Consider the following 57671-nt stretch of genomic DNA (forward strand, 5'->3'; position numbering starts at 1 on the left):
CTGCTCCGGATACTTCGACCTGCGAGGCACCAGGACATCCTCCCTCCAGACCAGCGTCTGGAATCAAGGTGTCCGCATCGCGGGGGCAGCTCCACAAACGTGTTTTAGATACCTACGGGGCGAGTTCGGTAGCGGCCGGTCCGTGCAGGACTCCTTGAGGGACTCTGGGTCCCTCAAAGTTCCGGTCACACCTTCCCCAGTACATGATGGCCCCCTTCCTTGCGCCTGGCGCAAGGAAGGGGGCCATCATGTACTTCGCTCGACAAGACCGCAGGCCACGAGTAGGTGCCTGAGAGCCGGTTCGTTAGAACGACCCAAATCACTCACGAGCCCTGAACGTAACCCTCAAACCAAGCCAAGCTCCCGTGCCCGTACACCCGCTTGGAAACGAGACTCCGCACCCAGCGCGGACATCAGTTCCGCCACCCGGCGGCGGTAGGTACGCACGCCGAGGCCGAGGGACCGGGCGGCGGCTTCGTCCTTGACCCCGCTGCCGAGCAGGTCCAGCACGGCGGGCGCGAGCTGACGGATTTCGGAGACCTGCGCGTCGAAGACGGCGAGATCGGTCGCCGAGCGCCAGGCCGTCTCGAACAGTGAAATCACGCCCTGCACGGTTTCGGGCTGGGTGATGACGCTGTAGCCGCGTTGCCGCGCGGTGAGGTCGCCGGCCAGGATCACGAGCCTGCCGTCCATGATGATCGTCTCGTTGAGGTCCTCGGTGGTGATGCGGATCCGCGCCCCGAAAGTGTCGCGCCGGTGCGCGAGTTCCCGCGCGGACGCGGGGTCGAGCAGCACGCTGGACCGGTAGATCTTGCGGATCCGCAGGTCGGCCGAACGGCGTCGCGCCGCCGCGGGGATCTCGCCGGGCCTGCTGTCGGCGACCCAGGTCGCGAGGTCGTTGGCGGCGCACGCCAGATCGGTCACGGTGGCGAACAGGTGCCCCACCCGCCGGAACAGCTCCTCTTCACCGCGCACGACCGTGACCGCGTCCCCTGCCCGCGTGATGCCGTCGTCAGTCCGCATGACCCCATCCTGCCCGGCCTTCGCGACCACTTGGCAGCTTGTTGCCATTTCCTGACTTCCTCCCGCCCCGTCGCGACGCTGGTCCCCATGACGAACATCCAGCACGACGCCGCGGGTACGTGGCGACTCGGCGACCGCACCGTCAACCGGCTCGGCCTCGGCGCGATGCGGTTGACCGGGATGCCCTGGGACGAGAAACCCAAGAGCCGCGAGGACGCGATCGCCGTCCTGCGACGCGCGATCGAACTCGGCGTCAACCACATCGACACCGCCTCGTTCTACTTCACCCCCACGCGCTCGGCGAACGAGTTGATCAGCACCGCGCTCCAGCCCTATCCCGGAGACCTCGTGATCACCACGAAGGTCGGGGCGGGCCGCTCCCGGGACGGCGAGTTCTCGTTCGCGCGTCCCGAGCAGCTCCGCGGCCAGGTCGAAGAGAACATCCGGCAGCTCGGCCGCGACCACCTCGACGTCGTCAACCTGCGCTGGGGCGCCGCGATGGGCAAAGAACCCGGATCGATCGCCGAGCATTTCGGCGCGCTCGCGGACCTGCGCGAAGCCGGGCTGATCCGCCACCTCGGCATCTCCAACATCGTGGCCGAGCAGCTGACCGAGGCTCAGACGATCGCGCCGGTGGTCTGTGTGCAGAACCGGTACGGCCTGACCGACCGGGAAGACGACGCCCTGGTCGATCTGTGCGCCGAGCACGACATCGCGTTCGTGCCCTTCTTCGCCGTCACGACCTCGGTTCCCGGCGCCGCCTCGCACGACGGCGCCGTTCCCGGACAGGCCGAAGTCGCGAAGGTCGCCGACGCGCACGGCGCGAGCCCGGCGCAGATCCGGCTCGCCTGGACGCTGCACCGCGGCGCGCATGTGCTCGCCATTCCCGGCACCGGCGTCCCCGCGCACCTGGAGGAGAACGTCGCGGCGGGCGCCATCCGGCTCGGCGAGGACGAGCTGGCACTGCTCGACGCCATCGCCCCTCCCCCGGGAGCCGACGCCAGGTGAGCTGAAGGCCTCTCTACCGGCCGCGTCGTCGGCGGGCGGCGGTCGCCGTGGCGAGGGTCTGGAGAACGTTCTGGGTGGCGGCCAGGTCGATGCAGGCGTCCGTGATGGATTGCCCGTAGGTGAGCGGCCGGTCCGGGTGGAGGTCCTGGCGGCCTGCCTGGAGGTTGGATTCCAGCATGACGCCGACGATGCCGCGCTGGCCGGTCCTGACCTGTTCGGCGATCTGTTCGGCGACGATCGGTTGCCGGAGATGGTCCTTCCGGCTGTTGTCGTGGCTGGCGTCGATCACGACGCGCCGCCGCAGGCCGGCGTTCTGGAGGGCGGTGAGGGTCGCGCGGACGGACGCCGGGTTGTGGTTGGGCGCGTTGTTGCCGCCGCGCAGGACCACATGGCAGTCGGGATTGCCGACGGTGTGCAGGATGGCGGGCAGGCCACCGGGGTCCACGCCGGGGACGACGTGGCGGGCCTCGGCGGCACGGATCGCGTCGACGGCGACGGTGACATCGCCGTCGCGGCGGTTCTTGAAACCGACGGGCATCGACAGGCCGCTGGCGAGCATGCGGTGGTTCTGGCTTTCCACGGTGCGGGCGCCGATCGCGCCCCAGGAGACGGCGTCGGCGAGGTAAGCCGGGATGGTGGTGTCCAGCCATTCGCACGCGACGGGCAAGCCGCCTTCGGCGAGTTCGAGGAGGAGGTCGCGCGCGATGCGCAGCCCCTGGTTGACGTCGCCGGTGCCGTCGAGGTGAGGGTCGTTGATGAGCCCCTTCCAGCCACCGACCGTGCGCGGTTTTTCGAAGTACACCCGCATGACGATCAGGAGGTCGTCGGCGAACCGGCCGGCGATGGTGGCGAGGCGGTCGGCGTATTCGAGTGCCGCGGCGGGATCGTGCACCGAGCAGGGGCCGGCGATCACGAGCAGTCTGTCGTCCTCACCGTCGAGGACGTGAACGACGTTTTCGCGCCCTTCCCGCACCGTGTCGGCCGCGGTGGCGCTGAGTGGCAATTCATGGTGCAACAAGGCCGGGGTGACGAGAGGGACCATGCGGTCGATGCGCTGATTGTCGAGATCTGCCGCGGCGGCGATTGTTGTCATCAGAAATCTCTCCGGCTCGTGAGTGATTCGGGTCGTTCCAACGACCCAAATCATTCACGACCAGCGCCCCGTCCACATCGGATCCCGTTTCTCGGCGAAGGCACGGGGCCCTTCGATCGCGTCCGCACTCCGCCGACGGCGTTCTTCCCAGAAATACGAAGTGGTGAACGCCTCTTCGAGCGGGAGATCGGCCGACCGCAAGGCGGCCTCCTTGATCGCGCGAATCGAAAGCGGGGCACCGCGCATCAGGCTGTCGGTCCATTCCGCGACGCACCGATCCAATTCGGCGGGCGGTACGACCTCGTTCACCAGTCCGTATCGAAATGCCGTGGCCGCGTCCATCCGGCGCCCGGTCAGCAAATACCCCATCGCCACCTTCTGTGGCAGCTGCCGCGGCAGCCGGAACACCCCGCCCGCCCCGGCGATCAGGCCGAGCCGGACCTCCGGCAGGGCGAAGACCGCGTCCGCGGAGGCGATGACGAGGTCGCAGGCGAGCACCAGCTCGAAGCCGCCACCCAGCGCGTAGCCGTGCACCCGGGCGACCACCGGTTTCGACAGGGTGAACCGGTCCGTCAGCCGCGGATGACCCGGCTGGCCCCCGCTGCCGAACGTCGAGGGCGGCAGGCCGGACTCGTCGAGCCGCGCGCGTTCCTTGAGATCCTGTCCCACGGAGAACGCCCGGTCTCCGGCACCGGTCAGTACCACCGCCCTGATGTCGTCGTCGGCCTCGACGTCGTCCCAGATCCCGGCGAGTTCTTCGTGCATCCGCCGGTTCATCGCGTTCAGCACTTCGGGCCGGTCCATCGTCACGTAGGCGACGTGGTCCTTCTTTTCGTACCGCACCACGGTTTCGCTCATCGCGATCCCCCCGCGAAGCCGCCCACCTTGCCGATCACGTCCGCGCCGTAGATGCGCAACGCCTGCTGTAAGGCGAATTCGGCCATGTACCCGCGGAATCCTTCGAGCGGTTCCTCGGCCAGGTTCACCATGCGCCGGTTGGCCCGCACCGCGTCCCCGTCGAGTCCGGCCAGCGCGCCCTCGATCGCCGCGTCCATCTCCTCCGGCGGGACGACCTCGTCGACGAGCAGCCGCGCGTCCGGCTCGTTCGCCTGGATCCGGCGGCCGCCGAGGATCACCTGCCGGGCCACCCTCGGCCCGGTGAACCGGGAAAGCCGGAAATTCGACGCCCCGGGAATGATCCCCTCCGTCGCCGCGGGCAAGGAGAAGTAGGAGTCGGAAGCCGCGATCACGTGATCGAAGACCAGCAGGAGCTGGGCCCCGCCGCCGATGGCGAAGGAATCGACCGCCGCCATCCAGGGCTTGTCGACGAACCGCGAGTGCCACGCACCGTCCGTGCGGACGCCGCGAACGATTTTGTGGATATAGCCCAGTTCCCGCCGCAGGAGGAAATCGACGAGGGGGATGTCGCCCGAGCTCAGCTTCTTGAGGTTGATGCCCGCGCAGAACACCCGGCGTCCCTGATAGCGAGGATGGCTCATCTCGCCGCCGCGCAGCATCCCCACCCGGACGGACGGGTCGAGCAGCGCCAGGTCGACCGCGGTCTCCATGTCGTCGACCTGCTGGGCGTCCTCGGCGTTCAGGCAGTCGTCCCGGCACAGGGTCAGGTACGCGACACCGTCACGGCGCTCCAGCCGGACGGCCTCCATCCGCACGACACCGGTCTCGACGAATTCGGGCAGCAGAGCCAGCGCCCTGGCGGTGGGCCTCAGCATGGCGTCGAGCAGATGAGGGCCTGCCTCCCGCGCACGCAGGATCCCGCGCAGGAAGATGCCCTGATCGATCTCGCGCCCTTCCTTCTCCGCCTGCTGTCGCGAGCGCTCGGCCGCCATCTGTTCTTCCGTGGGCACCAGGCCGGGATAGGCCAGTGCGGCGGCCCGGACGAGTTCGTCGACGCGCAGGTACCGGGTCCGGCCGTCGGTGAGCGCGTCGTAGATCTCCTCGGCGTGCGCCGCCACGAAGTCCGTGCGCAGTGTCCTGATCCCGTCCAGCGCCGAGGACGCCGCGTCGCGCTGCGCGTCCGTCCGGGCGGGAGGCGACGGCAGTCCGGCGAGCAGCTCGTCTGCTCGCCGCGCCGCCTCCGCCAGGGCTCGGTGGTCGAGCCCCGGCGAAGGCGACATCGCGGGAGAATCCGTTGTCACGGCTTGGCTTCCCGTCGCAACGCCCGGTCCGCCGCGGCCAGGTGCGCACCGAGCGCCTCCTCGAAGGTGGTCGAGCCAGCTTCGAAGATCAGCTGCCTGCGAATCGCCAGCTCCGCCCCGTCCGTGACACTGTCCAACTCCGCCAGCGTCTTCGCCGGGTCGTCGGACACCTCGTCGATCAGGTTGAGGGCGAGCGCGCGTTCGGTCCCGATCGGGGCGCCGAGCAGCACGGCCCGCCGGATACCCGCCGCACCCGCCTGCTGGGTGAGCCGGTAGACGGTCATCCCCGGCCAGGTGGCGTCGCCGACGGAAGCGAGCCGCAACCGGGTCCCCGGCTCGGCGATCCGGACGTCGGCGGCGAGGACGAGGTCCAGTGCCGGTCCGGCGCACTCCCCCGACGCCACCGCGGCGGTGAGCCTGCCCAAGCGCTCGAACCGGCGCACGGCCCGTTCCCACTTGGAGACGAGGCCGACCGCGAGCCCCTTCGTCCAGTCGGCGGGCGGGGCTCCCGTGACGTGAACGGTGACCAGACCCGGTTCCCGCTGGTCTTCGGCCCGATCGCAGAGGGCGCCGAGCTCCTCGACCACCGCCGCCGACAACGGCCGGGAGCCGTCGAACCGCAGCACCAGTTCACCGTTCACTTCATTACGCGTCACCATTGGATAAGCGCCATTTCGATTGTGGAGCCAGGCCCCATGGTCATGAGCACGCCGTAGTCTCCGGGGCGGGCGACGTCCTCGTCGGCGAGCCGCTCGTAGGAGAAGAGAAAAGAGCCGCTGGAAAGGTTCCCGTAATCGCGGAGCACACCGGTGGTGTGGCGGACGTCGTACCGGCTCAGGCCGAGGTTGACGACCACCGCGTCGACCACCTTCTTGCCGCCGGAATGCACCAGCCAATGGCCGATGTCGCTGCGGCGCAGTCCCGTACCGGACAGGAGCCGGTCGACGACGATTTCGGCGTGCGCACCGACCACGTAAGGAATCTGCGGGTCGAGGAAGAAACTGAACCGGTCCTGGTCGCGGTCCCAGTCGTAGCGCATCGCGTCGACCGCGTCGGTGATGATGTAGCTCGCGAACTTCAGCACCCGCGGGCCCGGCACGCGCCCGTCGCCGGAAATCACGGCGAGGGCCGCGGATCCGTCGCCGAACAGGCTGTTGACCACCGCGGTCCGCATGGTGCCGTCCAGCGCGTAAGCGGCGGAACACGCCTCACTGCACAGGACGACGCCGAGTTCACCCGGGTGCGCCGCGGACCAGCCCGAGACCACGTTCAGCGCGTTCAGGCCGGCGTTGCAGCCCATGCCGACGATGTCCGAACGGCTGCAGTGCGGGTCGATCCCCATCTCACGGATGATCAGCGCGCTCAGTCCGGGCGTCAGGAAGCCGGTCGAGGTGACACAGCAAAGGTGGCGCAGGTCCGAAAGCGTCGCTCCCGCCGACTTCAGGCAGGCTTCGAGCGCCCGGCATCCCATGTCGACGGCGATCCGCTTGTGTTTGTCGAGGAGGTCACCCTGTGGTTCCGAGACGCGTCCCCCGCCCGGGCTCTCCGGCGGAAGGGTGAGAAAGCGTCGATCGATCGCGCTGTTCAGGAAGACCGAGCGGATCTTGGGGTCCGCTACGTCGAGGATGTCCAGGAGCTCGGACTGCGAGTAGGACGTGGTGGAAACCGCGGTGCCCACCCCGGCGAACCGGGTGATCTCGGTGAGTCCGTTGTGGACGGACAAGTCTTCAGCGGGTTCGGCAATGGTAGTCATCGATACATCCACCCCCATGTTCTGAGCTTGCTTCGAAGCGGCTGCTTGTACTGCGCAGCGGGCATTGCTCTCACCTTTCCTGATATCGCTGGGTATTTCGAAAGTAGGCTTGTCCGAACTCGACGGTCAATGTCGTCCAAGGGGCCACCGTGGCGGTCGTGAGTGGCGATTCGGGTTCTAACCCGAATCGCCACTCACGACAGTCGGAGCCCTTCACGGCCCGGCCACTACCGTCTCGAAAGTCGTGACGTCAGGCCCCGAGCGGAACGCCCGACAGCTGCCGTTCGAGCTCCAGACTGGTGGCGTAGTCGGGCAGCAGCCCCTGCCGCTCCGCCTCGGCGAGGGTGACGGCCACCCGGTCCCGGTCGGACAGGAGCGGTTCGACGCCGGCGCCGACGTCGATGGGCAGCCCCAGCGCGGGATCCAGCACGGAGAGGGCTAGTTCGTTCTGCGCCACATAAGCCGTGGACATCAGGTACCACATGGTGGTGTCGTCTTCGAGCGACACGAACGCGTGGCCGACGCCCACGGGGAAGTACACCGATCGATGGTCTTTCTGGTCCAGCAGAACCGCGTCCCACCGGCCGAACGTCGGCGAGCCGACCCGGATGTCGACCACGATGTCCAGGGCCTGGCCGCGCGCGCAGTAGACGTATTTCGCGGTACCCGGTGGCGTCGTGGTGTAGTGGACGCCCCGCACCACGCCGCGTTTGGACAGGCTCTGGTTCGTCTGTGCCACGCGGAAAAGCGGGCCGCCCTGGGCTTCGGCGAAGGCCTCCTCCTGGAACGGCGAGACGAACAGGCCCCGGTCGTCGGGGAAGACCCGAGGGGTGAACTCGATCGCACCCTCGACGGCGAGTTTGCGTGCTTGCACGGCTACTCCTGATGGTGGAGCGGTCAGAGGGTGGACAGCACTTCGCGGACCGCGTGGACGACCTTGTCCTGGAGGTCGGGGGAGAACGTGGGGTACATCGGCAGCGAGAAGATCTCGGTGGCCAGCTTCTCGGTCACCGGCAGCGAGCCCTTCTCGTAGCCGAGGTGGGCGAACCCGGTCATGGTGTGCACCGGCCACGGGTAGCTGATGTTCAGGTGGATGTCGTACGCCTTGAGGCGCTCGATGATGTCGTCACGTCGCGGGTGGCGCACGACGTACACGTAGTACACGTGCTCATTGCCCGGGACCGTCCGCGGGAGCTTCAGTTCGGTGTCACCGAGCCCCTCGACATAGCGCTGCGCGATGGCCCGACGGTCGGCGATGTAGGTGTCCAGCCGCTTGAGCTTGCGCCGGAGGATCTCCGCCTGGATCTCGTCGAGACGGCTGTTGTGGGCGGGCGTTTCCAGCGTGTAGTACTGCTTGTCCATGCCGTAGTAGCGCAACCGCCGCAGCCGTCGGTCCACGGTTTCGTCGGCGGTGATGGTCGCGCCGGCGTCACCGTAGGCGCCGAGCACCTTGGTGGGGTAGAAGGAGAACGCGGCCGCGTCACCGGTCGAACCCGCGACGGTCCCGTTCTGCCTGGCACCGTGCGCCTGGGCGCAGTCCTCCAAAATGGACAGGCCGTGCTTCGCCGCGAGTTCCTTCAACGGGGCCATGTTCACGCACTGGCCGTACAGGTGCACGGGCACCAGGCATTTGGTCCGCTCGGTGATCGCGGCTTCGACCTGGCTGGTGTCCATCAGGAAATCGTCCTCGCGGACGTCGACGAAGACGGGGGTCGCACCGGTGCCGTCGATGGCGACCACGGTCGGGGCCGCGGTGTTCGACACCGTGATGACCTCGTCGCCCGGCCCGACGCCCAGCGCCTGCAGGCCGAGTTTGATCGCGTTCGTCCCGTTGTCGACGCCGACACAGTGCCCGACACCGTGGTACGCGGCGAATTCCGACTCGAAACCGCGCACACTCGCGCCGAGCACGAGCTGCCCCGAATCGAAGACCGTCTCGACCGCGTCCAGCAGGTCGAGCCGTTCGGCCCGGTATTCCGCCAGGTAATCCCATACACGCGTGGTCATGTGCGAACCCTTCCCTGAACTGATGACGTCAAAGCGGCGACGGTGCGACGCACCCCGTCGGACAGTGAGATCTCCGGGCGCCAGCCGGTGATCGCCCGGAAGGAGGTGGAATCGATGGTGATGCTGCGAAGGTCCGTTTCGGGCGCGTGTGCCGGTGGTTCCACACAGGTCACCTCGACCGGGTCCGCTCCGGTCTGTCCGGCCATTTCCCTCGCCACGAGCCGGAAGACCTCACCCAGCTGATCGCCCCGGCCCGCCCCGAGCAGCCAGTGGCCGCCCACCAAGGGATCCGGGTGATCCAGTGCCGCCGTGAACGCCGCCGCGACGTCTTCGACGTGGAGCAGGTCGCGGCGCACCGTGCCGTCGCCCCAGACGGTGAGCGCCTGGCCGTCGAGCGCGCGCCGCGCCATGGCGGACACGACACCGCGGTCGTGGTTGCCGCCTTCCACCGTGTTCTCGCCGAAGACCGTCGGCAGCCGGAGGCTGATACCGCGGACGGCGCCTTCGACCGTTGCCTTTTTGAGGATCTCTTCCGCCGCCAGCTTCTGCACGTCGTAGGGGGTCGCCGGATGATCGGGCTCGCTCCCGTCGAGCGGCTCCCTCGGCGGCACTCCGACCTGCGTGGTGCTACCGGCGAACAGCACCAACGGAGGCTCCCCGTCTCCGCCGACGACTTCGACGAGGTCCCGCATCACGCCGACGTTCACGCGTTCCGCGCCCTCCGCCGCACGCCATCCGCCGTCCGCCAAGAGCAGGTACACGATGGCGTCCGAACCCGCGACGGCGTCGGCGAGCGCGGCACGGTCGGTGAGATCGGCGGCGACGACGGTGCTCTCGGCCCGGCCGGGCGGCGGCGTGAAACGCCTGCGTGCCACCGCTCGCAACCGGATCGGCCGCCGCGCCAGTGCGCGCGTGACGGCCGAGCCGACGAAGCCCGACGCGCCGAGGACGGTGATCGTCTTCATGTCACGCACCTCGCCGGGGCTGTGCCGACGCGGCGTTGAGGCAGGCGAGGAGCGTGCGGGCCTCGACGTTGACGTAATGCCCGTGCCGGGTGAGCGCGGTGAGCTGGGCCGGGGTGACCCAGGCGTAGCCGGGCGGCGGATCGAACATCTCTTCCGCCTCGACCGCGAGATAGCGGGCCCTGACGTTGAGGAAGCGGCCGCCTTCTTCGGAATGTATCGCCTCGTAGCGGATCCGCGACGGCGGCGCGTCGAGAACGGCGTCGAGGAAGGGCGGGCGGCTCTCCGCGGGTAGATGCGCGTAGTTCTGTGGCGTGCACTGAACGGTCGGCGCCAGCTCGACCGTGTCCACGAAACCGCCGTCGACCCTGGCGTGGACCAGAACGTGCGGCACCCCGCCGATCTCGCGCATGAGGAACGCGGCGACCCCCAGCCCGACCGATTCGAGCAGTGGCTGCGTCCAGCTGATCTTCTCGCGGTTGCTGCCCTTCACGGCGACTGCGAGGACCTTGAAGTAGAGGCCGTCTTCATGCTCGATCGCTTCGACGCCCTGCTTCCAGCCGGTCACGTCCTTGAGCGGAATGCGCGTGGCACGCACGTCGTGCCGCGACCGTTCGTTCGTGAACCACGACAGGAGCTGGACGTCGGAGAGCAACGCGCCGGGCGCCTCGTCGTGGTAAGGAAGACACGACAACACGCTTCTCGCGTTCATGTTGATCGTCTCGTCCTCGTACATCAGCTCGGCGATCTGGCCGAGGGTGAGCCAGCAGAAGTCGTCCCACATCGGCACGTCGTCGTCGGTCTCGACGATCATGTTGCGATTGCTCTTCCGGAAGAACCAGGATCCTTGCTCCGCTTGGAGAACGTCGACGATGACCCGGTCGGGGTCGGGCGGGGCGAAGTACTCGATGAGTTTGACGTTCGTCCCGCCGTGCGCCTTGGTGTAATTGCTGCGCGTGGCCTGCACGGTCGGCGAGAGCTGCACCAAATTGGGGTTTCCGGGCTCCATCTTGGCCTGCATCAAGAAGTGCAGGACCCCGTCGAACTCCTTGGCGAGAATGCCGAGGATGCCCACTTCGGGCTGCTTGATGACCGGCTGCCACCATTCGCGGTAAGGGCCGTCACCGTGCGGACCGTCCTGTTCGACCACATGCAGCCCCTCGATGGCGAAGAACCGCCCGCTACTGTGCACCAGATTGCCGGTGCCGCCTTCGAACCGCCACTGGTCCAGCGCCGCGAAGGGGATGTGTTCGACGTGGAAGACGTTGGCCTCGCGGCGTTCGGCGATCCAGGTACGGACGTCCTCGGTGCGCATCTGCACGCCTTCGGTGGTCGCGGCCGACAAGGCGATGCGGTCCGCGTGGTCGTGATCGTCGCGGGGACGCACCGTGCCGGGTGGCACCAGGCAAGGCTGCATCACAGGACTCCCTGTCGTCGAGCGGCCATCGGCCGGGATCCGGCGAACGGACTGTTCCCCGCCCGGTGCGGTACGGACCGTCATCGATACATCCACCCCCATGTCCTCTGACAAGGTAGCTTCGGCCGATCTCGGCGGAACAGATCGTCCAATCCCCTTTTCTTGCCGGATTCTTCTTTTTCGACGCCGGATTCACCCGACCGGCGGATGAGTGACGTCCACAGTGGACAGCGCTAGAGCGGCTGCTCCTGCTGGCTCGCCGCCGGTTGCGAGTTCCACGCCCGGTGTTCGTTCTCCCGCACCTGTTCCTCGGCGGTCTGTTCCAGCCTCTTCATCGCGAACCGCAGGATCGGCGGCGCCATCAGCGAGGTGACGATCGCGACGAGAATGATGATCGTGTAGATCTCGACGCTGAGAATGCCCAGTCGCAGGCCCACCATGGCCACCACGATTTCGATGACCCCGCGCGCGTTCAGCCCGGCGCCGAGCGCCAGTCCTTCCCATTTGTTCAGGCCGCTGAGCCGCGCGCCGGCGTACGCGCCGACGAACTTGCCGATGATGGCCAGTGCGAGCACCGCCAGCCCGGTCAACAGGACCTGTGGGCGGATCAGGGCGGTGAGATCCATCCGCAGCCCCGCGGTGGCGAAGAAGATCGGTGCGAAGACCGACAGGACGACCGTGCGCAGGGGGGCGAGTTTGGCCGGATCGACCTTGCCGGCGGTGCCGATCAGGATGCCGCAGACGAAAGCTCCGAAAACCGCTTCGAGGCCGAGTGCCTGGGTGCCTGCCGAAGCGAGCAGTACCAGCACGACGACGACGCCGACGGTGAGCCCTGGCCCCTCGGACTTGGCGGCGACCCGCAACGCGCCTCTGGCCAATGGCCTGCCGAGGGTGAGCGCGAAGAGGACGATGAGGATCAAGTAAGCGAGGGAGAGGAGCACGGTGCCGGTGGTCACCGCGTGAACCGCCATCGCGCTGACGACCGACAGCATGAACCAGCCGAACGCGTCGTCGATCGTGCCCGCGGCGAGCGTGAGCTGCCCGACGTTGCGGTGCAACAGGTTCATGTCGATCAGGGTCTTGGCGATGACCGGGATGGCGCTGACGCACATCGCCACGCCGAGGAACAGCGCGAAGACGGTGATGTCGGTACCGTCGGGGATCAGCACTTCGGGCAGCACGAAACCCGCGCCGATACCCAGGCCCAGCGGAACGATCAGGCCACCGAAGCTGACTCCCGCGGCCGCGCCACCGCGACGGCGGACCATCCGCATGTCCATCTGCATGCCGGTGAGCCCGACCAGCAGCAGGACACCGATCTGGCCGACGGCGTCGAGAAGGTGGTACTGCTCGGCGACGGCGGGGAACAACCAGCCGTGCACTCCCGGCGCGGCCCAAGCCAGAAGCGAGGGACCGAGGAGCACCCCGACGAGCAGTTCGCCGACCACGGCGGGCATTCCGAGCCGGACGGCGAGCCGTCCGAACACGACGGCGAGCAGAAGCAGCGAACCGACCTGGAGCAAGAAGACCAGGAGACTGTGTGCGGCGATCGGGGCGATCGGCGCCGGAAGCGAGAGAAGCACCTTCCTCCTTCGGGAAAGCTCGGATCGACGTCAGGCGTAGGCCCGTGAGCCGTAGTGGGAGACCCGCGTGCCCAGCCGGGCGGCCGCGCGCACCGAGTCGCAGCCCGCGAGGCCCAGCGCGTTCCGGAATTCGACGGCGAGCAGGTCGAGCAGCTGCCGGGCGCCGTCCTCGCCATCCGCGGCGAGCCCCCACATCACGGGTCGTCCGACCAGGACGGCGGACGCCCCCAGCGCGATCGCCTTCAGGATGTCCCCGCCGCTCCGGATCCCTCCATCCAGCAGGATCTCCCCCTGCCACCCGGAAAGGGTGGCGGCGATCTCGCCCAGCATTTCGATGCCCGGAACGGCACCGTCCAACTGACGACCTCCGTGGTTGGACACCACGATTCCGCCGACCCCCGCGTCGACGGCACGGCTCGCGTCCTCGACGGCGAGGATTCCCTTGAGCAGGACGGGAAGTTCCGTGTTCGCCCGGACGGCCTCGACGGATTCCCAAGTGGCGGGGGCGAATTCGCGCGCGGTGTGGTCCGCGACCGCCGACTGCCCGCGAGTACGGCGGTGCGCGGCCACGCCGGCGTCGAAGTTGGCCGCTGTCACGGAATTCGGCAGGGCGAAGCCGTTGCGCATGTCCCGCAACCGCCGTCCCATCCACGGCACGTCGACGGTGAACACGATCGCCTCGCAGCCGGCGTCCTCCGCGCGGCGGACGAGTTCGAGAGAGCGTTTCTCGTCGCGCAGCCAGTACAGCTGGAACCAGGGTCGTCCACCGACGGCCGCGATCTCCTCCAGCGGGACACTGCTCAGGGTGCAGATGGTGTACGGCACGCCGGCGTCCCGCGCCGCGCGAGCCGCCGCGAGCTCACCATCGGGGTGAAACAACCGCTGGTACGCGATCGGGGCGACCGCCATCGGCAGCGCGGCGCGACGACCGAGGAGCTCGGTCTCGATCGTGCCGCCCGCCAGCTCACGCAAGATCCGGGGAACCACGAAGATCCGCTCGAGCGCGGCGCGGTTGGCCGCCAGCGAGGCCTCCGCGCCGCTGCCCCCGGCGAGAAAGTCCCAGATCTCGCCGGGTAGGACAGCCCGCGCCGCGCGCTCGAGGTCGTCCAGGCAGAGGTGCGTCATCGACGGGCTGGGCCGAGCTTGGTCTGCCCGGTCCGTTCCAGCTCGACGGCCTCGTACAGGGCCTTGATGTTGGAACTGCCGAAGGTGCCGGCACCCTGCCGCTCGATGATCTCGAAGAAGATGGTCTTACGCGGATGCGTGGAGGCGGTGAAGATCTGGAACAGCTGGCCGCCGTGATCCTCGTCGGCGAGCAGCTTCGTCTCCCGCAGGTCGTCCAGCGAATGCGTCTCCAGCTCGATCCGCTCGCCGAGCAGGTCGTAATAGGTGTCCGGGGTCTTCAGGAATTCCACCCCGCGCGCGGAAAGTTCCTTGACCGCGCGGACGGCGTCCGCACTGGTGAAGGCGATGTGCTGGACGCCCGCGCCGTGGTGTTCCTTGATGAAGTCGTCGATCTGGCCGGGGTCGGCGGTCTTGTCGGGCTCGATCAGGGTGAGGGTGACCTCTCCCGACGCGCTCTGCACGACGGTGGAGTTCATCGCCTGGGCACCGACCACGATGTGCTCTTCGAAGATCTGCTTGAACCCGAGCGCGCGCTCGTAGAACGCCACCGTCGGCCCGAGATCCCCCGCGTTCAGGCAGATCGCGAAGTGATCGATCGCGAGCAGGTCGACGCCTCCCTTGCCGCGGAAGGCTTCCGGCGATTCGACGGCTCCGTCGCGCTGGATCAGGGTGTGCACGACATCGCCGAAGCCGCTGACGGTGGCCGTGACGATTCCCTCCGCCCGCGCACCCGGCTCGCGGAGGGGTTCCGCCCCGGCGCGCACCGCGGCCTCGAAAGCGGCGGCCACGTCCGAAGTGCGCAGCGCGATGTCGGCCACCCCTTCACCGTGGGTCTGCAGGTACGTCGCCCCCGGGTGCCGGTCCGACGTCGGCTCGGTGAGGACCAGCGCGATCGGTCCCTGCCGCAGCGTCACACTCCGGTGGTCGGCCGACCGGTCGGTGGAGGCGGTGGTGAAGCCGTACTTGTCCATCCAGCCGGACGCGGCCGCCTCGAGATCGGCCACGTACATTTCCACATAGTCGATTTCGAAATTCTGCATGGCTCCTTGAGAAGACAAGACATTCCTCCGTGGAATAGATGTGATCCTCATTCACAGGATGACGCGAGGTCAATTTCGCGGCAATGGTGTCCGCTTGACAGTTGGTGTCCACATAGGACGGACGTGGCGCGGATCAGCGCCCGGTGAACCGCACCGCGAGTTCCCGGTATCCCTGCACGACGACCGCGCGCAACCAGGTCGGTTCCTTCACCAGTTCCACGCGCGACACCCGCTGCGCCAGCTCCCGCAGCACGACCGCCAACTCGATCCGCGCGAGGGCGGAGCCGAGGCAGTGGTGCAGCCCGTGGCCGAACGCGATGTGGCGATTGGGTTTCCGCCCGGCACGGAAGGTGTCGGGCTCGTCGAACACGGCGGGATCCCGGTTCGCGGCGGGAAGCCACGCGACCACCGGGGTGCCGGGCGGCAGGTCGCGACCGTTGATCGTGACCTCGCCGGTCGACACCCGGAGCACGTGCATCGCGGGCGAGGTCCAGCGCAGCACCTCGTCCACGACGGTGTCGATGTCCGCGCTCCCGTCCCGTACCTCGTCCAGCAGGCCGGGCACCGTGGCGAACGCGTGCACCGCGCCGGTGATCGCGTGCCGCGTGGTCTCGTTGCCGCCGATCAACACGTTGTCGCAGTTGAGCAACACGTCGTCGGTCGTGAGGTCGTCGTCGGCCACCAGCGTGCCGACGAGGTCGTCACCGGGCTGCTTGCGGCGCGCGGTGATCAGCTCGTCGAAGTAGACGAGGATCTCGGTGTGCGCCTGCCGCGGCGTCATCCCGTCGAACAGCTCGTCCTCACCGCCGAAAGCGTGGTTGGTCAGGTCGATGAGCATGTCCTGATCCGCCGCGGGCACCCCGAGGATGTCGCAGACGACCGCGGCGGGGATCCGCGGGCCGATCGCCGCGGCCACGTCGCACACTTCGCCGTCGAGCACACGGTCGAGCACGCCGCGCACCTCGGCCCCCACCCGATCCGACAGCTTCCGCGCGGCCGCCCGCGAGAGCAACGGGCCGACCAGCTTGCGGAGTTTGCGGTGCTGATCCTGTTCGGAGACCACCATCATCTGGCCGCCCGAGTTGTCCGGATGGTCACGGTCGAAGCCGATCATCATCCCGTACTCGGAGGTGAAGGGCGCGGACGGTCCGAGGACCGCGGCGCACGCCCGATGCGAGAACACCGACCAGAAGCCGGTGGGTGAGCTGCCCGGCTCGCTCCACACCATCGCGTCTTCCGCCGCGAACTCGCGCCAGCGGGCGTGGCGGTCCAACGTCGTGTACAGATCGGGGTTGCCGAGGTCGACGGCTGTCGTCGTCTGCATGAAGGGCCTCCAGATCAGGTGAGTGCGCCGTCGAGCACCTTGGCGAGCTGTGCCACGGTCGGCGCGTCGAAGAAGGCCTGCACTCGCAGCCGGATCTTCAGGCTTTCGCGGATGCGGCTCACCAGACGAGTCGCGAGCAGCGAGTGGCCGCCGATCTCGAAAAAGCTGTCCTCGACGCCGACGCTGCCGACGCCGAGCACTTCGGCGAACAACTCGGCGAGGATGATCTCCGTCGGCGTGAGCGGTGCTCGTCCCGTCGTCGCCCGCCCGGCATGCTCCTCTTCGGGAGTGGGCAAAGCGGCCCGGTCGACCTTGCCGTTCGGCGAGATCGGAAGGCTCGGCAGGCTGACGACCACATCGGGGACCAGATACGAGGGCAACCGCTTTCGCAGCGGCGGCAGGAGATTCTCGGCCGACACCCGCTCGCCCGCGGTGCCGACCACGTAAGCGACGAGCCGGTTCTCGTGCTCGGTCACCACCGCCTGTGCCACGCCGTCGGCCGCCAGCAGGGCCGTCTCGACCTCGCCCGGTTCGATCCGGTGACCACGGACCTTCAGCTGGTCGTCGACGCGGCCGACGAAGACGAACTGGCCGTCCGGACGCCGCCGCACCCGGTCTCCGGTGCGGTACATGCGACCACCCGGCTCACCGAAGGGATCCGGCAGGAACCGCACGGCGGTCGCGCCCGGCCTGCGGAGGTAGCCGCGGGCGAGGCCGGGGCCTACCGCGTACAGCTCGCCCACCTCCCCGTCCTGGACGGGCCGCAGGCGATCGTCCAACACATACGCGCGGACACCGGTGATCGGCTTGCCGATGGGCGGCGTGCCGTCGCCGGTCAGCGGGTCGCTGGCGGTCACCGCGACCGTGGTCTCCGTGGGACCGTACGCGTTGATCATGACGCGGTCGCTCGCCCAGCGTTTCGCGACCGGTGCCGGGCACGCCTCACCCGCGACCAGGAGCGTCACTCCCGGTGGCAGCCCGCCGGCGTCTTCCAGCGGCGCCAAGGCGGACGGCGGCAACGTGATGTGGGAGATGCCCTGCTCCCGGACCAGCCTGGCGAGCGGTTCGCCGGGGACCAGGTCCGCCGCGGGCGCGAGGACCAGACAGCCACCGGCCGCCCACATCGGCCAGAACTCGGCGACGGCGGCGTCGAAACTGGGCGAAGCGAAGGCCAGCAACCGGTTGTCCGGCAGCAAACGCTGGCGGCGGACGTAGTCGGCGGCCAGATTCGGGATGCCGCGGTGGGTGACCACCACGCCCTTCGGCCGCCCTGTCGAGCCCGAGGTGTAGATGACGTAAGCGGGGTGGTCGGGCAGCAAGGGGCCGAGCCGGTCCCGATCGGCCAGGTTCGGCTCGGACACCCCGGGCTCCCGCACGACGCTCATCACGTCCCTGGCGTCCGAGACAGCCTGTCCCGGCAAGCACAGCAGGCAGTGCGCCACCGTGTCGTCCAGCATGTGCCGCCTGCGTTCCTCCGGATAGTCCGGATCGACGGGCACGTAGGCACCACCCGCCTTGTGCACGGCCAGCATCGCGACGACGAACTCGATCGACCGCGGCATGGCCAAGGCGACCAGCCGCTCCGGGCCGACGCCGTGCGCGACGAGCCGTCGGGCGAGCCGGTTGGCTTCCGCGTTCAGTTCGGCGTAGGTCAGCGTGGTGGCACCCATCGCCACGGCTGGCCGGTCCGGCAGCGCCGCGGCGGTCGCCTCGAACAGGGCGGGCGTCGTGCCCGCCGCCGGCACGGTGAGCTCGGGTGACATGGTCGTACCGGTCATGCGGTCTCCCCCAGACGTGCGCCGGACCCGGAGTGCAGGAACCCGAGCAACTCGTGGTTCACCGCCTCCGGGTTTTCCAGATAGCCGAAGTGCCCGACACCCGGGACGGTGTGGTGCGTGGCGCCAGGGATCACGGTGGCCAACTCCTGTCCCGCGGCCGGCGGCGCCACGAGGTCGTGTTCGAAGGAAATGACGTGGCAGGGCACCTTGATCGCGCGGTAGGCCTCGCGGCGGTCGGGCAGCGCGCTCAGCAGCAGCTGCGCCCGGACCCCTGGTCCCCAGGCCCCCGACGCCTCGAACAGGTCCAGCCAGTCGCCGACGAGATCGTCGTCGGCGAGCGTCGCGGGCCCCAGGTTGTGCATGGCGCGGACCGCGGCGAGGAAGCCCGGTGGCAACTCGGTACCCCGTTCGATCAGCTCGGCCTCGCTCTCGGCCAGCACCCGCTGGACGAGGCTGCTCCTGCCGCAGGCCGCCATCAACACGACCGAATCCAGCGATTCCGGATGGGCGAGTGCCAGTTCCTGCGCGATGTACGAGCCCATCGACGTGCCGACCACGCGGCACGGGGCCGCGTCGAGGTAGTCGATCAGGGCGGCCACGTCCTCGACGAGGTCGTCGATGGTGAACCCGCCCGCGCCGTCGTCGCTCGGCGGGATCCCGCGGTTGTCCATGGTGATCACGCGAAATCCGGCGGCGCGCAGTGCCGGTACCTGATGCAGGTCCCACACCGAGCTCGGCGCCCCGGTGCCGGTCAGCAACAGCACGGCCGGACCGTCGCCTTGGTCGTGGTAAGACAACCGGATCCCGTTCTCGGTTGTCATCAGCATGATGGTCCTTCCCCGCTCGCCGCACAGCCACGGCGCGCAGCGACATGGCAGCCGTCGAATCACGCCGGTGCCGGTTTCCGTCTGATGTGGAGTGTGCGATCCCCAGGTTCTCCGCGCACTGTCGTGACCGTACCTTCGGAACTCGATTATCTGGAAGGATTCGGTACTGGACATGGACGAAAAATCGGTGGTCAATCGCGTCCACGCCGCTGCTTGACACTTCGCAGCCGGATGGAAATCCTAGCATTTATGTATTCGAACGGTTTGTCCGATCATTTGGACATGGAATCGCTGCACGGATCACTCACCGATCCTGCCATCTCGTCGATGAATCTGCTCAACGAGCTGATCGACGAATATCCTGTGGCCATTTCCATGGCGGCAGGCCGACCGTATGAAGAGTTTTTCGACATCCAGCTCATTCACGATTATCTCGACGCGTACTGCGATCATCTCCGGCGCGATCGGAAAGTGGACGAGGCCGGGGTCACCCGCGCGCTCTTCCAGTACGGCACCACGAAGGGCATCATCGCCGACATCATCGCCCGCAACCTCGCCGAGGACGAGAACATCGACGTCGCCCCGGAATCCGTGGTCGTCACCGTCGGCGCCCAGGAGGCCATGTTCCTGGTGCTCCGCACGCTGCGAGCGAACGAGCGGGACGTGCTGCTCGCCCCCGCTCCCACCTACGTCGGCCTGACCGGGGCGGCGCTGCTCACCGACACGCCCGTCTGGCCGGTCCGGTCCGGCGAGAACGGCATCGACCCCGAAGATCTCGTCCTCCAGCTGAAGCGAGCCGACGAACAGGGCAAGCGGGTGCGGGCCTGCTACGTGACCCCCAACTTCGCCAACCCCACCGGCACCAGCATGGATCTGGCGTCCCGTCACCGGCTTCTCGACGTCGCCGAGGCGCACGGAATCCTGCTGCTGGAAGACAACGCGTACGGGCTCTTCGGCGCCGAGCGCCTCCCCACCCTGAAAGCGCTCGACCGGTCGGGGACCGTGGTCTACATCGGCTCTTTCGCCAAGACCGGCATGCCCGGCGCCCGGGTCGGGTACGCGGTGGCGGATCAGCGCGTGGGAGGCGGCGGCCTGTACGCCGACCAGCTCTCCAAGCTCAAGGGCATGCTCACCGTGAACACCTCACCCATCGCGCAGGCGGTGATCGCCGGCAAGCTGCTGCTCAACGACTACAGCCTCACCAAGGCCAACGTTCGCGAGACCGCCATCTACCAGCGCAATCTCCGGCTGACGCTGACCGAACTCGACCGCAGGCTCGGCGGCCACGCCGGAGTCCGCTGGAACACCCCGACGGGCGGGTTCTTCGTCACCGTCACCGTGCCCTTCGTCGTCGACGACGAACTGCTGGCGGACTCCGCCCGCGACCACGGCGTGCTGTTCACCCCGATGCATCACTTCTACGGCGGGAAAGACGGGTTCAACCAGCTCCGGCTGTCCATCAGCCTGCTCACGCCCGAGCTGATCGAGGAAGGCGTGAGCAGGCTCGCCGCCTTGATCACTTCGCGGCTGCCGTGACCCCTCGCGGTGGTCGTCGCTCCACCGGCTTCAGTCCGTGAAGGCCTCCTTCCCTATGTTCAAGGTAGGGAAGGAGGCCTTCACGGACTTCCTGGCTCGGCGCCTCCGGTGAGGCGTGGGCCGGGCCGGTCGCGAGTGGCGATTCGTGTTCTAACGAGAGGTAAGGCGAACGTGGCGTGTTGCGGGCGGGCCTGTTCGCGCCGCGGCCGGATGCCGCAAATGTGGCATTGGGGAAGCTGACCGTCTCCACTGCCGCATGGGGGACATGCCCGCCTCCCGATTCCCCGCTCACACCGCCAGGGGTGACCAACCTTCCCCAGCCCTCAAGGAGGTGTCGCGAAAGCCACTTTCAGGACATGTGATGTCCCGAAAGTGGCTTTCACGACACCTTCGGGACACCACCCCTCGATAAGTACCGGAAGGGGGCTCACGACCGTTGCGCCTCTACGAGCACCATGTCGTCACGGCCGGCGCCGGTGGAGGAGAACGGTTTCCGCGCGACGACGTCGAAGCCCGCCTGTCCGAGTTCCCGCACGATCCGGTCCACCGTGAAGAGCCTTCGGCGATGCGTGCAGACGACGAAGGGGTCCTCGGTCTCGTCGGCGGGGTAGATGGTGATTTCCTGGGTCTCCTCCGACGGCAGGATCTTCACGTGCAGTACGTGCCGTTTGCCGCTGCGCCCGGACAACTCCTGGCTGCGCTCCACCGGCTCCGCTTCGACGGGTTTCGTCAATTCCAGGCTGAGCAGGAACTTTCCCTCGGGCGCGAGATGCTCGCGAACCGACGCGTACAGGCCTTTCCGGTCGGCTTCGCCGAGTTCGTTGATCGAGCCCGAGCTGATGACCACCGCGCCGAAGCGCTTGTCCAACGCGAAAGCGCTCATGTCCCCCTGGACGACCGTGCAGCGCTTTCGCACGTCGGACGGCGCTTCCGCCAGCCGCTTCCGGAACGCGGCGACCACCGTGGCCGACAGCTCCAATGCGGTCATGTCCCAGCCGAGCTCCAGGAAAGGGAACGTCAGCCTGCCCATTCCGGCCGCGAGTTCCAGCACGGGCCCGGGATCGCCGGGAAGGCGAGCCGCGAATTCCCGCGTTTCCAGGGTGCCGTCGGAGTCCTGGATCAAATCCCGATAGGTGTCCGAGCCGTCCTCGTCGTAGAAGTCGCACAGCACACCCCGCTCCCCCACTGAGGAAAGCAGGACGCCGGCGTGCGCCGTCCGCACCGGGCCGCGCTCCAGTTGATCGGTCATCAGGACACCCTCCTGGTCGACATTCGTCTCCGGCACGATTCAGCCGTTGTCTTCACGGGCGATGACCGGCCAGGTCGTTTCGCCATACGCGCCCTGTGGCGAGCTTTTCCGGGCGTGCCTTTCCAACTGCGCGAAAAGGTCCTTTTCCGGCCCGTGGAGCATCGACATCTGCGTCGGGTAAAGCCGCATCGCCTCGAACTTCCGCGTCCGGGCAGCCGGCTCGACCGAGACGAAATCGGGGACACCGAGCCGGAAACCCGCCGGGAGTTCGGCGGCGCCCGGCGCGAACATCGCGTGCGGAAGGTCTTCCCACAGCCGCACCGGGATGTCCTTGTCCCGCGCGACGAGCAGCGTGGTGTCCCGCGTGATCTCGTTGTCGACATGTCCACTGGCGGCCGCGCAGGTCACGATCAGCGTCGGGTCGCACTCGTCGACGATCGACGCGATCTCCGCCTTCACCGCGGCGAACAGCTCCGGATCCCCTTGGGGCGATTGCGGTCCGATGGCCAGTTTCCGCCGTCCTGGCACGTTGTCGGCCAGCCAGCGGCCGTCCGGCGACTTGCGATAGATGGCGTCGAGGAATCGGCTGTGCCGGTACTCGGCCCCCAGGTGGCCGAGCGCGGCGATGTCTTCCTCGCGGCGACGCAGCGACGCGTCCTGATCCGGCGAGAGTCCCCAGATCGAGTGCAGCCGCTCCGCCGCCGGTGAGAGCGGCGGCATCGCGCTACCGGCGAACACCGTGTGGACGGTCACCTTCGCGCCGTCGCGTTCCGCCTGGGCGAGGCCCGCCCCGAAGGACAGGACCGCGTCGTCCAGATGAGGGGAGATCGCCAGTATCCGGTCCGCGCCGAGGTCGTGGGTCATCGCGGCCACGTCAGCTCACGTGCACATTCGGCACGTACCGGATCCACTGCCCGCCGGAGTCACGGAAAGCCTGCTCCGCGTTCATGATCTCGTCGGCGTGGTTCCAGGCGAACAGCAGCGCGTAGTCCGGGTGATCGTCGGCGAATTCCCGGTACTCGCGGACCGGGATGTGCTGACCCGGGCTGAGCCTGCCCTGTTTGGCCGGTGTGGTGTCCGAGATGAACTGCACCATATCCGGGGTGATGCCACAGAAGTTGGTCACCGTGGCGCTCTTCGCCGTCGCGCCGTAGCCGACGACGCGTTTGCCCTCGGCACGGAGCTTGGTCAGCAGCGCGATCAGGTCTTCCTTGATCTTCTTCACGTTGGTGGCGAAACCTTCCAGCGTGGCGTACTCCGACAGCTTGCGTTCGGTCTCCCACGCCAGCAGTTCCGCCACGGCCTCGGTCGGCTTCCTGGCCCCGGCGAGGGCGAGGGTGTAGCGGACCTCGCCGCCGTGCACCGGAATGCGCTCGACGTCCACGAGCTCGAGACCGTTGCGCGCGGCCATCTCCTGTACCGAACGGGCGGTGAAGAAGAAGAAATGCTCGTCGTAGATCTGGTCGAACGACGTGCGCTCCACGATGTCCCCGAGGTACGGGTCCTCGAACACGAACACGCCGTTCGGGCCGAGCAGGGTGGTGACGCCCTTCAGGATCGAGTCCATGTAGGGGATGTGGCACAGGGTGTTGGCCGCGTAGATCACGTCGGCCGGGCCGTCGTTCTTCCGGATGTCGGCCGCCGTCGCCTCTTCGAAGAAGTCCTTGCGGACGCGGATTCCCTTTGCGGCGGCCAGATCGGCGACGCCACCGGAGGGTTCGACGCCGAGCTGGCGCACCCCCGCTTCGGCCACGGCCTTGAGCATGATGCCGTCGTTGCAGCCGAGCTCGACGATGAACGGGTCGTCGCCGGTCAGCTCCGTGGTCAGCAACCGCTTGGCCAGTCCGGTGAAATGCTCGCGCATGACGGCCGAACCGGACGAGTGATAGGGGTAGGCCTCGTGGAACATCAGGTCCCTCGGGACCTCTTCCATCAGCTGCACCATCGTGCAGGAATCGCAGATCCCCGTGGCGAGCCGGAAGAAGAACTCCTTCTTCTCCTCGCCGGGGACCACGAACGCGTCCGAAAGCGGCTGTCGCCCGAAATCGATGAACTCGGTGACAGTGCCGTCACAGATACGGCACTGGGACGTGGTCGACATGCGGTCTCCTCTGTGCTTCGTCTCGAAAAAGTCGTGGCCCGCGGTCAGGCGGGAACGGTGAGTTTGCCCTGTCCCGCGGCCTCGAACAGCAGTTCCGCGGCCATCGTCCGGCCGTCGGTGCGGACCTGGACCGCCACGGCCGCCGCTCGCGCGCGGGTTTCCGGGGAAAGGGCCCGCGCGAGCGCGGCCGAGAAGGTGTCGAAGGTCGGGACCGGACGTTCCTCCAGCGCCACCCCGATCCCCAGCGCGGTCACGCGGCTCGCGTAGTACGGCTGGTCCGTGTGCCGGGGCAGCACGAGCTGGGGGATGCCCGCCCGCGTGGCCAGGTGTTCAGTGCCCGCGCTGCCCTTGTGGAGGGCGGCGGCCACCCGGCCGAACAGCGCCTGGATGTTCACCTCGCCGACGGCGAAGCAGTCGGCCCCGTCGTCGGGTAGGTCCAGATCGGCCCAGCCGCGGGAAAGGATCACGCGGTGGCCCTTGGCGCGGATCGCTTCGATGGCCGTCTTCGTGGCGTCGGCGAGTCCGGGGCCGGACGCGCTGCCGAAACCGACGTACACCGGCGGTGGCCCGGCGGCCAGGAACTCCTCCAGGTCCGCCGGGAGCGGCCGTTCGTCCGGCAGGATCCACGCGCCGGTCTGCACGGCGTCGAGAGCCGGGTCCACCGGGGCGAGGACGGCGTCCGCCGCCAGCCAGGGCCGCTCACCGTAGCCGTAGCGGAAGACGTCCTCGACCGGGGTGAGGCCGATCGCGGCGCGCCTGCTGTTGAGCGCTTCCCCGTACCGCTCGGTGAAACGCTGGGCACGTTCGGCCCACAGCACCCCGTTGTCGGTCACGCCCGGCGTGGTCCGCTCGTCCTCGGGCGGCGGATAGGCCGACGACGGCAGGTAGTTCGGGCTGTAGGCGGCGTAGAAGTAGGGGATGCCCAGCTTCTCGGCCACCGACCGCACGCCGGTCGCGTGGGCCAGCTCGCCGGTCGCCACCACCACGTCACAACCCTCGGCCCCCGGCGGGACCTGGTCGAACTGCATGTCGATCGCCATGGCCGCGAACTTGCGCTCCTCCTCGGCCGACGGCGGCGGCATCCCCTCCTGCAGCAACATGCCCTCGTGCGCCAGGCCGACCGGCACATGCGGCACCCCGGCTTCGGCGAGCCGGTCCGCGGAGGAAGGCGACGCGCACATGCGTGCTTCCGCGCCGAGTTCTCGCAATCGGACCGCCAAGGCCACCAGCGGTTCGACGTCTCCGCGGCTTCCGCACGTCGACAACAGCACACGCATTTCGCGTCCCCTATCTTGATCGGTTGTGGGTTTCACGCGGAAACCGCGGAGTCGGCCCGGCTGGCCGCGTCGAGCAGCAGTTCCGCCGCCACCGTCGTCCCGTCCGTCCTGGCCGTGGCCGCCACGGCCGTCGCCCTGACCCGGGTTTCCGGGGCGAGTGCCGTGGTGAGCGCGGCCGACAGGGAATCGAAGGTCGGGACCGGACCGTCGTGCGCCACGCCGATCCCCAGCTCGGCGACGCGGCTCGCGTAGTACGGCTGGTCCGCCATCTGGGGTAGCAAGATCTGGGGCGCGCCCGCCCGCGTCGCCACGTGCGTCGTGCCCGCGCCGCCGTGGTGGACGACGGCGGCCACCCGGGGGAACAGCGCCTGGTGGTTCACTTCGCCGGTCTCGAAACAGTCTTCCCGGTCGTCGGGCAGCACCAGATCGGCCCAGCCACGGGAAAGGATCACCCGGCGGCCCTGTGCCCGGATCGCGGCGACGGCCACCCGGACGGCGTCGGCGGGGGCGCGCAGGCTGCCGAACCCGAGGTACACCGGTGGTGTACCGGCGGCCAGGAAGGCTTCCAGCTCAGCGGAAAGCGGTCGTTCGTCGGGCACGATCCACGCACCGGTCTGCACGGCGTCGAGGTCGGTCGGCTGCAGCGGGGCCAGCACCGGGTCCGCGGCCAGCCAGGGGTGATCGGTGTAGCCGAAGCCGAAGATGTCGTCCACCGGCGGCAGGCCGATCGCTTCCCGCAGGCTGTTGAGCGGGCCGCCGTATCGCCGGAAGGCGCTCTGGTTGTTCCGCTCCCACAGCGCCCGGATGTCGGTCCCCTCCGGTGCGGGCGGCTCGCCGAGGGGCGGCGGTGGCGGATAGTGCGGCGACGGCACGAAACTCGGGCAGTGGAAGGCGTAGAAGTACGGGATGCCCAGCTTCTCGGCCACCGACCGCACACCGAGTGCGGCGGCCAGCAGCCCGGACGTCACCACGGCGGAGCACCCCTCGGCGGCCGCCGGGATCCGGTCGAACTGCGTGGCGATCGTCTCGGTCATGAACCGCTGCATGTCCTCGCGCGTCGGCGGCGCCGCGTTCTTGACCGGCTCGCGCGCCGAGGCGCCGACGGGCACATGCGGCACGCCGACCTCGGCCAGCCGATCCGCGCAGTCCGGCGGTGCGGCGAGCTTCGCCTCCGCACCGAGCTCCCGCAACCGGACGGCCAGTGCCACCAGCGGTTCGACGTCGCCGCGGCTTCCGCACGTGGCCAGCAACACCCGCGTCACGTTTCCCCCGTTCATGCGGGCACGACCGGCTTCTCGACGCCGGCCGCGTCGAACAGCAGTTCCGCGGCCACCGTCGTCCCGTCGACGCGCATCGTGGCCGCCACCTCCTTCGCCCGCGCCCGGATTTCCGGGGACAGGGCCGTGGTGAGCGCGGCGGACAGGGAACCGGCGGCCGGGATCGGCCCGTCGACCGCCACCCCGACGCCCAGCTCGGCCACCCGGTCGGCGTGATACGCCTGCTCCACCACGTTGTCCACCACGCGACGCACGACGACATGGGGGATGCCCGCCCGCATGGCCACGTACGTCGTGCCCGCGCTGTCGTGGTGGATGGCGGCGGTCACCCGGCCGAACAGCTCCTGGAGGTTCACCTCGCCGACGGTGAAGCAGCCGTCGTCCTCGTCCGGCAGGGCGAGATCGGCCCAGCCACGGGAAAGCACCACCCGATGACCCTGTGCGCGAACCACTTCGACGGCCACCTTCGCGGCAGCCGCGGTCCTGGCACCGGACGAGCTGCCGAAACCGACGTACACCGGCGGTGGCCCGGCGGACAGGAACGCTTCCAGCTCCGGCGGCAGGGGCCGTTCGTCGGGCAGGATCCACGCACCGGTCTGCACGGTGCCGGAGTCCGACGACGGTAACGGCGCCAGTACCTGGTCCGACGCCAGCCAGGGCCGCTCGGTGTAGCCGTAGTCGAAGAGATCCTTCACCGGTGCCAGGCCGAGCGTGGCCCGCTTTTCGTTGACCACGTCACCGAAAAGCCCGTAAGCGCCCTCGTTGTACAGGTCCAGCTCCGCCCGGCTGTGCACCGACGGCAGATGGTCCGGGGACAGCACGATGTAGCGGTAAGGGACGCCCAGCTTCTCGGCCACCGACCGCGCGGCGACGGCGGCGGGCAGCAGACCGGTCATCACCACCGCCGTACAGCCTTCGGCGGCCGAGGGAAGCTTGCCGAACCACTCGGCGACCACGTCGGTCACGATTTCGGGATCCCCCGGCGCCGGTTCACCCGGCCCGCGTGCCCCCGCTCGTACCGCCGGCCCGACCGGCACCATCGGCACCCCGGCCTCGGCGCACCGCTGGCCGTAGTCGGGCGGCAGGCACATCCGCGCATCCGCACCGAGTTCTCGCAACCGGACGGCCAAGGCCACCAACGGTTCGATGTCTCCGCGTGATCCACACCCCGAGATCAGCACGCGCATTTCGCATCCCCTGTTTCGTAGGTCCTCAGCCACCGATGGGCTCATGACGGGCAGCGGCTCACACCGGGTGGTGCGGCAGCCACTTCATCCCGTCGGGCGAAGTCACCAGGCCGCCGGGGAAGAGCGGCAGCTCGGGTTCGGCGTCCTCGCCGAGCAGCGCCTTCATCTGGACCTGGCCCGCTTCCTGCATCGCCTGCTGGACCACCGCCGACTTGAACATCGGCACCATGTCGTCACCGTCGCCCGCCGCCATCTTGTCCACGGCCGCGGCGAACTCGGCGCTGCGCGCGGCGATCCGGTCGGCCGCGGTCAGCGCGGTCTCCCCGGACGACACCCCGCCGATCAGCTCGACGAACGATTCGATGTCGGTGCTCTGGTTCTGCGTGACCTTCTTGGCCTGCCAGAAATACGATTCCTCGTTCACGTTCATCTGGTAGAAGGACACGAGGAATTCGTAGAAGACGCCGTACTCGCGGCGGTAACGCGACTCGAACTCGTTGAGCGCGGTCTTTTCGTCCAGATCACCCGCGAGGACGCTGTTGATCGACCGGGCCGCGAGCAGCGCGCTGTAGGTCGCCAGGTGCACCCCGGAAGAGAACACCGGGTCCACGAAGCACGCGGCGTCGCCGACCAGGATCATTCCCGGCCGCCAGTAACTGTCCTGCTGGTACGAGTAGTCCTTGCGGACCCGCAGTTCGCCGTACTTGCCGGTGGTCACCCTGGTCGCGTTCGAAAGGTATTCCGAGATCAGCGGGCATTCGGCGATCAAGGCGTTGAGCGCCTTCTCGCGGTCGCCCTGGATCTTGTCGGCGTCCTCCCGGCGCACCACCGCGCCGACGCTGGTCAGCGTGTCGCTCAACGGGATGTACCAGAACCAGCCGTTGTCGAAGGCGACGCTCAGGATGTTCCCCGAGACCGGCTCCGGCAGGCGTTTGCCACCCTCGAAATAGCCGAACAACGCGAGGCTGCGGAAGAACTCCGAATAGTTCCGCGACCCGCCGACCTTCGAGTAGAGCCTGCTCTTGTTGCCCGAGGCGTCGATCACGAACCGCGCGGACACCTCACGCTCGTTGCCGTCGGGATCGGTGTAGCGCGCCCCGGTGACCCGCTCACCGTCTTCCACGACGTCGTTGACCGAGCAGCCTTCCCGCACGACCACGCCCTTGCTCTTGGCGTTCTTCAGCAGGATGTCGTCGAAGCGCGCCCGCTCGACCTGATAGGCGTGCGACGTCGAACCGGCCATTTTGGCGGAGATGCCGAAGTGGAACGTCCACGGCTCCGGCCGCGCACCCCAGCGGAACGTGCCGCCCCGTTTGATCGGGAAACCGGCGTTGGCCAGCTCGTCGGAGACACCGAGCATCCGGCACACGCCGTGCACCGTGGCCGGCAGCAGCGACTCACCGATCTGGTATCGAGGGAAAACCTCTTTCTCCAGCAACAACACCCGATGGCCCTGCATGGCCACCAGCGTGGCGACGGTCGAACCGCCCGGCCCGCCACCGGCCACCACCACATCGAAGTCTTCGACCGACATCTCCCACCATTCCTCTATCGAGTGTCAAATTGCGGAGGCTGGTTTTCACCCCGGATCGTGCTACCAGGCGACTGGAACCTGATCAGGACAGTCGACGAACGCGCTTCGGTATTTCACTTCCGCGATGGGCACCGCCAGCCGCAGGCCCGGGAATCGCCGCCACAGGGTTTGATACGCCGTCCGCAGCATCGACCTCGCCAAGGCCGCGCCGACGCAGTAATGGATTCCGTGCCCGAATCCGACGTCCGACACCGCGGCACGATTCGCGTCGAGAACGTGGGGATTCGGCGTCAACGCCTCGTCCCTGTTCGCCATCAGGACCGAGCACAGGACGTAATCCCCCGCCTTGATCAACTGCCCGTCGATGACCACGTCCTTGATGGCGAGACGGGGATTCGGCGCCTGCACGGGAGACAGATAACGCACCAATTCGTTGACGACGCGATCGGCGCGTTCCGGGCCTTCGAAAAGCACCTTGATCTGGTCGGGGTTCTCCAGCAGGGCGAGCACCCCGAAGCCGATCATCCCCGCGACGGTCTCGACACCGCCGAGGATCAGCGCCGTGCACAGCCCCTTCAGTTCCTCGTCGGTGACGTTGCCGCCGTGCTCCCGCACGATCATGCCGAGGAATCCGTCGTCCGGATCCGCGCGCTGCCGGGCGATGAGATTGTCCAGGTACCGGTTGAACGCCGCGCTGTCCGCCGCTCGCGCCTTGAGGCCGCGGCTCAGGTCGGTGTTCCGCCTCAGCCGCCGGACGAACTCACGCTGATCGTCCCGCGGGATGCCGAGTAGTTCGCACAGGGCGAAGGCACCGACCGGGTCGGCGAACAGCGCCTGGAGGTCCGCGGGCGACCCCTCGGCCTCCATCAGGTCGAGGCGATCATCGACGAGGCTTTGGATCGCGGGCTCCATTCGGCGGATCCGGCGGACCGTGAACTCCGGCGTGAGCATCTTCCGCAGCCGGGTGTGCTCGGGCGGATCATAAGTCGATATCTGCCCGACGAACTGGGCTTCGACGTGGGTCCCGGATTTCGCGTTGGTGAATTGCGGCCGCGTGGTGAAATTCTCGTGATCGCCCAATATCCGGCGGACGACGTCGTAACCGTGTGCCTGCCAGACGAAGTCCCTGCCCAACTGCGTCGACGAATCCCCGGCTATCCGGACCAGCGGGCCGTGCGCCCTGAGTTCGAAATTGTCCTCGTGCGGATCGCAGTTCGTTCGCAGCTGGAAGTTCGCGGGCTCCCGCAGGAGCGGCGCGACCTGCTCGATATCGTGCCCCATCCGAATGGAAACTCCTTGGTAGAGGCGGGAAAATGCCGTTCCGGCGTTGGCGACCGAGCACGCCGGCGTCCCAATTTCACCCGTAATCAGGCGGGACGTCCAGCGGCCCGGGTGGACGGGCCCGCCGATCACCAGGCGACCATCAACTCGGTCAAGCCATATGCGGGAGTGGTCAGGCGGAACTTGGTGTCCTGCGAGGGATCCGCGAGCCTCAGCGCGGGAAAACGGCGCCACAGCGCGGTGAAGACCGTGCGCAGTTCGAGGCGGGCCAACGCGGCGCCGAGGCAATGGTGGATGCCGTGGCCGAACGCGACATGCGGGACGGGATCGCGGGTGACGTCGAGCCGGTCCGGGTCCGGCACCAGGGCAGGGTCACGATTCGCCGCGGGCAGCGAACAGATGACACTCTCGCCCCGTTTGATCACCTGGTCGGAGATGGTGACGTCCTGCGTGGCGATGCGGGGTGTCGGACTGTAGGGCACGGTCAGGTACCGGATCAGTTCGTCGACGGCTCGTTGCGCCGACTGGTCGTCACCGCGGAACGCGGCGATTTGCTCGGGGTGCCGCAGCATCGCCAGCACACCGAGCCCGATCATGCCGGAGATGTTGTCGTCGCCGGCCAGCATCACCTGAACACAGAAGCCTCGCAGCTCCTCGTCCGTGGCGTCGTCCCCGTATTCGGCGACGACCGCCCCGATCATCCCCTCGCCGGGTTCCTCGCGTTCCCTGGCGATCATCGCCAGCAGGTAGCGGGAGAACTTGTCGCCGAGCGCCGCCCGCCTCTTCTGGCTCAATGAGGCGTCGAGATGTCCGTGACAGAGCTTCAGGAACATGTCCCGGTCGTCCCTCGGCACGCCGATCAGTTCGCACAGCACGGCGCCGGGCACCTTCTCGGCGAGCAGCGGGACCAGATCCGCGGGAGAACCCGCCGCCTCCATCTCGTCGAGACAGCCGTTCACGATCTGCTCGACGTACGGCTGCATCCGCTGCATCTTGCGCAGGGTGAAACCGGGGGTCAGCTTCTGCCGCAGCCGCGTGTGCTCGGGCTGGTCGTAGTCCATCAGGTTGCCGACCAGTTCACGCGGCCGGAAGATGCCCTTCCCGCCGATCTCGTCGCGCGGGTCCCAGCGCCGCCGGGTGCTGAACTGCTTGTGGTCGCCCATCACCTGCCGGACGACGGCGTGCGTGGCCGCCATCCAATGGGTCTCGGCGTCCGCGCCGGATCCGACGGTGACCCTCGTCAACGGTCCGGCCGCGAGCAGTTCGTGCGCCGGATCCAAGCCGTCCCGGCGAATGTGCAGCGGACGCGGGTCATCCTCGCTCAACGGGAAAACTCCTTTGCTACGGCGGAGAAGAGGGGCACAGGTGACGGGTCGGCCGGGTTGGTCGTGTGGCGATCCGGGTTATCGAGAAGAAGACCGACCGTGTCGTGATCGTGGGCGGCCTGTTCGTCGGGTGACGGGCAGCGCGACGACGTAACTCGCGTGCTCAAACCCGTAACTCGTGTGCTCAGACACGTAACTCGCGTGCTCAGGCGCGGGACTCGCGTGCCAGGCTCCGCACCCGGGTGTCCCGCCTCCCAGCACGCGAGTTGCGTCTCCAAGCACGCGAGATTCGTTTCTGAGCACGCGAGATTCGTTTCTGAGCACGCGAGTGCGGCGGCACGGCTACCGGTACCGGCGCCGCGCTACCAGTCGAGCGGCAGGGCTTCCACGTCGAACGGCGGCGGACCTAGTTTGATCTCGCGATCCGGCTCCGCCAGCTTGAGTGTCGGAAAACGGTGCGCCAGCGCAGGAATCGCCGTCCGGAACACCATTTCGGCCAACGGGCGGCCGAGGCAGTGATGGATGCCGTGCCCGAACGTGACGTGCGCGGGCTTTTCCCGGGTGATGTCGAACCGGTCTTCCTCGTCGGGGAACTTCCGGCGGTTCGCGGCCAGCAAGGAGCAGGTGACGGCGTCGCCCTCCTTGATGAGCTGATCGCCGATGCGCACGTCCTCCAGCGCGATGCGCGGAGTGGTCTTCTCGTCGCTGGTGAGGTACCGGGCCACCTCGTTCAGCCAATCCGGGACGGTCTCCGGTTTCTCCCGGAGCACCGCGAACTGTTCCGGGTTCTCGACCATCAGCCACGCACCCGCCGCGAGGAAACGAGCCACCTGGTCCCCGCTCGCGCCCATGACGAACGCGGCCACCCCCAGCAGTTCCGCGTCGGTGATGTCGTCGCCGTGTTCGCGCACCACCGCGCCGAACATGTCGTCACCGGGATCGCGGCGGGTCTTGGCCGCGATCTGGCCCATGTAGGTCCAGAACTTGTTTCCCGCCGCCACGCGCCGTTTACCCGACCGCTCGGACCGGCTGGCGTGCAGGGCGCGGGACAGGTCCGCCTGATCGTCACGGGGAATGCCGAGGAAGTCGCAGATCACCGTCGTCGCGATGGGCCACGCGAACCGGGGGACGAAATCCACCGGGCCACCGGTGGCCTCGACATCGTCCAGGGTGGCCTTGACGATCAGCTCGATCCGCGGCTGGAAGGCCTGCATCCGGCGGAAGGTGAACGCGGACGCCACCATCCGGCGCAGGCGCGTGTGCTCCGGTGGGTCGTACTGACCGAGGAAGCCGGGCCAGATCCGCCCGGCCTCGGTCCCGCCGAAAAGCAGTTTGGCGCTGAACTTGTCCGAGCCGAGAACCTGCCGGATCTCGTCGTACCCGGTGGCGAGCCACCCGGTCCGTCCGTCGGGAGAATGCTTGTCCTCCAAGATGGACCAGGGGCCTTCGCTCATCAGGGAACGCAACTCCGGCCCCGGATCGAATCGGTCTCTCCGGTGTATTTCCGTGCCCCGGAGGGCGTTGTTCTCCTCGAACACCGCACAAGGTCCTTTCGCCTCGTCCAGCCGATGAATCAGGGGCGGGCGACGCCGGGGGTGTCGCCACATCCGCACGCGCCCTTTCGGCCGCAGGTGTCCGTGAAGGTCTCCTTACCCACCCTGAAGGTAGGTAAGGAGGCCTTCACTACGCCGCTGCCGTGGTTCTTGCCGGAACTGGCGCCGGGGCGTGTCGCGAAAGCCACTTTCGGGACATCAGATGTCCCGAAAGTGGCTTTCGCGACATGGCCGCTGGACGATTTTGAGTGACCAGCCCTCGTACCACCGGACACTTTCGCCTCACCGCTCGATGAATCGAGCGGGCTGCCTGTTCGCGACATGGCCACCGCGCGCGTCCAACCGTCCGCGTTGAGCGGCTGGACACCTTCTCTCAGGCGTTCGCTTCCTGGATGAGGCTCTTCGGCCGGAGGTCCGTCCAGTTCTCCTCGACATAGGCGAGGCACTCCTGACGGGTGGCCTCGCCGTGCACCCGGGTCCAGCCGGCGGGCACCTCCGCGAAGGACGGCCACAAGGAGTGCTGCCCTTCGTCGTTGACCAGCACGAAAAAGGAACCGTCTTCGTTGTCGAAGGGGTTGGTCATCGTTGTGTCCTTTCACCCTCCGGGCGGTGCCGGAGTTTCTCGGCGACGATGGCTCCAATTTGGCCCAGCGCCGCGGTTTGCACCATGTCGTAGTGGTTGGACGGGATCTCGTGGGCCTCGACGGACCCGCTGGTGAACTCCTTCCAGCTGGCTTTCGCCACCGAAACGGGCAAATGCTCGGGACGATCCACCGTGGCGATGAAAAGCAGGATGTCCCCGGCGAAGGGCGAAGAGGTGTGGCGTGGCCCGATCTCCCAGAGATTGCGCATGACCGCCTCCAGGCGTGCCCGGGCGGCCTCGCCCTTGACCAGTTGACCCGCGAGATCCAGATCCGCCTGATTCCGCTTGGAGAGAGCCGCTTCCTCACTCGCGGCGCCGGTCGTCTTACGTCCCATGTAGACCGGATAGGCGTCGAGCAGCGCGAGCAGGCCGACCTGCTCCCCTTCCGCTTCGAGCGACCTGGCCATCGCCTGCGCGATGCGGCCGCCGAGCGACCAGCCGAGGAGGTGGTACGGCCCTTCAGGCTGCACGGCACGGATCTGCGCCAGGTAGTCGGCGGCCATCTCCTCGACGCTGCCCGGCAGCGGTTCGGTACGGGCCAGTCCTCGCGCCTGCACGCCGTAGACCGGCTGATCCTGCGGGAGGTACCGCAGCAGCGGCTCGTAGTTCCAGCTCAGTCCGCCGCTCGCGTGGACACAGAACAGGGGCGGGCGGTCACCGGTGACCCGCAGTGGCAACAGGATCTCGAAGTCGCCTGTCTTCACCGAAGTGCTCGCTCGCCGCCGCTCGCCCACGACGACCAGGGTCTTGGCGGGAGTCTTGCGAGCCAGCAGACCGGTGTGCAGCATCCGGTGCCCTTCGTCCCCGAACGGACAGGGCACGGTCGGCAGTTCGGCCGGTCCCTCGTCCACCGCGGGGCCGGTGACGTAGAGATCGCCGACGGCGCCCGGAGCGACGGGGCGGAGCCGGTCGTCCAGCAGGAGCGCGCCGAGCGGACCGTCCCCGGCGAGGTCGGCGACCACCTGGGGCACGTCCCCGGCCCAGCGCGCCGGCGCGATGGGCGGACGGCCGCGTTCGAAGTCGTCCAGGAAGAGGTCCAGCTCGCTGATCCGCCGCTGGGGGTCCTCCGCGACCTGTTCGAGGACGCGGACCAGCCGCCGCGCCACCTGCTCGGCCGTGGCCTCGTCGAACAGGTCGACGGCGTAGCGCAGCGCGCCTTCGAGGCCGCCCGCTTCGTCATCGTCGTCGAAGCGCTCGGTGAGCTCGACCGCGAGATCCAGCTCCATGGCCTCGACGCCGCCGGGTTCCACGCTGGTGCGCAGGGCGGGCAGTTCCGCCGCCGACCACCCGTCGATGTCCTCCTCGTCCACCCGCAGTCCCACCTGGAACACGGGGTGGCGCGACAGCGACGCCGGCAGATCCAGCAGCTCGACGATCCGCTCGAAGGGCACGTCCAAGTGCTGTTCCGTGGCCTGGAAGGCCTCCTGAACCCGGGTGACGACCTCTAGGAAGGTCGGATCCCCCGACAGATCCGTGCGGAGGCCGAGCGGCCGGGTGAACGGCCCGATCATCGGTTCGAGGTCGAAAAGTTCCTCGTCCCGCGGCAGCGTCGTGCCGATCACCACGTCGGGGCCCGCCCCGTACTTGATCAGCAGCATGGCGAGCGCGGCGTGCACCAGCTGGAGCGTCTCCGCGCCGATCGGTTCCGCCGCCTCGCTCAACCGGGCGTGCGGACCGGCGGCCAACCGCAGCGCGATCGAACCCGCCCGCCGTGACGGGACCGCGGGGCGGGGACGGTCGAACGGGAGCACCGTCTCCTCGTCGATGCCCGCCAGGTTGTCCCGCCAGAAGGTGATCTGCTCGTTGATCAGCCCGCCCGGCTCGTTCTCGCCATCGAGCAGCCGCTGCTCCCAAAGCGCGTAGTCGGCGAACTGCAAGGCCAGTGGCGCCCGCTGCGGTGCCCGGCCCTCGCGCCGCGCGCCGTAGGCGGCCGCCAGATCGCGGAAGAACACGTCCAGTGAGTCGTCGTCGGCGAGGATCCGGTGGACCCGCAGATGCAGCACGTGCTCTTTGTCCGAGAGCGCGAACAGGTCGCACCGCCACGGCACTTCCCTGGTCAGGTCGAAGTCCGCCCCGCGCCGCTCGGCGAGCAGCCCGGGGAGGTCCTCCTCGGTGACCGGGACCGGAGTCGGTTCGACCGGCCAGGTCTCGTGAACCTCCTGGCGGACGCTCTGCGCGTCACCGGGGAAGGTCGTGCGGAGCAGTTCGTGCCGGGCCGCGACGTCGCCGAGCGCCGAGGTCAACGCGGGCACGTCCAGTTTTCCGCGCAGGCGCAGCGTCACCGAGGTGTGCGGGTCCGCCGTCTCCCCGCTCGGATCGGCCAGCAGCCAGGCGCGCAGCTGCCGGGCGGTGAGGGGCAGCCGGTCCGGCCGCTGGACGGCTTCCAGTGCGGGGCGCGACTTCGCGGCGAGTGCCCTGGCCAGCCCCGCGGGTGTCGGCGAAGAGAACAGCTGCCGGATGGGCAGGTCCGCGCCGAGCTCCTCACGGATCCGCGCGACGAGCCGCATGGCCAGCGCCGAACTGCCGCCGAGGTCGTGGAAAGCGTCGTCGACCCCCACCTGGTCCACGCTGAGGATTTCGGCGAACAGCGCGCACAACACCTTCTCGGTCTCGTTCTCCGGCGCCTTCTCCGAGGAACGTCCCGCGAGATCCGGGGCGGGCAGGGCCCGGCGATCCACCTTGCCGTTGGGGGTGACGGGCAGGCCGGGCAGGGCGACGACCGCGATCGGGACCATGTAGTCGGGCAGCACCAGTGCCATCTGCCGCCGGATCTCCTCCGGTCCCGCGTCGGTGCCGTCGGACACGAAGTAGCCGACCAGGCGCTTTTCACCCGGCTGGTCTTCTCGTGCCAGGAGAACGGCCTCGACCACTCCCGGCTGGGCCGCCAGCACGGACTCCACTTCGCCGAGTTCGACCCGGTAGCCGCGGATCTTCACCTGGTCGTCGGCGCGGCCGAGGAAGACGATCTCGCCGCCGGGGGTCCAGCGCGCCCGGTCCCCGGTGCGGTACATGCGTTCGCCGTCGAGGAACGGGCACGCCACGAACCGGTCCGCCGTCAATCCCGGCGCGTTCAGGTACCCGCGAGCCAGGCCCGTGCCCGCGATGTACAGCTCGCCTTCCACCCCCGGCGCGACCGGGCGCAGAAAAGCGTCGAGGACGTAGATCCGGCGGTTGGTCATCGGGTGCCCGATCGGCAGCTCCCCGTCGAGCACGTCGCCGGGTTCGATCGGCAGCCACGTCGCGCACAGGGTGGTCTCGGTCGGCCCGTAGGTGTTGCGCACCCGCAGACCTGGCTGGGCCCGGCGCAGATTTTCCACCGACTGCAAGGGAACCACGTCGCCGCCGGTTCCGATTTCGACCAGTCCGTCGAAGCATTCGGGCGCCGTTTCCGCCAGCGCGCGGAAGGTACCGGCGGTGAGGTGGACGAAGGTCGCGCCCCGGCGCACGGCCTGCCGCACCCCGGCCGCGTCCAGCACGCCCGGCTCGGTGAGCAGGACACGGGCACCCGAGACGAGCGGCACCCACATCGCGTAGAGCGACGGGTCGAAAACGTGCGTCGCGTGCATCAGCACGCCGTCGTCCGGACCGATCTGCCAGCCCGCGTCACCGGCCAGACCGGCCACGGCCCCGTGCGGGATGCCCACGCCCTTCGGCAGGCCGGTGGATCCGGAGGTGTACATGACGTACGCGAGATCGGCGGCGTGCGGCCGGATTTCCGGTGCGGCACAGTCGTTCACGGCCGCGCGGGTGCCGGGCGCGTCGAGAACGATCGCGTTCTCCGGCGCGACGGCACTGGTGGCTTCGGTGCACAGGACGGTCGAGACGCCGGAATCGGTGAAGATGAACGAGATCCGCTCGGCCGGGTACTCGACGTCCACCGGGACGTAGGCGGCGCCCGCCTTCCAGATCGCGAGGAACGCGACGACCAGCTCCGGCGACCGTTCCATGGCCACGCCGACCCGGTCGCCGCGGCCGACACCGTGCCCGGCGAGGTAACCGGCCAGCCGGTCCGACGCCTGGTCGACCTCGGCGTAAGTGAGGTCCGCGCCGGCGGAGTCGGTGATCGCCACCGCGTCCGGCGCCGCCGCCACCCGCCGGGCGAACAGTTCGACGACGGAGTCTCCCGGCACCGGGCCGTCGGTCGCGTTGAACTCGTCCAGCACCAGGGCCCGCTCGGCGTCGCTCACCAGCGTCAGGCGGCCGACGAGGACGTCGGGCTCGGCGACCAGCCGCGCCAACACCCGTTCCAACGCGCCGACGACCGATTCGGCGGCCGCGGGCTCGAACAGGCTCCGGTCGTAGTCGAGGATCAGCGGCATCCGCTCGCCGGGTCCGGTGACCAGCGTGAACGGATAATGCGACGAGTTGCGTCCCCGCTTCACCGGGATCAGCGCCAGTCCGCCGTCCGACGGGCGGCCGAGTCCCTTGCGGGGGAAGTTTTCGTAGATCACGAGGGTGTCGAAGACCGCCCCGGGCCCGACGACCGCCTGGACGTCCTGCAGGCCGAGGTGCTGATGCGCCATGAGCGCCGACTGCTCGCGCTGCACGTGGGCGAACATCTCGACCGCGCGTTTCCCGCCGTCGAGCCGGACCCGCACCGGCAGGGTGTTGAGCAGCTGGCCGACCATCGCCTCCACCCCGTCGAGGTCGGCGGGCCGCCCGGAGGCGGTCGCGCCGAACACGACGTCGTCGCGGCCGGAGAGCTGCGCCAGCACGACGGCCCACGCGCCCTGCACGACGGTGTTCAGCGTGAGGTCGTTGCCCCGCGCGAACCGCGCCAAACCGTCCGTCAGTTCCGTGGACAGCTCGACCACCGTCGTGTGGATGTCCGGTACGCGGGCCGGATCGGGCGCGGCGACCGTGGTCGGGGTGTCCAGCCCGGCGAACCCGTCCCGCCAGGCCGCCCTGGCCGCGTCCTTGTCCTGCCGTCCCAGCCAGGCGAGGTAGTCCCGGTAGGACACGGTGGGCGGGAGGCCGGACGCGTCCCCGCCCGCCGCGTAGATCGCGGCGAGCTCACGGTGCAGGATCGGCATCGACCAGCCGTCGACCAGCACGTGATGGAGCGTGTGCACGAGCCGGTGGCGGTCGGGGCCGAGCCGGAGCAGGTGCAGTTTCATCAGCGGCGCCACCTCGACGCGCAGCCGCTCGGCTGCTTCGTCGGCCGCCAGCCGGTCCACCTCGCCCTCGGCGACGTCCTCGGGCAGCCCGGTGAGATCCGTTTCCCGCCAAGGGATTTCGGCGTCCCGCGCGATCACCTGCACCATCTGCGCGCCGCTGACGTAGCGGAAACACGCCCGCAGCGCGGCATGCCGGTCCACGAGGGCCTGCCACGACGTCCGCAGCAGGGCGGCGTCCAGCGGTCCGTCGATGGCGTAGACGGTCTGCACGGTGTAGGTGTCACGGCCCTCGTCGTCGAGGGCCGTGTGATAGAGCATTCCCTCTTGCAGCGGGGAAAGAGGCCAGACGTCCTCCACGCTGGAGCGACGCTTAGCGCGAGTGTCGTCAACGGTCACAATGTGCTCCTTAGTGCCTGAGTGCCTGGCGGTCATTCGCCTGTCAGCCCGGCCTCGAGTAGGTCCATCTGGTCAGGGGAGAGGGCGACGAGCGGGTCCCCGGCGGGTTCCGGGGCCGCGACGGTCTCTTCCTCGGGCGGAAGTTCCTGTGCGATCGCCGCCAGTCGTTCCGGCGTCTTCTCGTCGAAGACCTGCCGCGGGGTCAGCCGCAGCCCGAGGGCGCGAGCGCGGACCGACACCTGCATCGAGGTGATCGAGTCACCGCCGAGTTCGAAGAAGCTGTCGTCGGGCCCCACCTTGGCGAGGCCGAGCACCTCGGCGAACAGGTCGCACAACTTCGCTTCCACGGGCGTGCGCGGGGCACGATTCGAGGACATCGCGGCGAAGTCGGGGGCCTGCAGCGCCCGGTGATCGAGCTTGCCGTTCGGGGTGAGCGGCATTTTCTCCAGCGACACGAACGCCGCGGGCATCATGTAGTCCGGCAGGCGTGCCGCGGCCAGCTCCCGCAGCGCGACGGCCAACGTGCCGTTCTCGGCGGCGGCGCCGGCCGACGGCACGACGTAGGCCACCAGCCGCTTGTCGCCCGGCCCGTCCCGACGGACGGAGACCGCGACCTGGCCGACCCACGGGTGTTCCGCGAGCACGGCCTCGATCTCGGCGGGCTCGACGCGGTAGCCGCGCACCTTGACCTGCGCGTCGACACGGCCCGCGAAGATCAGCTGCCCTTCCTTGGTCCAGCGGAACAGGTCGCCGGAGCGGTACATCCGCTCGCCGGGGGCGAACGGGCTGGCGACGAACCGTTCCGCCGTCAGGCCGGGCCGCCCGAGGTAGCCGCGAGCCAGTCCGACACCGGCGATGTAGAGCTCGCCGACCACGCCGGGCGGCACCGGCCGCAGGAAGGCGTCGAGCACGTAGTGCCGCACGTTGTGGATCGGGCCGCCGAGCGGGACCACGTCGTGCCCGGGGGACAACGGGGCGCTCATCGTCGAGCAGATGGTCGTCTCGGTCGGCCCGTACGCCTGGATCACCCGGCGGCCGGGCGACCAGCGGTCCACCAGCGCGGCCGGGAGAGCCTCGCCGCCGGTCAGCACGGTCCGCAGGGTGTCCGGCAGGTCGTCCTCGCTCGCCAGCACGCTCGGCGACACCGTCAGGTGCGTGATGCCCGCCTGCCGGATCGCGTCGCCCAGCGTCACCTTCGGCGGCATGCTCGCCGCGTCGGGCAGGACCAGGGTCGCGCCGGCCAGCAGGGACATGTAGAGCTCGGAGACCATGGCGTCGAAACCGATCGCGGACAGCTGCAGGATCCGCGAGGACGCCGTCACGGCCATCCGCTCGATGTGCGCGTACCCGAGGTTGACGAGTCCGGAGTGGGTGACCAGGACGCCCTTCGGCACCCCCGTCGACCCGGACGTGTAGATCACGTACGCCGCGTCTTCCGGTGCCACCGCGGGCAATCCGGCGACCGGAGCGGCGACGGGCAGCTCTTCCAGCACCAGCACCGTGCCCGCGAACTCCGCGGGCACGAACGACCGGGTCGCCTTCGTGCACACCAAGACCTCCGGCGCCGAGTTCGCCAGCATGAACTGGACGCGGTCACGCGGATAGTCCGGATCGACCGGGACGAACGCGCCGCCGGCGAACGTGACCCCCAGCAGGGTCACCGCGAGGTCGACCGAACGCTCGACCAGTACGCCCACCCGAACTTCCCGCCGCACACCCGCTCCGGAGAGCAGCCGCGCCAGCGCCTCCACCTCGCCGAGCAATCCTCGGTACGACAGACTTCGCGTCGCGTCCTCGACGGCGACCGCGTCCGGTGTCCGCTCCGCCTGTTCGCGGAGCAGGACCGGCAACGTCTTCTCGGTGAGCGGCGCGTCGGTCCGGTTCCACTCGTCCACCACCAGGCGGCGCTGCTCCGGGCCGATCAGGCCGACCCGCCCCACCGGCGTCCGCGGCTCCGCCAATACCTGGTCGAGCGCGCGGAGGATCGCCGCGACCGTCTCCTCGGCCCCGGTCCGGTCGAGCACGTCCGGCCGGTAGATCACTTCACCGTGGACGCGGCCTCCCGCCACGGACGCGCGCAGGGACAGCGGATAGTGCCCGTCGTCGTCCGAATTCCCCGCGGGCCTCATGACGAGGGCGTCGGAGCCGTCGAGCCGGGGCGGCGGGGCCGGGTAGTTCTCGAACACCACGATCGTGTCGAACGCCGCGCCGCGGCCGGCGGACTTGGTGATCTCGCTCTGCCCGAGGTGCTGGTGCGGCAGCAGGTCGAGCTGCCGCTCCTGCAGGTTCTTCAGCATGTCGACGACGGGTTCGGCGCCGATGAGACGCGCCCGGACCGGCAGCATGTTCATGAACAGGCCGATCGCGGCCTCCACACCGGGGATCTCGGGCGGGCGCCCGGCCACCGCCGCGCCGAAGACCACGTCCCGGCGTCCGGTCAGCCGGGCCAGGTGCAGGGCCCAGATCCCCTGGAAAAGCGTGTTCGGCGTGACCCCGTGACGGCGGCTGAACTCCGCCAGTCGCCTGCTCGGCTCTTCGCCCAGCTCGAACCTGACCCGTTCGGGCTGGACGGGCGTGAGGATCGACTCCGGCGGCACGACGTGCGTCGCCTCGTCGAGGCCGGCGAGTTCGGTCCGCCACGCCTCGTGGGCGGCCGCCTTGTCCTGGCGGGCGATCCAGGCGAGATAGTCGCGGTACGACGCCGAGGCGGGCAGCGCCCGGCCGTCACCGCCCGCTTCGTACGCGGTCAGCACGCCGGTGGCGAGCAGCGGCAGGGACCAGCCGTCGACCACGATGTGGTGCGACGTGAACACCAGCCGGTGCTCGCGTTCGCCGAGGCGCACCAGGTGCAGGCGCAGCATCGGTCCCCGGGCCAGGTCGAACCGTTCCGCGTGCTGTGCCGCGGCGAGGCGGTCGAATTCCGCCAGTGCCTCGTCCTCGGGCAGCCCGGACAGGTCGGTCTCCTGCCAGGGCAGCGTCACCTCGCGGGCGATCGCCTGCACGGCCGCACCGGACGGGAGCTGGTGAAAACTCGCCCGCAGGGCGGCGTGCCGGTCGAGCACCGCCTGCCAGGACGCGCGGAACCGGGCCACGTCCAGCGGGCCGTCGAGAGCGAGGGTCCGCATGCTCGCGTAGACGTCGGGACCGTCCTCGTCGGCGGTGTGGAACAGCAAACCTTCCTGCAGCGGGGAAAGCGGCCAGATGTCGAGCAGGTCCGGCACGGCGGCCTCGATCTCCGCCACCTCTTGCCGCGTCAGCGCGGTGAGCGGGAAGTCGGACGGCGTGTGTCCCCCGGCGCCGCCGTCGGCGTGCGCGGCGAGGCCGGTCAGCGTGGCCAGCCACGCGTCGGCGAACGACTCCGCTTCGGCGTCGCCGAGAATCCGCCGGGCCCAGGTCACGGTCAAGCTGAACTCGGGGCCGTCCGCGCCGTCCACCACGACGGTGTCGATCTCCAGGGCATGCCGCAAAGGCGTGTCCTCGTCCGCCGCGTCTCCGACGATTCCCGTTATCCACCAAGGCTTGCCGTCACCATCGGACCGTGACGAGAAGCGGCCGAGGTAGTTGAACCCGATCTCCGCCTTCGGCAGCGCGGCGAGCACCGGCGCGGTCTCCGGGTTGAGCCGGCGCAGCATCCCGTAGCCGAGACCGCCGTCGGGCACGGCCCGTACGTTCTCCTTGACCTGCTTCAGCAGCCGACCGGCCGCGGCGCCGCCCGCGATGACTTCGGCCGGGTCGGCCCCCGTCGTGTCCAACCGCAGCGGATGGACGTCGGTGAACCAGCCGAGCGTCCGCGACAGGTCCATTTCGCCGAGCGGCTGACGTCCGTGGCCTTCGACGTCCACCACGACGGCGGTGCCGCCGCGCCAGCCCGCCACGGCGCCGGCCAGTGCGGCCAGCAGCACCTCGTGGACACCGCAGTGGAAGGCCGAGGTGACCTTCTCCACGAGCGTGCCCGCGTGCTCCCCCGGCAGGGTCCAGGTCCGGCGTCCCGCGGTCGACACGGTGTCGCGCCGGGGGTCGAGTTCCCCCAGCCGCGGCTGGGCCCCGCCGAGGATCTCCGTCCACGTCGCCAGCTCCGCGGTCCGGCTCGCCGCCTCGGCGGTCAGCGTGCGCGACCAGCGCCGGAACGAGACGTCCGGCGGGTCGAGCGACGGCCGCAGTCCCGCGGCCGCGGCTTCGCAGGCCACCTGCAGGTCCGGCAGCAGGGTTCGCCACGACACGACGTCGACCACGAGGTGGTGCGCGGCCACCACGAGCTGTCCGGAGCGGCCGGGTCCGGCGTCCACCAAGACCGCCCGGACCATGACGCCCCCGACGGGATCCAGGCGTGCCGCCGCGGCACTCGCGATTCCGTCGATGTCACCCGCGGCGGCGTCGACCCGTTCGGCCAGTGTCGCCGCGTCGACCGTCCCTCGCTCGGCCACGACCAGCCGGGGCAGGTCGCCCTCGGTCTCGACGAGCCGGCTCCGCAACAGGTCGTGCGTGTCGATCACCGCGCCCAGTCCGGCCGTCAGCGCGGACACGGAAAGGTCGCCGGGCACGTCCACGATCACCCACTGCGCCATGCCGCCGCGGGTCAGTCCGCGCGGGTCGCGTTCGAGCAAGGCCCGCACCACCGGCGTCAACGGGACCTCTCCGACGCCCTCGCCGTCCTCGGCCCGCGTCCGTCCGCCGTGTTCGGCGACCGCCGCGATCCCCGCGGGCGTCTTCCGGTCGAAGACCTGCTTCGCCCCGAAGACGAGGTTTTCGCGACGTGCGCGGGCGGCCAGCCGCATCGAGAGGATCGAATCCCCGCCCAGCTCGAAGAAACCGTCGTCGGCGCCGACCCGGTCCAGCCCGAGTATCTCGGCGAACAGCTCGCACAACAGCCGTTCGGTCTCGGTGCGCGGTTCGCGACCGGCCGCCTTCGAGGTGAACTCCGGGGCGGGCAGCGCCGCGCGGTCGATCTTTCCGTTGAGCGTCAACGGGAAACCGTCCAGCACCAGCACCACCGACGGCACCATGAACTCCGGCAGGCGGGTCGCGAGATGGGCGCGGACCGCGTCGGATTCCAGTCCCCGCCCTGGTTCCGCGGTCACGTACGCGATGAGGCGCTTCTCGCCGGGACGTTCTTCCCGCGCCACCACGATCGCCTGTGCGACGTCGGGAACGTCGGTCAGCGCCGCCTCGATCTCGCCGGGTTCGACGCGGTAGCCGCGGATCTTCACCTGGGCGTCGGCACGCCCGCCGAACAGCAGTTCGCCCCGCTCCGTCCAGCGCGCCAGGTCGCCGGTCCGGTACATCCTTCCCGGGCCGAACGGATTGGCGACGAAGCGCTCCGAGGTCGACGTGGTGTTGCCGAGGTAACCGTGCGCCAGTCCGGCGCCGGCGATGTAGAGCTCGCCGGTCACGTTCGGGGCCAGCGGCTGCAGGAACGCGTCGAGCACGTAGACCTGCCTGCCGGCCAAGGGCTTGCCGATCGGCAGGGTGTCGCCCGTTTCGGCCCGTGGTTCGAGGACGAGCCAAGTGGCACAGAGCGTGCCTTCGGTCGGGCCGTAGAGCTGCCGGAACCGCACGTCAGGGCAAGCCCGGCGCATCCGTTCGACGGAGGCGAGCGGTACCGCGTCCCCACCGGTCAGGATCTCCCGCAACCCGCGGAAGGACTCCGGCGCTTCCTCGGCCACCGCACGGAAAGCGCCCGCCGTCAGGTGGACGGTCGTCACGCCGCGGGAGATCGCGTCGCGGAGCCGCTCCGCGTCGACCGTGCCCGGTTCCGCGACCACCACCCGGGCCCCGCTGACCAGCGGCACCCAGAGCTCGACCAGCGACGCGTCGAACGCGTGTGAGGCGTGCAGCAGCACGTGATCGTCCGGGCTCTGCGACCAGCCCGGGTCGCTCGCCAGTGCCGCGACGCTTCCGTGCGGCACCGCGACACCCTTGGGCACCCCGGTCGATCCCGACGTGTACATCACGTAGGCGACGTCCTGCGCGCCGACGGTCACCGGCAGCGCCTCGTGCCGCGTCCCGTCGGTCGCCGTCAGGTCCGCGACCACCGGCTCGACCCCGTCCGGCACCGCCTTGCGGCTCGCTTCGAGACAGACCGCGACCGACACCCCGGCGTCGGCCAGCATCCGCTCGATCCGGTCCGCGGGGTAGTCCACGTTCACCGGAACCTGCGCGGCGCCCGCCTTCCAGACCGCGAGCAGGGCGACGAGAAGATCGGCGCCGCGGTCCATGACCACGCCGACGCGGTCACCGCGCCGCACGCCGACGGCGGCCAGATAGCCGGCCAGCCGGTCGGCTTCGCGGTCGAGGCCGGCGTAGGACAGGGTGCGTTCGCCGTCCACGACCGCCACCGCGTCCGGCGAGGCGCCCACCCGCCGCCGGAACAGCTCCAGCACCGACGTCGTGTCGGCCGCTTCGCCCGTCGAGTTCCAGCGTTCCACCACCGACTCGCGCGCCGATTCGCTCGTCACGCCGAGGCGGCCCACCGGCAGCGAAGGCCGCGCCACGACCTGTTCCAGGACACGGACCACCTGCCTGGCGACCTCGGCGGCCACTTCGCCGTCGATCCGGTCGGGCCGGTAGGAAATGTTGATCCGCAAGCGGTTCCCGAGGCTGACGTTCATGGTCAGCGGATAGCCGGTGCCGGTGCGGGTCACGACCGAACTGATCGCGACACCACCGTCGTCACCGAGGCCGTCGGCGGTGTGCGGGTAGTTCTCGATCATCACGATGGTGTCGAAGACCGCGCCGGATCCGGCCACCTTCTGGATCTCCGGCAGCCCCAGGTACTGGTGCTCGGTCAACGCCGCCTGGCGGCCCTGCAGGTCCTGGAACAGCTCCAGCACCGGACGGCCGCCGTCGAGCCGCACGCGGACCGGGACGGTGTTGATGAACATCCCCACCATCCGCTCGACCTCCGGCACCTCCGCCGGCCGCCCGGACACCACCGACCCGAACACCACGTCCGTCCGGCCGGTCAGCCGCGCCAGCACCAGCGCCCACGCGGCCTGCAGGATCGTGCTCGACGTCAAACCGTGCCCGCGGGCGAGCTCGGTGAGCGCCCGCGTCGTCTCCTCGGAGAGCCATTCGGCGTGCTCCCCCGGCATCACCATCGTCTTGCCCGCGTCCGCGTCCACAAGGGACGGTTCAGCCGCGCCGGCGAGCTCGGCCAGCCACGCCGACCGGGTCGTCTCCCCGTCCTGACCGGCCAGCCACGTCAGATAGTCCTTATAGGACGGTGCCGTCGACGGGAGCTGCCCACCCGCGTAGGCGGCCGACACCTCGCCCACCACGAGCGGCGTCGACCAGCCGTCCAGCACGACATGGTGCGACGTCAGCACGAGCCGGTGCCGGTCGGCACCGAGCCGGATCAGCAGCAGCCGCAGCAAAGGCGGCTCGGTCACGTCGAAGCGCTGGGCCTGATCCTCCGCGAGCAGCCGTTCGGCCTCAGCGGCCGCGGCGACCTCGTCGAGGTGCGACAGATCCGCCATCCGCCAGGGGACGTCCACCTCGTCCACGACGACCTGCACCGTTTCACCGGATGCCAGCTGAGGGAAGCCGGTCCGGAGCGATTCGTGCCGAGCGGCCACCCGATTCCACGCCGCGCGCAGCCGTGCCGCGTCGAGCGGTCCGTCGAGGTCCAATATCCGCTGGCTTTGATAGACGTCGATCCCGTCGGCGTCGAAGGCCCGCTCGAAGAGCATGCCTTCCTGCAACGGCGACAGCGGCCAGATGTCCGTCAGCCCCGGCGCCGCGGCCTCCAGCTCCGCCACGTCGCGCTGCGTCAAGTCCACGAGAGCGAAATCGGACGGCGTGTGCCCGCCCGCGGTGGCGTCTTCGGCGAGGGCCGCGAGGCCGGTCAGCATCTCCGCCCATGCCTCGCCGAGCCGCTCCACCGTGGCGAAGTCGGAATCCCGGGTGTCGATGGCCAACCCCAGCCGGGGTCCGGACGGCGTGTCCTGGACTTCCGCGCTGACCTCCACGGCGTGGGCGAGGACCATGTCCGGACCGCCACCGAGCGGCCCTTCGCCGCCTGGCTGCCACGCGGTGTCCTTCGGGGCGAGCACGGTCCGGCCGAGATAGTTGAACCCGATCCGCGAAGACGGCAACGCGGCCAGCCTCGCCGCGGTCTCGGGGTTGAGATGACGCAGCAGCCCGTAACCGGATCCATCACCGGGCACCGCGCGGATCTGTTCCTTCACGGTCTTCAGCAACGGCCCGGCGGCCGCGAGGTCCACATCGGACAGATCGAAGCGGACGGGGTGGACGCTGGTGAACCAGCCGACGGTGCGCAGCAGATCCTCGCCGTCGGCGGCTTCGCGACCGTGTCCTTCCACATCGACCAGCAGCCCGGCGCCGGTACCGCGCACCCGCGCGACCGCTCCCGCGAGACCCGCCAGCAGGACGTCCTGGATTCCGCAGTGGAAGGCTCCCGGCAAGAGGCCCACCAGTGCGCGCGCCTCGCTGCCGGACAGCCTCGTGGACCACGAATGCGACTGCCCGGTGTGCTGTCCGGTGTCCGCTTCCACGGCCGGGTCCGCGCCGTCCAGCAGGGCGACCCAGTCCTCGAGTTCGGCCACGGTCTGCTCGCTGCGCGCCTGCTCGGCCTGCCGCAGCGCCCACTGCCGATACGACGTCGCCGGTGCTTCGAGAGCGGGGGCCCGGCCGGAGATCACCTCGTCGTAGGCCGCCCGCAGATCCGGCAGCAGGATGCCCCACGAGACCGCGTCGACCGACAGGTGATGCGCCACGAAGGCCAGCCTGCCCGGCTCGGCGTCCCCGGCGTCGATCCACACGACCCGCGCCATGACTCCCGCCGACGGATTCAGCGTGCCCGTCGCCGTCCTGACCTCGCGCTCGGCGATTTCGTCGAGATCGCCTGTCCCGGCGGCCACCCGCGTCACCAGCCCGGCCGCGTCCACCGCACCACGCTCGGGCACGATCAGGCGACCGCCGGGCTCCACCCGGGCCCGCAGCAGGTCATGCGTGTCCAGGACCGCCCGCAGCGCGGTCACCAACGCGTCGAGGTGCAACCCCGCCGGGGTGACGACGACTCTCACCTGCGCGAAACCGGGGCGCAGCGCGTCGTCCCCGAGCGCGCGCATCACCGGCGTCCAAGGGATCTCTCCCACGCCCGAGACGACCTCGGCGCGAGGTGCCGTAGCGGCCTCTTGTGCCAAGGCCGCGAGGCGTTCCGGGGTCCGGTGCTCGAAAACCTGCCGCGGGGTGAGGGAAATCCCTTCGCGACGCGCACGAGCGGCGACCTGCATCGACGAAATCGAGTCGCCGCCCAGCTCGAAGAAACCGTCCTCGATCCCGACCCGGTCGAGGCCGAGCACCTCGGCGAACACTCCACAAAGGATTCGTTCGGCCTCGGTGGTCGGCTCCCGGCCCGCCGCCTTCGCGGCGAAGTCCGGTTCGGGCAGTGCCCGCCGGTCCACCTTTCCGTTGACCGTCAACGGCAACTCGGCCAGCACCAGCACCGCGGCCGGAACCATGAACTCGGGCAGCGACTCGGCGAGCTGTTCACGCAGCGACGCGGGGTCGACCTCTCGCCCCGCTTCGGCGACCACATAGCCGACCAGGTGCTCATCCCTGGCGAGTACCACGGCCTGCGCGACACCCGGCAGGCCCGCGAGGACCGCCTCGATCTCGCCGGGCTCCACCCGGTACCCGCGGATCTTCACCTGGTCGTCGGCCCGCCCGGCGAAGGCCAGCGTGCCCTGATCCGTCCAGTACGCCCGGTCCCCGGTCCGGTACATCCTCCCGGACGGCACGAACGGGTCGGCGACGAACCGCTCGGCCGTCAACGCCGGACGATCCAGATACCCCTGCGCCACACCGGCTCCGGCGGCGTACAACTCACCTGCCACCCCCGGCGGCACGGGTCGCAAGAACGCGTCGAGGACGTAGACGCGCCGTCCCGCGAGCGGCCGCCCGATCGGCAGCACCGAGCCCGTCCGATCACCGGGTTCGAGCAGCCACCACGTCGCACAGAGCGTGGCCTCCGTCGGGCCGTAAAGATGCCGCACCCGCACGTCCGGACACGCCCGGCGCACGCGCTCCACCGCCGCCAGCGGCACCGCGTCGCCACCGGTCAGCACCTCGCGCAGACCGGCGACCGACTCCGGCGACTCCTCGGCCAGCACGCGGAAGGCCCCCGCGGTCAGATGCGCGGCCGTGACACCACCGGCCACATAGCCCGCCAGCGCTTCGCCGTCCACCGCACCCGGTCCGGCCAGCACCAGCCGCGCTCCCGACAGCAGCGGGACCCACAGCTCGAACAGCGAAATGTCGAACGCGTGCGAGGCGTGCAGGAGCACGGCGTCATCGGGGCCCACTCGCCATCCCGGCTCCCCGGCCAGCGCCGCGACGTTGCCGTGCGACACGGTGACACCCTTCGGCGTCCCCGTCGAACCCGACGTGTACATCACGTAGGCGAGATCGTCGGGGCTCGTGCCCGCCGACCGGCGCGGTGACGCCGCCACCGCCTTACGCGTCCGAGGATCGTCCAAGACGATCGGATCGAGGCCGACGTCCAGCACGGCGTCCCGGTACGTCTGCGCGCACACCACCGCCGACGGCCCGGAATCCGCCAGCATGAACTGCACGCGTTCCACCGGGTAGGCGGGATCCACCGGCACGTACGCCGCGCCCGCCTTCCACACCGCGAGCAAGGTCGCGACCAGGTCGGGTGATCGGTCCAGCACCACGGCCACCCGGTCCCCGCGCCGGACTCCCTTGTCGGTCAGGTAACCGGCGAGCCGCTCCGCGCGCTCGGCAAGTTCTCCGTACGACATCGTCCGGTCGCCGTCGACGACCGCCACCTCGTCGCCGCGGTTCTCGACCTGAGCACCGAACAGCTCCAGCGCCGACCGGCTCGGCGGCGCTTGCGAAGACACCCCCCAGGCATCGACCACCAGGGCACGCTCGGCCGCGCTCGCGACCTCGACGCCGGCCACCGTGAGGTCGCCCGCGCCGGCGAGCTGACGCAGCACCCCGGTGAAGCGCTCGACGATGGCGCGCGCGGAGTCGGCGTCGAAAAGATCGGTCAGATAGTCGAGTTTGAAGTACATCGTCTCGCCGGGGACGGCGACCAGCGTCAACGGATAATGGGCGGCGACCCGGCCCTGGTGTACTCCGACGCCGAAAGTCTCCGCGGAGCCCAATTCGCCGGAATCATGGTGGAACTTCTCGAAGACGATCAACGTGTCGAAGACGGCGCCGGGGCCCGCCGCCTGCTGGATGTCCGCCAACCCGACGTACTGGTCGGGAATGAGTGCCGACTGCTGCCGCTGCAGCTCCGTCAGCAACTCGATGACCGGGACCGAGCCGCGCAACCGCACGCGCACGGGCACGGTGTTGAGGAACAGCCCCACCATTCCCTCGACGCCCGGCAGGTCCGGCGGACGCGCCGAGACCGCCGCCCCGAACACCACGTCCGTGCGACCGGCCAGCTGCGCCAGCACCAGCGCCCACGCGCCCTGCACCACCGTGTTCAGCGTCAACCCGTGGCCGCGGGCCAGCTCGCCGAGCGATCGCGTGACCTGCTCCGGCAGCTCGATCTCGACGCTCTCCGGCTCGACCGGCGCCCGCCCCGGATCGGCGGGCACCACCAAGGTCGGCTCGTCCACGCCCCGCAGCCGTTCCGTCCAGGCCGAGAGCGACTTCGCTTTGTCCTGACGGCCCAGCCACGCGAGATAGTCGCGGTACGACGTCACTTCCGGCAGCTCATGCGGGCCGCCGTCCGCCGCGTACAGCCTCGACATCTCGTCCAGCAGGATGGGCAGCGACCAGCCGTCCATGATCGTGTGATGGCAGGTCACCACCAGGCGGAACGCGCGGTCGCCGAGCCGGATGAAGGTCAACCGCAGCAACGGCGCCTGCGCGAGATCGAACCTCGTCGTCCGATCCTGCTCGGCCAGTGCCCGCACGGCCTCCTCGGGGTCATCGAGGTGGGACAGGTCGACCTCCCGCCACGGCAGGTCCACCTGCCTGGTGATGATCTGCACCGTCTCACCCGATTTGCGCTGCCGGAAACAAGCCCGAAGCGGGGCATGCCGGGCCAACAACGTCTCCCACGCCGCGCGCAGCCTGGCCGCGTCCACCGCGCCGTCCAGGTCCAGGATCCAATGACCTATGTAGACGTCGGGCCCTTCGCCGTCGTAAACCGCGTGGAAGAGCAATCCGGCCTGCAAGGGCGACAGCGGCCAGATTTCCTCAATCCGCGACTGGTTCATCAATGTCTCCCTCGATCAGCAAAGGGCCTGAAGTTCGTAGAACTGGAGCTTGAATTCCTCGATCCGGTATCGAACCGGTTCGAGGAGGGCGACGTCGTATGCGGAATATCCCCCGCAGCAGGATCATCCCCCTGCCCGGCCTTACCGGACAACATGTCCAGCCGCGCTATGGGCTGGGCGGGTCGTGAGTGGCGATTCGGGTTAGAACCCGAATCGCCACTCACGACCAACCCGGCCCACCACTCACCACTAGCGTCAACGGCCGCTTTCGAATTCGGCTTCGAATTCGTCGATCTCGTCCTGATTCAGTTCCAGAAGGGCGACATCGGACGCGGCGAATTCCGCCGCGACGGGAACACTCGCCGCTCGCTCGACGATAGCCGCGATCGCCGCGGGCGTCCGCTGCTCGAACACCTCGCGCGCGCCGAAGGCCATTCCCTCGCGGTGGGCCCGCGCCGCCAGTTGCATCGAAAGGATCGAATCCCCACCCAGTTCGAAGAAACTGTCGTCCGCGCCGGCTCGCTCCAGGCCGAGCACCTCGGCGAAGAGCGCGCACAGCAACCGCTCCGCCTCCGTGACCGGCTCCCGGCCCGAAGCGCGGCCGTTGAAGTCGGGATCCGGCAGCGCGTCCCGGTCGACCTTCCCGTTCGCCGTCAACGGCAGCGCTTCGAGCACCACCACCGCCACCGGGACCATGTACTGCGGCAACCGGGCCGCGACACCCGCGAGCACCGCGGCTTCGTCCACTTCGGTCTCCCCGGCGGCCGTCACGTACCCGATCAGCCGTTTGCCGGAGACACCTTCGCGGGCCACGACCACCGCCTGGCCGACGGAATCCTGCGCGACCAGTGCCGCTTCGATCTCTCCCGGCTCGATCCGGTATCCCCGGATCTTCACCTGGTCGTCGACCCGGCCGGCGAACACCAGCTCCCCGTCCGGATTCCACCGCACCAGGTCCCCGGTCCGGTACATCCGCTCACCGGAACCGGACGGATCGGCGACGAACCGCGTCGCGGTCAACCCCGACCGGCCGAGGTAACCCCGTGCCACTCCCGCGCCGGCCACGTACAGTTCGCCGACCGCGCCCGGCGGCACCGGCCGCAGCCACGGATCCAGGACGAACGCCCGCGCGTTCGTCATGGGGGTGCCGATCGGCACCACCTCGCCGGACGGCGCCGCCTGACCTGGTTCGAGCCGGTATTCGACACACCCGACCGTCGTTTCGGTCGGCCCGTATTCGTTGACCACCACGGTATGCGGGTAAGCCCGGCGCCACTGGGCGATCGTGTCGACGGGCAGCTGTTCGCCGCCGAGCAGGAGGTCACCCGGCACGGTGATCTCCCGGCTACCGGTGTCCAAGGTCTTCAAATGACTCGGCGTTGCCTTGAGGAACACCGACGGGGCGCTTTCCACCGTGCCGATCAGGTCTTCCAGCGCGCCGACCTGGACCGTGCCGCCCACGGTGAGCGGAGTGAGCACCGCGGTCACCGTCAAATCGAAGGCGATCGACGAATGCATCAGCGATCGTCCCCGCAGACCGGGATACTTCTGTCCACAATGGAACAGGTAGTTCGCCAGGTTCCGATGGGTGACGACGACGGCTTTGGGCCGGCCGGTGGAACCCGAGGTGTAGATGAGATAGGCCGGGTTGCCCGGATCCAGCGGTCGAACGCGGTCGGCGTCGGTGACCGGTGCCCGGTCCGCCCCGGCCGGTTCGCCGACGGCGCCGGGATCGTCGATCACCATCGTCGTCGGCCGGGTGGCCAGTACCGCACCGGCCGGCGTCGCCGAAAGGGCCGCGGTGGTGATCACCAGTGCCGGTTCGGCGTCGTCGAGCATGTAGGTGACGCGGTCGGCCGGATAGACCGGATCGATCGGCAGCCAGGCGCCGCCGGTCTTGGTGACCGCCAGCAACGCGATGACCAGTTCCAGCGACCGGGGCAGCATCACCGCGACCAGGTCTTCGGGTCCGACACCCCGCTCGATGAGCCGGTGCGCGAGCCGATCGGCGCGGGCGTCGAGTTCGGCGTAGGACAGCGACCGCTCCTCGAAGGTCACCGCGGTCGCCTCCGGGGTGGCGGTGACCTGCGCGGCGAACAACTCCGGCAGCGTGCGGTCCGGCACCTCCACCGCGGTCTCGTTACGCGCTCGCAGCTGTCGCCGTTCGGCCTCGGTGAGGATCGGCACCGCCGACAGCGGCAGCCGCGGATCGGCGACCACGGCTTCCAGCACGTGGATGAACCGGTCCAGCACGGCGGTGGCCTGCTCGGTGGTGAACAACGCGGGCTGGTGCTCCAGCCGCAGCCGTAGGTCGGTGCCGGGCACGACCGCCAGCGCCAGCGGGAAGTGGGTGGCATCGGCCGCGGTCAACTCCCCCACCCGCAACCGATCCGGTTCCGCGTCGGCGGTCTCGGCGGGCCTGGGGTAGTTCTCGTAGACGACGAGGGTGTCGAACAACCGGCCCAGCCCGGCGGCCTGCTGGATGTCGGCGAGCCCGACGTGGTGATGCGCCAGCAACGCGACCTGCTCGTCCTGCATCCGCCGCACCAGCTCGGCGAAGGTGTGCCGCGGCCGCATCCGGACCCGGACCGGGACGGTGTTGATGAACAGGCCGACCATGGTCTCGATACCGGGCAGCTCGGCCGGTCGCCCGGACACCACCGACCCGAACACCACGTCGTCGCGTCCGGTGAGTGCCGCCAGCACCATGCCCCACACCGCCTGCAGCATCGTGCTGACCGTGGCCCCGCACTCGCGGGCCCGCGCCGCCAAGGACTCGGCGAACGTCTCGTCCAGTGCCGCCCACAGCTGCCCTGGCAGCTGGACCGGTACCGGCCGGTCCTCCGCGACCAGGGTCGGCTCGGGCAAGCCCGCCAAGGCGTCACGCCAGGCGGCGGTCGACGCCTCCTGATCGCTTTCCTTCACCCAGGCCAGGTAATCCCGGTACGGGGTGACCGGCGCCAGCGCGGCCGGAACCGCCGCGTCGCGGTAAAGCGTGAACAGCTCGTCCAACAGCAGTGGCGTCGACCAGCCGTCGAGCAGGATGTGATGGTTGGTCAGCACCAGTTTGTGGCTGTCCTCGCCCAGCGCGATCACCGTGATCCGCAGCAGTGGCGGCTCGGCCAGTTCGAACGGCTTCGCCCGGTCGGCCGCGGCCACCGCCGCCGCCTCGGCCACCGGATCCGCCGACCCGGTCACGTCGACCAGGGTCACCGGTATTTCCACGACACCGGGGATCACCTGGTAGGCGGTCCCGTCGGCGGCGTGCCGGAAACCGGCGCGGAGATTCGGATGCCGATCCAGCAGCCCGCGCACCGACTTCCGCAGCAGCCCGAGATCCAGCGGACCGGTCAGCTCCAGCACCGCCTGCGCGGTGTAGACGTCGACTCCGCCGGCGTAGCCCGCGTGGAAGGCCAGCCCGTGCTGCAACGGCGATAGCGGGAGCAGGTCGGCGACTCCGCCGGCGTCCGCGTATTCCGCTTCGAGGGCCTCGATCTCGCCCTGGTCCAGGTCGACGAGGGCGAAGTCGGACACGGTGTGCCCGCCCGCGGCGGGATCGTCCGCCTGCCGGGCCAACCCGGACAGCATGTCCAGCAGGCCCTTGCCCAGCCGTTCGACCTCGGCCTCGTCGAGCAGGCCGTCCTGCCATTCCAGCAGGAACGTCAGTTGGGGACCGCCGGGCAGATCCTGGACGAACGCGTTGACCTCGATCGCGTGCGGCAGGCCCATCCCGGGTTCCAGCGAACCGCCGATGTCGCCGACCGGCTGCCACGCCCGCACATCGCCGCGCTCACCGGTGGCGGACCTGCCCATGTAGTTGAACCCGATCCGCGGCGACGGCGATTCCGCCAGCACCGGTCCCGTCGCGTCGTTGAGATGACGCAGCAAGCCGTAGCCGAGCCCGTCGCCGGGCACGGCCCGCGACTGCTCCTTGACCACCTTCAGCAGCCGCCCTGCCGACGGCCCCCCGGCGAGCGCGTCCGCCAGATCGGTGCCCGCGACCTCCAGCCGGACCGGATGCGCGCTGGTGAACCAGCCGACCGTCCGGGACAGATCCGCGCCGTCGACCGGATGACGGCCGTGGCTTTCCACCTCCACCAGCACCGCGTCCTCGCCGCGCCAGCGCGCCACCGCTCCCGCCAGCCCGGCGAGCAGCACCTCGTGCACCCCGCAGTGGAACACCACGGGAGCCCGGCCCACCAACGTCGAGGCCTGCGCCTTCGGCACCACCCACGAGCGGGAACGCACCGCGCCTTCCGCGGCCTGGCTCGTGGTCGGCTCCCCCGAACCGAGAATCGCCTTCCACGCGGGCAGTTCGGCGACCCGTTCCGCGGAGACCGCCCACTCCCGCAGCCGGCTCGCCCACTGTTTGAACGACAGCCCGACCGGCTCCAGCGCCGGCTTCCGTCCCGCCGCCACGGCCTCGCAGGCCAGCTGCAGATCCGCTAGCAGAACCCGCCAGGACACCCCGTCGACCGACAGGTGATGCGCCACGACCACCAGGCGGCCGACCCGATCCGGTCCGGCGTCCACCCACACCACCTGCGCCATCACACCCGCCGACGGAGCCAACCGGCTCACGGCCGCCCGGGCCGCTTCCTCCGCGACCTCGTCCGGTGAGCGGCCGTCGACGCCGACGCGGGTGACCGAGCGCGCCACGTCCAGCGAACCACGCGCACCGACCACCAAACGCCGGCCGTTCTCGTCGTCGACGATCCGCGCCCGCAACATGTCGTGTGTGTCCACCACGGCCGCGAACCCCGCCGCCAACGCCTGCTCCGTCAGCTCCGGGGGCGCGCCGACCGTCGTCCACTGCGCGAACCCCGGTCCCGTGACGCCGTCACCCAGCATCCGCATCACCGGCGTCCACGCGACCTCGCCGACACCGTCGGGCGCCGTCGCACGAGCGTGCTCCGGCGGCGCCGACTCCTCCGCCAGCCGCGCGATCCGCTCAGGAGTCTTGCCGTCGAAGACATCCGCCGCGGTGAACGTCAGCCCGGACCGCCGCGCCCGTGCCGCCAACTGCATCGAGAGGATGGAATCCCCGCCCAGCTCGAAGAAACTGTCGTCCACCCCGACCCGCTCCAGGCCGAGCACGCCGGCGAACAACTCGCACAGCGCCCGCTCGGTCTCGGTGGCGGGCTCCCTGGCAGGCGGCCCGGTGGTGAAATCGGGATCGGGCAGCGCGCGCCGATCGATCTTGCCGTGCGCCGTCAGCGGCAGGGCGTCCAGCGCCACCACCGCCGCGGGCACCATGTACTGCGGCATGCGGGACGCGAGCTGCGTCCGGACCGCCTGCGTGTCGATGTCGCCCGGGGTCACGTAGGCGACCAGGCGATCGTCGCGGACGGTCACCGCGGCCTGGGTCACCCGCGGGTAGCCGGACAAGGCGAACTCGATCTCGCGCGGTTCGACCCGGAAGCCACGGATCTTGACCTGGTCGTCGGCGCGTCCGGCGGACACCAGCTCACCCTGGTCGGTCCAGTACGCCAGATCCCCGGTCCGGTACATCCGCTCACCGGGGACGAACGGGTCGGCGACGAACCGCTCGGCGGTCAGCCCCGGGCGGCCCAGATAGCCGCGGGCCACCCCGATCCCGGACAGATACAGCTCACCGGTGACCCCGGGCGGCAACGGACGCAGGAACGAGTCCAGCAGATAGCCGCGCACCCCGGGAACCGGCCCGCCGAACGGGATCGGGTGCTGACCGGGTGACAACGGCATGCTCATCGTCGCGCAGATCGTGGTCTCGGTCGGCCCGTAGGCGTTGATCATCCGCCGGTCCGCGGACAACCGGTCCACCAGCCCCGGCGGGCAGAGTTCTCCGGCCGCCACCACCGTCTCCACCGTTTCCGGCAAGGTCTCGGCCGTG

Annotated in this window: 32 protein-coding genes (1 of these 32 running past the window's edge); 2 read left to right on the top strand and 30 right to left on the bottom strand. The window is 69.5% G+C overall.

What is annotated here, in order from left to right; all coding sequences use genetic code 11:
- Window positions 1-345 precede the first annotated feature (345 nt).
- Window positions 346-1023 carry a DNA-binding response regulator gene (locus tag ACZ54P_RS33835; protein ID WP_465465673.1) on the bottom strand — a complete coding sequence of 226 codons (678 nt, stop codon included), beginning with the start codon at window positions 1021-1023 and terminating at the stop codon, window positions 346-348.
- Between the two features lie 87 nt (window positions 1024-1110).
- Between ACZ54P_RS33835 and ACZ54P_RS33840 the strand changes: the two genes are divergently transcribed.
- On the top strand, window positions 1111-2031 hold the full coding sequence (locus ACZ54P_RS33840) for an oxidoreductase (protein ID WP_465465674.1): 921 nt from the start codon (window positions 1111-1113) through the stop codon (window positions 2029-2031).
- Window positions 2032-2044: 13 nt separating this feature from the next.
- On the opposite strand, the gene ACZ54P_RS33845 is transcribed toward ACZ54P_RS33840, so the two are convergent.
- The 15 genes from ACZ54P_RS33845 to ACZ54P_RS33915 all read right to left on the bottom strand — a co-directional run bounded on the left by ACZ54P_RS33845 (window position 2045) and on the right by ACZ54P_RS33915 (window position 19099).
- Window positions 2045-3124 carry a 3-deoxy-7-phosphoheptulonate synthase gene (locus ACZ54P_RS33845; RefSeq protein WP_465465675.1) on the bottom strand — a complete coding sequence of 360 codons (1080 nt, stop codon included), beginning with the start codon at window positions 3122-3124 and terminating at the stop codon, window positions 2045-2047.
- 54 nt (window positions 3125-3178) lie between these two features.
- Complete coding sequence (gene dpgD, locus ACZ54P_RS33850) at window positions 3179-3982, bottom strand: enoyl-CoA-hydratase DpgD (RefSeq protein WP_465465676.1); 804 nt, start codon at window positions 3980-3982, stop codon at window positions 3179-3181.
- Complete coding sequence (gene dpgC, locus ACZ54P_RS33855; RefSeq protein ID WP_465465677.1) at window positions 3979-5262, bottom strand: (3,5-dihydroxyphenyl)acetyl-CoA 1,2-dioxygenase DpgC; 1284 nt, start codon at window positions 5260-5262, stop codon at window positions 3979-3981. The genes dpgD and dpgC overlap by 4 nt, the downstream gene beginning before the upstream one ends.
- Window positions 5263-5279: 17 nt before the next feature.
- Window positions 5280-5924 carry an enoyl-CoA-hydratase DpgB gene (gene dpgB, locus ACZ54P_RS33860; RefSeq protein WP_465465678.1) on the bottom strand — a complete coding sequence of 215 codons (645 nt, stop codon included), beginning with the start codon at window positions 5922-5924 and terminating at the stop codon, window positions 5280-5282.
- An 11-nt stretch (window positions 5925-5935) separates the two neighbouring features.
- Entirely contained in the window at window positions 5936-7036 is a 1101-nt protein-coding gene (gene dpgA / locus ACZ54P_RS33865) for a 3,5-dihydroxyphenylacetyl-CoA synthase DpgA (protein WP_465465679.1), read from the bottom strand.
- A gap of 250 nt (window positions 7037-7286) precedes the next feature.
- On the bottom strand, window positions 7287-7910 hold the full coding sequence (locus ACZ54P_RS33870) for a dTDP-4-dehydrorhamnose 3,5-epimerase family protein (RefSeq protein ID WP_465465680.1): 624 nt from the start codon (window positions 7908-7910) through the stop codon (window positions 7287-7289).
- 23 nt (window positions 7911-7933) lie between these two features.
- Window positions 7934-9043 carry a DegT/DnrJ/EryC1/StrS family aminotransferase gene (locus tag ACZ54P_RS33875; protein WP_465465681.1) on the bottom strand — a complete coding sequence of 370 codons (1110 nt, stop codon included), beginning with the start codon at window positions 9041-9043 and terminating at the stop codon, window positions 7934-7936.
- Complete coding sequence (locus ACZ54P_RS33880) at window positions 9040-10008, bottom strand: NAD-dependent epimerase/dehydratase family protein (RefSeq protein ID WP_465465682.1); 969 nt, start codon at window positions 10006-10008, stop codon at window positions 9040-9042. The genes ACZ54P_RS33875 and ACZ54P_RS33880 overlap by 4 nt, the downstream gene beginning before the upstream one ends.
- A gap of 1 nt (window position 10009) precedes the next feature.
- Window positions 10010-11422: an NDP-hexose 2,3-dehydratase family protein gene (locus ACZ54P_RS33885; protein WP_465465754.1), complete on the bottom strand. Its 1413-nt coding sequence runs from the start codon at window positions 11420-11422 to the stop codon at window positions 10010-10012.
- Window positions 11423-11655: 233 nt separating this feature from the next.
- A complete protein-coding gene (locus tag ACZ54P_RS33890) occupies window positions 11656-13005 on the bottom strand; it encodes a cation:proton antiporter (protein WP_465465683.1) in 1350 nt (449 codons plus the stop codon).
- 30 nt (window positions 13006-13035) lie between these two features.
- On the bottom strand, window positions 13036-14130 hold the full coding sequence (locus tag ACZ54P_RS33895; protein ID WP_465465684.1) for an alpha-hydroxy acid oxidase: 1095 nt from the start codon (window positions 14128-14130) through the stop codon (window positions 13036-13038).
- Complete coding sequence (hppD, locus tag ACZ54P_RS33900; RefSeq protein WP_465465685.1) at window positions 14127-15170, bottom strand: 4-hydroxyphenylpyruvate dioxygenase; 1044 nt, start codon at window positions 15168-15170, stop codon at window positions 14127-14129. Before hppD ends, ACZ54P_RS33895 begins: the two co-directional genes overlap by 4 nt.
- Window positions 15171-15303: 133 nt before the next feature.
- Entirely contained in the window at window positions 15304-16494 is a 1191-nt protein-coding gene (locus ACZ54P_RS33905) for a cytochrome P450 (protein WP_465465686.1), read from the bottom strand.
- Between the two features lie 14 nt (window positions 16495-16508).
- Entirely contained in the window at window positions 16509-18272 is a 1764-nt protein-coding gene (locus ACZ54P_RS33910) for an amino acid adenylation domain-containing protein (RefSeq protein ID WP_465465687.1), read from the bottom strand.
- The gene (locus ACZ54P_RS33915; RefSeq protein ID WP_465465688.1) at window positions 18269-19099 is read right to left on the bottom strand and encodes an alpha/beta fold hydrolase; all 831 of its coding nucleotides are present in this window, start codon (window positions 19097-19099) and stop codon (window positions 18269-18271) included. Before ACZ54P_RS33915 ends, ACZ54P_RS33910 begins: the two co-directional genes overlap by 4 nt.
- 249 nt (window positions 19100-19348) lie before the next feature.
- On the opposite strand from ACZ54P_RS33915, the gene ACZ54P_RS33920 reads away from it, so the two are divergent.
- Window positions 19349-20635 carry an aminotransferase-like domain-containing protein gene (locus tag ACZ54P_RS33920; protein ID WP_465465689.1) on the top strand — a complete coding sequence of 429 codons (1287 nt, stop codon included), beginning with the start codon at window positions 19349-19351 and terminating at the stop codon, window positions 20633-20635.
- A gap of 427 nt (window positions 20636-21062) precedes the next feature.
- Here ACZ54P_RS33920 and mpaM read toward each other — a convergent pair whose 3' ends face one another.
- The 14 genes from mpaM to ACZ54P_RS33990 form a co-directional block, all read right to left on the bottom strand.
- Entirely contained in the window at window positions 21063-21884 is an 822-nt protein-coding gene (gene mpaM, locus ACZ54P_RS33925) for a daptide-type RiPP biosynthesis methyltransferase (RefSeq protein WP_465465690.1), read from the bottom strand.
- A gap of 39 nt (window positions 21885-21923) precedes the next feature.
- Complete coding sequence (locus tag ACZ54P_RS33930; RefSeq protein ID WP_465465691.1) at window positions 21924-22748, bottom strand: PIG-L deacetylase family protein; 825 nt, start codon at window positions 22746-22748, stop codon at window positions 21924-21926.
- 10 nt (window positions 22749-22758) lie between these two features.
- Window positions 22759-23985: a methyltransferase domain-containing protein gene (locus ACZ54P_RS33935; protein WP_465465692.1), complete on the bottom strand. Its 1227-nt coding sequence runs from the start codon at window positions 23983-23985 to the stop codon at window positions 22759-22761.
- Window positions 23986-24029: 44 nt separating this feature from the next.
- Window positions 24030-25262 (bottom strand): glycosyltransferase, encoded by a 1233-nt coding sequence (locus ACZ54P_RS33940; RefSeq protein WP_465465693.1) that lies wholly within the window; start codon window positions 25260-25262, stop codon window positions 24030-24032.
- A gap of 32 nt (window positions 25263-25294) precedes the next feature.
- Window positions 25295-26539 carry a glycosyltransferase gene (locus tag ACZ54P_RS33945; protein WP_465465694.1) on the bottom strand — a complete coding sequence of 415 codons (1245 nt, stop codon included), beginning with the start codon at window positions 26537-26539 and terminating at the stop codon, window positions 25295-25297.
- A complete protein-coding gene (locus ACZ54P_RS33950) occupies window positions 26536-27726 on the bottom strand; it encodes a glycosyltransferase (protein WP_465465695.1) in 1191 nt (396 codons plus the stop codon). The genes ACZ54P_RS33945 and ACZ54P_RS33950 overlap by 4 nt, the downstream gene beginning before the upstream one ends.
- 58 nt (window positions 27727-27784) lie before the next feature.
- Window positions 27785-29260, bottom strand: a complete 1476-nt coding sequence (locus ACZ54P_RS33955) for a tryptophan 7-halogenase (protein ID WP_465465696.1) — start codon at window positions 29258-29260, stop codon at window positions 27785-27787.
- 60 nt (window positions 29261-29320) lie between these two features.
- A complete protein-coding gene (locus ACZ54P_RS33960) occupies window positions 29321-30541 on the bottom strand; it encodes a cytochrome P450 (protein WP_465465697.1) in 1221 nt (406 codons plus the stop codon).
- Between the two features lie 128 nt (window positions 30542-30669).
- A complete protein-coding gene (locus ACZ54P_RS33965) occupies window positions 30670-31866 on the bottom strand; it encodes a cytochrome P450 (protein WP_465465698.1) in 1197 nt (398 codons plus the stop codon).
- Window positions 31867-32228: 362 nt separating this feature from the next.
- Window positions 32229-33404, bottom strand: coding sequence for a cytochrome P450 (locus ACZ54P_RS33970; RefSeq protein WP_465465699.1), 1176 nt, complete (start codon window positions 33402-33404; stop codon window positions 32229-32231).
- A gap of 388 nt (window positions 33405-33792) precedes the next feature.
- Entirely contained in the window at window positions 33793-34002 is a 210-nt protein-coding gene (locus tag ACZ54P_RS33975) for an MbtH family protein (protein WP_465465700.1), read from the bottom strand.
- Window positions 33999-39575, bottom strand: a complete 5577-nt coding sequence (locus ACZ54P_RS33980; RefSeq protein WP_465465701.1) for an amino acid adenylation domain-containing protein — start codon at window positions 39573-39575, stop codon at window positions 33999-34001. Before ACZ54P_RS33980 ends, ACZ54P_RS33975 begins: the two co-directional genes overlap by 4 nt.
- Before the next feature lie 32 nt (window positions 39576-39607).
- Window positions 39608-51799: a non-ribosomal peptide synthetase gene (locus ACZ54P_RS33985; RefSeq protein ID WP_465465702.1), complete on the bottom strand. Its 12192-nt coding sequence runs from the start codon at window positions 51797-51799 to the stop codon at window positions 39608-39610.
- Between the two features lie 255 nt (window positions 51800-52054).
- Window positions 52055-57671, bottom strand: partial view of an amino acid adenylation domain-containing protein gene (locus ACZ54P_RS33990; protein ID WP_465465703.1) — the 3' portion only. 3824 nt of this gene lie beyond the right edge of the window; only the last 5617 of its 9441 coding nucleotides appear in the window; the start codon falls outside the window, past its right edge; its stop codon occupies window positions 52055-52057.

The sequence above is a fragment of the Amycolatopsis sp. NPDC034160 genome, assembly GCF_055575355.1.

Excerpts from the sequence above, each read along its gene's own strand:
- ACZ54P_RS33950 (WP_465465695.1), bottom strand. The coding sequence starts at position 27,726 with ATGCGCGTGCTGATCTCGGGGTGTGGATCACGCGGAGACATCGAACCG.
- ACZ54P_RS33835 (WP_465465673.1), bottom strand. The coding sequence starts at position 1,023 with ATGCGGACTGACGACGGCATCACGCGGGCAGGGGACGCGGTCACGGTC.
- ACZ54P_RS33940 (WP_465465693.1), bottom strand. The coding sequence starts at position 25,262 with ATGCGTGTGCTGTTGTCGACGTGCGGAAGCCGCGGAGACGTCGAACCG.
- ACZ54P_RS33960 (WP_465465697.1), bottom strand. The coding sequence starts at position 30,541 with ATGGGGCACGATATCGAGCAGGTCGCGCCGCTCCTGCGGGAGCCCGCG.
- ACZ54P_RS33905 (WP_465465686.1), bottom strand. The coding sequence starts at position 16,494 with ATGCAGACGACGACAGCCGTCGACCTCGGCAACCCCGATCTGTACACG.
- ACZ54P_RS33885 (WP_465465754.1), bottom strand. The coding sequence starts at position 11,422 with ATGCAGCCTTGCCTGGTGCCACCCGGCACGGTGCGTCCCCGCGACGAT.
- ACZ54P_RS33935 (WP_465465692.1), bottom strand. The coding sequence starts at position 23,985 with ATGTCGACCACGTCCCAGTGCCGTATCTGTGACGGCACTGTCACCGAG.
- ACZ54P_RS33985 (WP_465465702.1), bottom strand. The coding sequence starts at position 51,799 with ATGAACCAGTCGCGGATTGAGGAAATCTGGCCGCTGTCGCCCTTGCAG.
- ACZ54P_RS33910 (WP_465465687.1), bottom strand. The coding sequence starts at position 18,272 with ATGACCGGTACGACCATGTCACCCGAGCTCACCGTGCCGGCGGCGGGC.
- ACZ54P_RS33880 (WP_465465682.1), bottom strand. The coding sequence starts at position 10,008 with ATGAAGACGATCACCGTCCTCGGCGCGTCGGGCTTCGTCGGCTCGGCC.
- ACZ54P_RS33930 (WP_465465691.1), bottom strand. The coding sequence starts at position 22,748 with ATGACCCACGACCTCGGCGCGGACCGGATACTGGCGATCTCCCCTCAT.
- dpgA (WP_465465679.1), bottom strand. The coding sequence starts at position 7,036 with ATGACTACCATTGCCGAACCCGCTGAAGACTTGTCCGTCCACAACGGA.
- ACZ54P_RS33895 (WP_465465684.1), bottom strand. The coding sequence starts at position 14,130 with ATGACGCACCTCTGCCTGGACGACCTCGAGCGCGCGGCGCGGGCTGTC.
- ACZ54P_RS33920 (WP_465465689.1), top strand. The coding sequence starts at position 19,349 with ATGTATTCGAACGGTTTGTCCGATCATTTGGACATGGAATCGCTGCAC.
- ACZ54P_RS33915 (WP_465465688.1), bottom strand. The coding sequence starts at position 19,099 with ATGCTGATGACAACCGAGAACGGGATCCGGTTGTCTTACCACGACCAA.
- ACZ54P_RS33955 (WP_465465696.1), bottom strand. The coding sequence starts at position 29,260 with ATGTCGGTCGAAGACTTCGATGTGGTGGTGGCCGGTGGCGGGCCGGGC.
- hppD (WP_465465685.1), bottom strand. The coding sequence starts at position 15,170 with ATGCAGAATTTCGAAATCGACTATGTGGAAATGTACGTGGCCGATCTC.
- ACZ54P_RS33975 (WP_465465700.1), bottom strand. The coding sequence starts at position 34,002 with ATGACCAACCCCTTCGACAACGAAGACGGTTCCTTTTTCGTGCTGGTC.
- ACZ54P_RS33845 (WP_465465675.1), bottom strand. The coding sequence starts at position 3,124 with ATGACAACAATCGCCGCCGCGGCAGATCTCGACAATCAGCGCATCGAC.
- ACZ54P_RS33945 (WP_465465694.1), bottom strand. The coding sequence starts at position 26,539 with ATGAACGGGGGAAACGTGACGCGGGTGTTGCTGGCCACGTGCGGAAGC.
- dpgD (WP_465465676.1), bottom strand. The coding sequence starts at position 3,982 with ATGAGCGAAACCGTGGTGCGGTACGAAAAGAAGGACCACGTCGCCTAC.
- ACZ54P_RS33840 (WP_465465674.1), top strand. The coding sequence starts at position 1,111 with ATGACGAACATCCAGCACGACGCCGCGGGTACGTGGCGACTCGGCGAC.
- ACZ54P_RS33875 (WP_465465681.1), bottom strand. The coding sequence starts at position 9,043 with ATGACCACGCGTGTATGGGATTACCTGGCGGAATACCGGGCCGAACGG.
- dpgC (WP_465465677.1), bottom strand. The coding sequence starts at position 5,262 with ATGTCGCCTTCGCCGGGGCTCGACCACCGAGCCCTGGCGGAGGCGGCG.
- mpaM (WP_465465690.1), bottom strand. The coding sequence starts at position 21,884 with ATGACCGATCAACTGGAGCGCGGCCCGGTGCGGACGGCGCACGCCGGC.